The sequence below is a fragment of the Thiomonas sp. genome, from assembly GCF_054608695.1.
The window spans coordinates 1-53,219 of sequence record NZ_JBTRXV010000020.1 but is presented as its reverse complement, the minus strand read 5'-3'; the positions used below and the strand labels follow the sequence as shown (position 1 = coordinate 53,219).

45 protein-coding genes are annotated in these 53,219 nt (G+C 65.4%); 9 read left to right on the top strand and 36 right to left on the bottom strand.

What is annotated here, in order from left to right; all coding sequences use genetic code 11:
* Positions 1–51 precede the first annotated feature (51 nt).
* The 3 genes from ACYCUK_RS09440 to ACYCUK_RS09430 form a co-directional block, all read right to left on the bottom strand.
* Positions 52–1,179 (bottom strand): chorismate transformation enzyme, FkbO/Hyg5 family, encoded by a 1,128-nt coding sequence (locus ACYCUK_RS09440; protein WP_461594521.1) that lies wholly within the window; start codon positions 1,177–1,179, stop codon positions 52–54.
* A complete protein-coding gene (locus tag ACYCUK_RS09435; protein WP_461594520.1) occupies positions 1,179–2,540 on the bottom strand; it encodes an NAD(P)/FAD-dependent oxidoreductase in 1,362 nt (453 codons plus the stop codon). The genes ACYCUK_RS09440 and ACYCUK_RS09435 overlap by 1 nt, the downstream gene beginning before the upstream one ends.
* Positions 2,541–2,667: 127 nt before the next feature.
* Positions 2,668–2,988, bottom strand: a complete 321-nt coding sequence (locus tag ACYCUK_RS09430; RefSeq protein WP_461594524.1) for a helicase HerA-like domain-containing protein — start codon at positions 2,986–2,988, stop codon at positions 2,668–2,670.
* 239 nt (positions 2,989–3,227) lie between these two features.
* Here ACYCUK_RS09430 and ACYCUK_RS09425 point away from each other — a divergent pair, with 239 nt between their 5' ends.
* Positions 3,228–3,950, top strand: coding sequence for a YebC/PmpR family DNA-binding transcriptional regulator (locus ACYCUK_RS09425; protein WP_461594519.1), 723 nt, complete (start codon positions 3,228–3,230; stop codon positions 3,948–3,950).
* A gap of 42 nt (positions 3,951–3,992) precedes the next feature.
* Positions 3,993–5,273, top strand: a complete 1,281-nt coding sequence (purD, locus tag ACYCUK_RS09420) for a phosphoribosylamine--glycine ligase (protein WP_461594518.1) — start codon at positions 3,993–3,995, stop codon at positions 5,271–5,273.
* Positions 5,274–5,291: 18 nt separating this feature from the next.
* Here the strand turns inward: purD and ACYCUK_RS09415 are convergent, their stop codons facing one another.
* The 5 genes from ACYCUK_RS09415 to hrpA all read right to left on the bottom strand — a co-directional run bounded on the left by ACYCUK_RS09415 (position 5,292) and on the right by hrpA (position 13,173).
* Complete coding sequence (locus ACYCUK_RS09415; RefSeq protein ID WP_461594517.1) at positions 5,292–6,563, bottom strand: CaiB/BaiF CoA transferase family protein; 1,272 nt, start codon at positions 6,561–6,563, stop codon at positions 5,292–5,294.
* Positions 6,556–6,936, bottom strand: coding sequence for an MAPEG family protein (locus ACYCUK_RS09410; protein ID WP_461594516.1), 381 nt, complete (start codon positions 6,934–6,936; stop codon positions 6,556–6,558). The genes ACYCUK_RS09415 and ACYCUK_RS09410 overlap by 8 nt, the downstream gene beginning before the upstream one ends.
* Before the next feature lie 139 nt (positions 6,937–7,075).
* Positions 7,076–8,617 carry a monocarboxylate uptake permease MctP gene (mctP, locus tag ACYCUK_RS09405; protein ID WP_461594515.1) on the bottom strand — a complete coding sequence of 514 codons (1,542 nt, stop codon included), beginning with the start codon at positions 8,615–8,617 and terminating at the stop codon, positions 7,076–7,078.
* A 5-nt stretch (positions 8,618–8,622) separates the two neighbouring features.
* Entirely contained in the window at positions 8,623–8,844 is a 222-nt protein-coding gene (locus ACYCUK_RS09400; RefSeq protein WP_461594514.1) for a DUF3311 domain-containing protein, read from the bottom strand.
* 234 nt (positions 8,845–9,078) lie between these two features.
* Complete coding sequence (hrpA, locus tag ACYCUK_RS09395) at positions 9,079–13,173, bottom strand: ATP-dependent RNA helicase HrpA (protein ID WP_461594513.1); 4,095 nt, start codon at positions 13,171–13,173, stop codon at positions 9,079–9,081.
* A gap of 59 nt (positions 13,174–13,232) precedes the next feature.
* Here hrpA and argA point away from each other — a divergent pair, with 59 nt between their 5' ends.
* The 3 genes from argA to ACYCUK_RS09380 all read left to right on the top strand — a co-directional run bounded on the left by argA (position 13,233) and on the right by ACYCUK_RS09380 (position 16,446).
* Positions 13,233–14,558 (top strand): amino-acid N-acetyltransferase, encoded by a 1,326-nt coding sequence (gene argA / locus ACYCUK_RS09390; protein ID WP_112485582.1) that lies wholly within the window; start codon positions 13,233–13,235, stop codon positions 14,556–14,558.
* 72 nt (positions 14,559–14,630) lie between these two features.
* Positions 14,631–14,906 (top strand): oxidative damage protection protein, encoded by a 276-nt coding sequence (locus tag ACYCUK_RS09385; protein WP_112485581.1) that lies wholly within the window; start codon positions 14,631–14,633, stop codon positions 14,904–14,906.
* Positions 14,907–15,210: 304 nt separating this feature from the next.
* On the top strand, positions 15,211–16,446 hold the full coding sequence (locus ACYCUK_RS09380) for an OmpP1/FadL family transporter (RefSeq protein ID WP_461594512.1): 1,236 nt from the start codon (positions 15,211–15,213) through the stop codon (positions 16,444–16,446).
* A 67-nt stretch (positions 16,447–16,513) separates the two neighbouring features.
* Here ACYCUK_RS09380 and ACYCUK_RS09375 read toward each other — a convergent pair whose 3' ends face one another.
* On the bottom strand, positions 16,514–17,059 hold the full coding sequence (locus ACYCUK_RS09375) for an acetate uptake transporter (protein WP_112485579.1): 546 nt from the start codon (positions 17,057–17,059) through the stop codon (positions 16,514–16,516).
* A gap of 273 nt (positions 17,060–17,332) precedes the next feature.
* On the opposite strand from ACYCUK_RS09375, the gene ACYCUK_RS09370 reads away from it, so the two are divergent.
* Complete coding sequence (locus ACYCUK_RS09370) at positions 17,333–18,172, top strand: sulfite exporter TauE/SafE family protein (RefSeq protein WP_461594511.1); 840 nt, start codon at positions 17,333–17,335, stop codon at positions 18,170–18,172.
* Between the two features lie 48 nt (positions 18,173–18,220).
* On the opposite strand, the gene ACYCUK_RS09365 is transcribed toward ACYCUK_RS09370, so the two are convergent.
* From ACYCUK_RS09365 to ACYCUK_RS09325, 9 genes are all read right to left on the bottom strand, one after another.
* Positions 18,221–18,586, bottom strand: coding sequence for a 6-pyruvoyl trahydropterin synthase family protein (locus tag ACYCUK_RS09365; protein WP_112485577.1), 366 nt, complete (start codon positions 18,584–18,586; stop codon positions 18,221–18,223).
* On the bottom strand, positions 18,583–19,245 hold the full coding sequence (gene queE, locus ACYCUK_RS09360) for a 7-carboxy-7-deazaguanine synthase (protein ID WP_461594510.1): 663 nt from the start codon (positions 19,243–19,245) through the stop codon (positions 18,583–18,585). The genes ACYCUK_RS09365 and queE overlap by 4 nt, the downstream gene beginning before the upstream one ends.
* An 89-nt stretch (positions 19,246–19,334) precedes the next feature.
* Positions 19,335–20,744, bottom strand: a complete 1,410-nt coding sequence (gene rimO, locus ACYCUK_RS09355; RefSeq protein WP_461594509.1) for a 30S ribosomal protein S12 methylthiotransferase RimO — start codon at positions 20,742–20,744, stop codon at positions 19,335–19,337.
* Between the two features lie 63 nt (positions 20,745–20,807).
* Positions 20,808–21,350, bottom strand: a complete 543-nt coding sequence (phaR, locus tag ACYCUK_RS09350; RefSeq protein ID WP_461594508.1) for a polyhydroxyalkanoate synthesis repressor PhaR — start codon at positions 21,348–21,350, stop codon at positions 20,808–20,810.
* Between the two features lie 133 nt (positions 21,351–21,483).
* On the bottom strand, positions 21,484–22,224 hold the full coding sequence (gene phbB / locus ACYCUK_RS09345; RefSeq protein WP_461594507.1) for an acetoacetyl-CoA reductase: 741 nt from the start codon (positions 22,222–22,224) through the stop codon (positions 21,484–21,486).
* A 60-nt stretch (positions 22,225–22,284) separates the two neighbouring features.
* Entirely contained in the window at positions 22,285–23,466 is a 1,182-nt protein-coding gene (locus tag ACYCUK_RS09340) for an acetyl-CoA C-acetyltransferase (RefSeq protein ID WP_461594506.1), read from the bottom strand.
* Positions 23,467–23,540: 74 nt separating this feature from the next.
* The gene (locus ACYCUK_RS09335; RefSeq protein WP_461594505.1) at positions 23,541–25,418 is read right to left on the bottom strand and encodes an alpha/beta fold hydrolase; all 1,878 of its coding nucleotides are present in this window, start codon (positions 25,416–25,418) and stop codon (positions 23,541–23,543) included.
* Positions 25,419–25,818: 400 nt separating this feature from the next.
* The gene (gene pgeF / locus ACYCUK_RS09330; RefSeq protein WP_461594504.1) at positions 25,819–26,634 is read right to left on the bottom strand and encodes a peptidoglycan editing factor PgeF; all 816 of its coding nucleotides are present in this window, start codon (positions 26,632–26,634) and stop codon (positions 25,819–25,821) included.
* Positions 26,618–27,685, bottom strand: a complete 1,068-nt coding sequence (locus tag ACYCUK_RS09325) for an RluA family pseudouridine synthase (protein WP_461594503.1) — start codon at positions 27,683–27,685, stop codon at positions 26,618–26,620. Before ACYCUK_RS09325 ends, pgeF begins: the two co-directional genes overlap by 17 nt.
* A 188-nt stretch (positions 27,686–27,873) precedes the next feature.
* Here ACYCUK_RS09325 and ACYCUK_RS09320 point away from each other — a divergent pair, with 188 nt between their 5' ends.
* Positions 27,874–28,695, top strand: coding sequence for an outer membrane protein assembly factor BamD (locus ACYCUK_RS09320; RefSeq protein ID WP_461594502.1), 822 nt, complete (start codon positions 27,874–27,876; stop codon positions 28,693–28,695).
* A 57-nt stretch (positions 28,696–28,752) separates the two neighbouring features.
* On the opposite strand, the gene ACYCUK_RS09315 is transcribed toward ACYCUK_RS09320, so the two are convergent.
* Both ACYCUK_RS09315 and ACYCUK_RS09310 read right to left on the bottom strand, forming a co-directional pair.
* Positions 28,753–30,831 carry an ATP-dependent DNA helicase gene (locus tag ACYCUK_RS09315; protein WP_461594501.1) on the bottom strand — a complete coding sequence of 693 codons (2,079 nt, stop codon included), beginning with the start codon at positions 30,829–30,831 and terminating at the stop codon, positions 28,753–28,755.
* 95 nt (positions 30,832–30,926) lie between these two features.
* Positions 30,927–31,130 (bottom strand): YdcH family protein, encoded by a 204-nt coding sequence (locus ACYCUK_RS09310; RefSeq protein WP_112485569.1) that lies wholly within the window; start codon positions 31,128–31,130, stop codon positions 30,927–30,929.
* 92 nt (positions 31,131–31,222) lie between these two features.
* On the opposite strand from ACYCUK_RS09310, the gene ACYCUK_RS09305 reads away from it, so the two are divergent.
* Positions 31,223–32,029 (top strand): PP2C family protein-serine/threonine phosphatase, encoded by an 807-nt coding sequence (locus tag ACYCUK_RS09305; protein WP_461594500.1) that lies wholly within the window; start codon positions 31,223–31,225, stop codon positions 32,027–32,029.
* 42 nt (positions 32,030–32,071) lie between these two features.
* Here the strand turns inward: ACYCUK_RS09305 and ACYCUK_RS09300 are convergent, their stop codons facing one another.
* The 15 genes from ACYCUK_RS09300 to acuI all read right to left on the bottom strand — a co-directional run bounded on the left by ACYCUK_RS09300 (position 32,072) and on the right by acuI (position 50,408).
* Positions 32,072–32,950: a hypothetical protein gene (locus ACYCUK_RS09300; RefSeq protein WP_461594499.1), complete on the bottom strand. Its 879-nt coding sequence runs from the start codon at positions 32,948–32,950 to the stop codon at positions 32,072–32,074.
* Positions 32,951–32,961: 11 nt separating this feature from the next.
* On the bottom strand, positions 32,962–34,059 hold the full coding sequence (gene zapE / locus ACYCUK_RS09295; protein ID WP_461594498.1) for a cell division protein ZapE: 1,098 nt from the start codon (positions 34,057–34,059) through the stop codon (positions 32,962–32,964).
* Between the two features lie 8 nt (positions 34,060–34,067).
* Positions 34,068–35,501, bottom strand: a complete 1,434-nt coding sequence (gene lpdA / locus ACYCUK_RS09290) for a dihydrolipoyl dehydrogenase (protein WP_461594497.1) — start codon at positions 35,499–35,501, stop codon at positions 34,068–34,070.
* 10 nt (positions 35,502–35,511) lie between these two features.
* The gene (odhB, locus tag ACYCUK_RS09285) at positions 35,512–36,798 is read right to left on the bottom strand and encodes a 2-oxoglutarate dehydrogenase complex dihydrolipoyllysine-residue succinyltransferase (RefSeq protein WP_461594496.1); all 1,287 of its coding nucleotides are present in this window, start codon (positions 36,796–36,798) and stop codon (positions 35,512–35,514) included.
* Between the two features lie 94 nt (positions 36,799–36,892).
* Positions 36,893–39,748, bottom strand: a complete 2,856-nt coding sequence (locus ACYCUK_RS09280; protein WP_461594495.1) for a 2-oxoglutarate dehydrogenase E1 component — start codon at positions 39,746–39,748, stop codon at positions 36,893–36,895.
* 309 nt (positions 39,749–40,057) lie between these two features.
* Positions 40,058–41,794, bottom strand: a complete 1,737-nt coding sequence (gene soxB / locus ACYCUK_RS09275; RefSeq protein ID WP_461594494.1) for a thiosulfohydrolase SoxB — start codon at positions 41,792–41,794, stop codon at positions 40,058–40,060.
* Positions 41,795–41,887: 93 nt separating this feature from the next.
* Entirely contained in the window at positions 41,888–42,544 is a 657-nt protein-coding gene (soxX, locus tag ACYCUK_RS09270) for a sulfur oxidation c-type cytochrome SoxX (protein ID WP_112485562.1), read from the bottom strand.
* 13 nt (positions 42,545–42,557) lie between these two features.
* Entirely contained in the window at positions 42,558–43,394 is an 837-nt protein-coding gene (gene soxA, locus ACYCUK_RS09265; RefSeq protein ID WP_461594493.1) for a sulfur oxidation c-type cytochrome SoxA, read from the bottom strand.
* Positions 43,395–43,447: 53 nt separating this feature from the next.
* Positions 43,448–43,759 (bottom strand): thiosulfate oxidation carrier complex protein SoxZ, encoded by a 312-nt coding sequence (gene soxZ, locus ACYCUK_RS09260; RefSeq protein ID WP_112485560.1) that lies wholly within the window; start codon positions 43,757–43,759, stop codon positions 43,448–43,450.
* Positions 43,760–43,805: 46 nt separating this feature from the next.
* Positions 43,806–44,279, bottom strand: coding sequence for a thiosulfate oxidation carrier protein SoxY (soxY, locus tag ACYCUK_RS09255; protein ID WP_461594492.1), 474 nt, complete (start codon positions 44,277–44,279; stop codon positions 43,806–43,808).
* 77 nt (positions 44,280–44,356) lie between these two features.
* Positions 44,357–45,433: a c-type cytochrome gene (locus ACYCUK_RS09250; protein WP_461594523.1), complete on the bottom strand. Its 1,077-nt coding sequence runs from the start codon at positions 45,431–45,433 to the stop codon at positions 44,357–44,359.
* Positions 45,411–46,799: a sulfite dehydrogenase gene (gene soxC, locus ACYCUK_RS09245; protein ID WP_461594491.1), complete on the bottom strand. Its 1,389-nt coding sequence runs from the start codon at positions 46,797–46,799 to the stop codon at positions 45,411–45,413. The genes ACYCUK_RS09250 and soxC overlap by 23 nt, the downstream gene beginning before the upstream one ends.
* 23 nt (positions 46,800–46,822) lie before the next feature.
* Complete coding sequence (locus tag ACYCUK_RS09240; RefSeq protein WP_199195362.1) at positions 46,823–47,206, bottom strand: ArsR/SmtB family transcription factor; 384 nt, start codon at positions 47,204–47,206, stop codon at positions 46,823–46,825.
* Positions 47,207–47,301: 95 nt separating this feature from the next.
* On the bottom strand, positions 47,302–49,230 hold the full coding sequence (locus ACYCUK_RS09235) for a propionate--CoA ligase (protein WP_461594522.1): 1,929 nt from the start codon (positions 49,228–49,230) through the stop codon (positions 47,302–47,304).
* A 200-nt stretch (positions 49,231–49,430) separates the two neighbouring features.
* Positions 49,431–50,408 (bottom strand): acrylyl-CoA reductase (NADPH), encoded by a 978-nt coding sequence (acuI, locus tag ACYCUK_RS09230; RefSeq protein ID WP_461594490.1) that lies wholly within the window; start codon positions 50,406–50,408, stop codon positions 49,431–49,433.
* Positions 50,409–50,536: 128 nt separating this feature from the next.
* Here acuI and ACYCUK_RS09225 point away from each other — a divergent pair, with 128 nt between their 5' ends.
* Positions 50,537–51,319, top strand: coding sequence for a C40 family peptidase (locus ACYCUK_RS09225; protein WP_461594489.1), 783 nt, complete (start codon positions 50,537–50,539; stop codon positions 51,317–51,319).
* 93 nt (positions 51,320–51,412) lie between these two features.
* On the opposite strand, the gene lpdA (ACYCUK_RS09220) is transcribed toward ACYCUK_RS09225, so the two are convergent.
* On the bottom strand, positions 51,413–53,219 hold a 1,807-nt coding region (lpdA, locus tag ACYCUK_RS09220), incomplete at its 5' end, for a dihydrolipoyl dehydrogenase (RefSeq protein ID WP_461594488.1).

Sequence of the window (53,219 nt, the reverse complement as noted above, 5' to 3'; positions counted from 1 at the left end):
CAGCCAGCGGCGCCGCAGCGGACAAGGCAAGGGCAGCCAGGGTGCGGCGCTTCAGCATGCAAACTCCGGCGACGTGGGCAAGGCCACAGCTTCGATTTCAACCAGTAGATCGACACGGCATACGTCCGCCTGCAGATACAGCGCCCGCGCCTCGCCGCCCAGCACCTGTTGCAGCTCGGCTTGAATCGCGGGTTGATCGGCGGCGTGGCGCACATACACCTTGTAGTGCAGGTCTTGCAGCGTCAAGCCTTCGCCACCCTGGGTGGCGGCTTGCCGCAGCACGGCCTCGATGTTGCGCAGAATCTCGCGCGTCTGCTCCGCCACGTCGCCATGGTGGAGCGTCTGGTGGCCAACGATGCTGGCGGTGCCGGAAATGAACAGCGCCGACTGGCCGGCGATGCAGGCCAGGTTGGCGCGCGAAAACGTGGGCGCGCGCGGGCCGTAATCGGCCGGGTAGTGATAGGCACTGAGCTGGCGCGGGTTTTCGATGGCGACGGGTGGCCGACGGCCAGCGATGAAATACACCACCAGCGGCGCGCCGCCCGCCGCCCCCAGCGCACTGGCCGATGGCACGCTGGCGCCGCTGACATGGCGACCGTGGGCGAGAAAAGCGTCCTGCCGGCCGATGTTGAACTGGCGGTAATGCTCCAGCCCGGCGCTTTCGCGGTTGATGTCGGGGATATGGTTCCACACCCGCAGCAGGTGGGGGAAACCGAGCGTCTCGACCGCGGCGAACAGCTCGTCGTAGGCCAGCTCGGTGGCGCGTCGCAAGGGGGAGGACGGGCGGCTTGTGTGAGGGGGCAGTGCCTTGGCGGCGCTCTCGCACAGGAGGCTGGCGTCAATCTCCGGCGCATGTTGCGTTTCAGGCTCGTCAGCCGCCAGCGTCAGCACGCCGAACAGCACCGCTTCGTTGCAGCGCCAGTGCAGCCGGCCATGCGCGCCGGCGCGCAACGGCGCATCGGCGATCCAGACTTCGCTCCAGACTTCGCTCAAGGCTGCGCCTTGCCGCAGCGCTTGCACCTGCACCTGCGCCAGCGGCAAGTCGAGCCCGGCCAGCGCCTGCGGCAACGCGCCGCCGAAACAGGCGACGCCAAGCACGTTGCGCAGCCAGGCGGCGGGCTGCGCCGCGAGTTGCGAGGCGGGCAACACCAGCAGTTGCAAGGGAGACGTGGCGACCATCACCCGCCCGTGACGCCGGGCAGGGATTCCACCTGAATTTGCCGCTTGCGCAGCCCGCGGGCGCGCCACGACCGGGGCAGATGCCGCAAGGAAGCCAGGTAGAAAATGCCCTTGAGCAGGCGCACCGAACCCCAGATGGGGGTGGTGCCGAAAATGTCGCCAGCCAGCACCGACAGCAACGCCTCCTTCACGCGCCAGATATTGCGCGGGCCCATGAACATGTCGCGCATGGTGGGGTGGTTGACGCGGTAGATGAACCAGGAGAACTGGCGCGGGCCATGGCGCATGCCACGGTCGAAGCGGGCCAGCGCCTGCGCCGCCATGGCCGGCTCGCGCAAGCAGGTTTCCACGGCGTCGGCGGCCATGAAGCCGCCCTGCATGGCCAGCATCACCCCGGAGGAAAACACCGGGTCGATGAAAGCGTAGGCATCGCCAATCAGCAGGTAATTGGGGCCGTGGGTGCGGTCGCTGCTGTAGGAGAAATTGCCGGTGGCTTCGACCTCGGTCACGCGGGTTGCGGCGTTGAGTCGCGCCGACAGGTCGGGCGACATGGCGATGGTGTCGGCGAAGAACTGGTCGAGCGGTTTGTCGCGGGTCTTGAGGTAATACGGCCAGACCACCGCGCCGATGCTGGTGGCGCCATCGGCCAGCGGAATCAGCCAGAACCAGCCATGCTCGAACCAGACGATGGTGATGTTGCCCTGCGCCTTGCCGCCCAGCCGCTGCACGCCGGTGAAGTGGGCGAACATGGCGGCGCTGTTGTGCTTGGGGTCGCGGTGCTTGGCCTTGAAGCGGCTGGCGAGAAAGGTGTCGCGGCCCGACGCATCGATCACCATGCGCGCGGCCCAGCTGGACTGCGTGCCGTCATCGTGCGTGGCGCTGACCACGGCGCCCCCGGCTTCGGGCAGGAACCGCACCTCGTGCACCGCGCAGCCTTCCATCACGGTGGCGCCTTTGCGCGCAGCGTTGCGGATCAGGATGTGGTCGAACTCCGAGCGCCGCACCTGATAGGCCATGGGCATGGTCTTGTCCCAGGCATCGGCGAACTCGTAGGTCTGGGTGTGTTGCGCGTGCCAGGGCGAGACGAACTCGGCGCCCCATTTTTCCATGCCGATCGCTTTGACCTGCGCCGCAACGCCGAGCTTGTCCAGCAGCGGCAGGTTGGCCGGCAGCAGCGACTCGCCGATGTGAAAACGCGGGTGATGGTCTTTCTCCAGCAGCGCCACATGCAGCCCGCGCTCGGCCAGCAGCGCAGCCGCCGTCGACCCACCCGGACCCGCGCCGATGATGAGGACGTCAACCCGTTGCTGCGTGGCCTGAGTGGCAAGTGCCGCGCCTGCGCCGTGCGTATCTGCCGCCATGGAAACCTCTGAGGACCGGATCAAACCAGTCGGTAGCTGCCGCGTGAAAGTGGGCAGGAGAAACCCCGCCGGATTTGCCGCTCGCAGCCTGCGGCCACTTCAAAAGCGAGTATTTTAAAGAGTTCGGTCAGGCACGAGCTGCTTTCGCCCTCGGGGCGACGCTGCACGAATCCCTCGCACCGATGGCTGGTGCCGGGCGCATCCCCGCGCCGGACGGTCGGGGTCGCCTCAGCGCTTGCGCCCGCCGAGCAGGCTGCCCAGCACAGCGCGGATGATTCCGCGGCCCACCGTGCTGCCTATGCTGCGCGCGGCCCTTGAGCAGTTCATAGGCCGACTCGCGGTCCACCGTTTTCTCGTACACCCCAGCCACCAGCGAGTGTTGCATCAACGCCTTGCGTTCCTCGGCGTTGACGGGGCCGATGCGACTGCCGGGAGCCGGCAGCCACACGCACTCGGTCGGCGTGGAGCGGCCTTTTTCGCCGAGCAAGGACGCCAGCGCCTCCGCCCACCGCAAGTTCGGTCATCGCCTGCGCCCCAACCCCGGGCTGGACGTGGCGCAGGCGATGAGGATGGGATCGGACATCGGGAATCTCGCAAATGAGGGGCCGTAAAATGCCCGGCGACGTTGGACGATTCAGTCCAAGGCAATGACAAAACCAAAGGCGCCGCGCGCCGGGAGCGAACACTATGGCCGGCCATTCCAAATGGGCCAACATCCAGCACCGCAAAGGCCGTCAGGACGAAAAACGCGGCAAGGTCTGGACCAAGATCATTCGTGAAGTGACGGTTGCCGCCAAGCTCGGCGGCGGCGACGTGGGCACCAACCCGCGCCTGCGCATGGCCATGGACAAGGCGCGCGAAGCCAATATGCCGGCCGACAACCTCAAGCGCGCAGTCGACCGCGGCACCGGCAACCTGGATGGCGCGCATTACGAGGAAATTCGCTACGAGGGCTACGGCCCCGGTGGCGCGGCGCTGATCATCGACTGCATGACCGACAACCGCGTGCGCACCGTGGCCGAAGTGCGGCATGCGCTGTCCAAGCTTGGCGGCAACCTGGGCACCGAAGGCTCGGTGGCGTTCCAGTTCAAGCATTGCGGCCAGTTCCTGTTCGCCCCGGGAACGAGCGAGGACAAGGTGATGGAAGCCGCGCTCGACGCCGGTGCGGAGGACGTGAACACGCTGGACGACGGCTCCGTCGAAGTCATTTGCGATCCGCACGACTTCGAGGCGGTGCGCAAGGCCTTCGAGGCCGCCGCGCTCAAGCCCGAACTGGCCGAACTCGGCATGAAGCCCAGCGTGGAAGTGGAACTGGCCGGCGACGACGCCGAGCGCATGCACAAGCTGGTGGACGCGCTCGAGGACCTCGACGACGTCCAGCGCGTGGACCACAATGCCGTCCTGCCCTGAACGCCCTTCTGCCCGGCCACGCCTCCTGCATCCAACACGCACATGAAAATCCTGGTCATCGGCTCGGGCGGGCGCGAACATGCCCTGGCCTGGAAACTGGCGCAATCGCCGCGCGTCAAGAAGGTGTATGTCGCGCCCGGCAACGGCGGCACGGCCACGGAAACGCGGGTGGAAAACCTGCCCATCACCGACCCGCCGCAACTGGCCGATTTCTGCATCGCCGAGGACATCCACCTCACCGTGGTGGGCCCCGAGGCGCCGCTGGCCGCTGGCATCGTCGACTACTTCCGCATGCGCCGCCTGCGCATCTTCGGCCCGACGCAGGGCGCGGCCCAGCTTGAGAGCTCCAAGGCTTTCGCCAAGGCCTTCATGGAGCGCCACGGCATTCCCACCGCGGCCCACCGCACCTTCAGCGACGCAGCTGAGGCGCATGCCTACATCGACACCCACGGCGCACCGCTGGTGGTGAAAGCCGACGGCCTGGCCGCTGGCAAGGGCGTGGTCGTGGCCCTCACCCTGGCCGACGCGCACGCCGCCGTGGCCGACATGCTGGAGCACAACACCTACGGCGTGCAGCATGGCGAAGACGGCGCGCGGGTGATGATCGAGGATTTTCTCGACGGCGAAGAAGCCAGCTTCATCGTGCTGGTGGACGGCCGCAACGTCGTTCCCCTGGCCTCCAGCCAGGACCACAAGCGCCTGCAGGACGAGGACCGCGGCCCCAACACCGGCGGCATGGGCGCGTACTCCCCGGCTCCGGTGGTGACGCCCGAAGTGCATGCGCGGGTGATGCGCGAAATCATCCTGCCCACGGTGCAGGGCATGGCCGCCGAGGGGCACGACTACACCGGCTTTCTCTACGCCGGGCTGATGATCGACCCGCAAGGCCACGCCAAGACCCTGGAGTTCAACTGCCGCCTCGGCGACCCCGAAACCCAGCCCATTCTGATGCGCCTGAAAAGCGATCTGGTGACCGTGTTCGACGCCGCCATCGACGGCAAGCTCGACAAGATGGAACTGCAGTGGGACCGGCGCACCGCGCTGGCCGTGGTCATGGCCGCGCCCGGCTACCCCGAAGCCCCGCGCCTGGGCGGCGCCATCAGCGGCATCCCCAAGCACGCGGACGATCTGCATGTCTTCCACGCCGGCACCCGGCTGGAGGACGGCAAACTGCACACCAGCGGCGGCCGCGTGCTGGCCGTCACCGCGCTGGGCGACTCGGTGCGCATGGCACAAACCCGCGCCTATGTCGGCGTGCGGCAAATCGCCTTCGAGGGCATGCAGTTCCGGCAAGACATCGGCTGGCGGGCGATCAAGCGCTGAGCGCGCCCCAAGCCGGGTTCAGATGACGCCCTGATCTCGCAAAGCGGCGATTTCCGCTGCAGTCAGACCCAACTCGTGCAAGACCCCATCGTTGTGCGCACCCAGCGCCGGGCCGAGCCAGCGGGTGCCGCCCGGCGTGAGCGAGAAGCGCGGGGCGGGGGTGGGGAGATCGACCGGGGTGCCGTCGGCCAAGAGGTGGCGCTGGATCATGCCGCGCGCCTGGAACTGCGGGTCTTGAACGATGTCCTTGATGCTGTAGATGCGGCTTGCGGGCACGGCGGCGGCGCGCATGGTCTGCACGATGTCGGCGGCGGCGTGCTGCCCGGCCCAGGTCTGGATGGCGGCGTCGATCTCGCCGACGCGCTGCATGCGGCCCTGATTGCTGGCCAGGCCCGCATCTTCGGCCATGTCGATCCGGCCGATGGCGCGCATCAGCCGCTTGAAAATGGCGTCGCCATTGCCGGAAATCTGCACCCACTCGCCGCCCTGGCTGCGGTACACGTTGGACGGCGTGATGCCAGGAATGCTGGTGCCGGTGCGCTCGCGCACGGTGCCGTCGGCGCTGTACTCCATCAGCGTGCTTTCCAGCAGGTTGAACACGCTCTCGGTCAGTGCCACGTCCACCACCTGGCCTTCGCCGCCGCTGCTGCCGTTCCAGCGCCCGCCGGTGGCGTCGCGGTGGCGCAGGGCCATGAGTGCGCCCATGGTGGCGTGCAGAGCGGCGATGGAATCGCCCAGCGACAAATTGGCGCGCATGGGCGGCCGGTCGGGGTCGCCGGTGAGGTAGCGCATGCCGCCCATCGCTTCGGCAATGGCGCCGAAGCCGGGCTGCTGGCGCATCGGCCCGGTCTGGCCGAAGCCGGAGATGCGCACCATCACCAGGCTGGGGTTGACGGCACGCAGCGCGTCCCAGCCGAGGCCGAGTCTTTCCAGCGCCCCTGGACGCATGTTCTCCACCAGCACATCGGCCTGTGCCGCCAAGCGCAGCACGATGTCTCGGCCCTGCGGGTGCTTGAGGTTGACGGTGATGCAGCGCTTGTTGCGCGCCTGCGCCGCCCACCACAGCGAGGTCCCAGCATGCAGCTTGCGCCAGGTGCGCAGCTGGTCGCCGCCGGGGTCGTCGCCTTGCGCGGGAGATTCGATCTTGACCACGTCCGCGCCGAACTCGGCCATCAGCCGGGTGGCGAAAGGCCCGGCGATGAGGCTGCCGAGTTCCGCGACGCGCAGCCCGGCCAGCGGGCCCGGGTTGGTCCCCGCGGCAGGCTGCGCGGGAGCTGCGGCATCAGCCATAGAACGGTGCGAACAAGAGGGCGACGTTGACCAGCACGGCGAGGAACCAGACCGTGGAGCGCAGGCTGGCGCGATCGTTCACATACAGCCAGAGGTAGACGGCGCGCAACACCACCCAGGCCATGAGCAGGCCGTTGACCACGGCCGGATCGGCATGGCCATAGAGCGCGAACAAGGCGGCGGCAAACAGGAAGGGCAAGGCTTCGAAGGAGTTGGCCTGCGCCGCATTGGCCCGCCTGCGGCGCGGGTCCGGATGGTTCTCGAGCCAGGCGCGCGGCTCGTTGTTGTCGTAGCGGTTGGTCCTGGCGCGGAAGGTCCCGGATTTGGCAATGCCGGCAGCGGCGATGAGCAGAAGCGCGGCGGTGAGCAGCATGGGATGGGGTCGGGCGGCGTCGGGGAAGACTGATTATGCGTGAGCACGGCGCGCAAAAAACAAGGGCCGGCATGGCCGGCCCTTGGTGCTGCTGCGGCGACGTCAGGCGACGTCGTTGAACGCGCGGTTGTGCGTCCCGTCAACCCGCGTAATCGGCCGCGACCGTCGCGTCCTTGTCGTTGGCCATGCCCAAGAACCGAACGACGATGGTGGCGACGACGGCCACGACGAAGTTCACGACCAGCGCATACAGGCCGATGTAGGCCGGAATCACCATGCCGGCGATGTGCAGCGCATAGCCCGAGGTCTTGAAGCCGTTGAGCGAGGCCGCCCAGATGCCCCACGCCAGGCCAGCGGCCCAGCCCAGCAGCAGCGCCTTGGCATCGAACCAGCGGGTGTAGATGCCGGAGACGATGGCGGGGAAGGTCTGCAGGATGAGGATGCCGCCCAGCAGTTGCAGCTGAATGGCATAGGTCAAGGGCAGGAAGATGATGAACAGCAGGGCGCCGAACTTGACCACCAGGGACACCAGCTTGGCCATGTCGGTTTCTTTCTGCGCCGAGCATTGCGGGTTGATGAAGGGCTTGTAGATGTTGCGGGTGAACAGGTTGGCCGCGGCGATGGACATGATGGCCGCCGGCACCAGCGCGCCAATGGCCACAGCCGCGAAGCCCACCCCGACGAACCAGCTCGGGAAGTAATGCAGCAGCAGCCCGGGCATGGCGAACTGCGGGCCGTACTGTTTGAAGTACGGTGCCAGGTCAGGCAGCGTGGCAATGCCGGAGGCATAGGCCACATAACCGAGCATGGCGATCAACCCCAGCACGAAGGAGTACGCCGGCAGGAACACCCAGTTGCGCCGCAGGGTGTTGGGGCCCTTGGCGGCGAGCACCGCGGTGGTGGCATGCGGGTAGAGCATGAGCGCCAGCGCCGAGCCGAAAGCCAGGGTGCCGTAGAACGACATCAGCCCGGTGTTGCCGTCCTTGATCGGGGGCAGCAGCAATTTTTTCGCCGGAATGGCGGCGAAGATGTTGCCGAAGCCGCCCATCTTGATGGGCACGACGACGATGAGCGCGATCACCGTGATATAGACCAGCAGGTCTTTCACCACGGCGATGGACGCTGGCGCCCGCAGGCCGCTGGTGTAGGTAAACGCCGCCAGAATGACGAAGGCGATGATCAGCGGCAGCTCGCTTACCAATCCATGCCCGGCGGGGAAGCCCAGGCCGCCGATGACCACCTGGATACCCACCAGTTGCAGCGCGATGTAGGGCATGGTGGCGACGATGCCGGTGACGGCGATCGCCAGCGCCAGCCCCGGGCTGTTGTAACGCCCGGCGATGAAGTCCGACGCGGTGATGTAGTTGTGCTTGCGCGCCACCATCCACAGTCGGGGCAGGATGGCGAACACCAGCGGGTACACCAGCACGGTGTAGGGCAGCGCAAAGAAGCCCAGGGCGCCGGCGCCGAACACCAGGGCCGGCACCGCGATGAAGGTGTAGGCGGTGTACAAGTCGCCGCCAATGAGGAACCAGGTGATCCAGGTGCCAAAGCGGCGCCCACCCAGGCCCCACTCGTGCAGGTGCGACATGTCGCCCTTGCGCCAGTGCGCCGAGACGAAGCCCAGCACGGTGATGAACAGGAACAGGCCGATGAAAACGACGGTTGCGACGATGTTCATGGCGTTCAGTCCCCGCTACCAGCAGGCACGACCATCTTGTAGACGATGGCGATGAACACACCGGACAGCGGCACCCACATCAGTTGCCACCAGTAGAAGAAGGGAATGCCGAAGAGGCTCGGCTCGAGCACGTTGAAATAGGGAATGATGAGCACGGCAATGCAGGGAATCGCCAGCAGGATGACCTGCAGCGGCCCGAGCTTGCGCACCGAGTTGGGCTTGGACATGAATGTCGTCTCCAAAGTTGAATGCTGCAGGATCTCCGCAGGTGGTTGGCGCTTCGGGCGGGTGATGCCGATCGCGCTTGTTCGTCAAAGGTTAGATTCAAACGCGACAGAATCTCGGTGACCAGGTGTGATCCAGGTAACGAAATGTCAGGTTTTAAGGGTAATCACCAGTAATCGAGATGCAGCGGCGCCACACTCCAAGTTTGAAGGTGGCGGGTGGCACGCCCAAAAGACTCACGCCCGCCACTGGCCCCAGGCTTTTTCCACGCGCTTGACCGACACCGGCGTGGGCGTGCGCAATTCCTGCGCGAACAGGGCGACGCGCAATTCCTCCAGCATCCAGCGCAGCTCCACGAGTTGCGGGTCGGGGCTGGCACCGCCCTGCTGCGCTTGCTGCAGCTCGCGCCTGAGCCGCGCCAGCCAGGGCGCCATCTCGGCCTGGCGCTGAGCGTCGCGCGCAGGGTCGGCGCGGAACTTGTCGAGGCGCAGTTGCACCGCTTTGAGGTAGCGCGGCAGATGCGCGCGTTGGGTTGCGGGCAACTCGAGCATGAAGCGCCTGGGCAGCAGGGCTTGCAACTGCGCGGTGATGTCGGCATGCAGCGCCGCCTGCGGTTTGAACGCAACGAGCTTCTTGCTGGCGGCATGCCATTCGGTGAGGATGGTTGCGGCCAGACGGCCCATTTCCTGCGCCAGCAGTTGCAGCCGCGGACGGCCAGCGGCGAGGCGCGCGGCGAAGCTGGTCGCATTCGCCGGCGGCGGGTCGGCGAGAAAAGCCAGGTCGAGCGCGGCGTCCAGAATTTGCCGGCGCAAATCATCGGCCGCGCCCAGCGGCATGTACTGCATGGCGGCCTGCTGAAAACCCGGCAGGTTTTTCTCGGCCGCTTTCAGCGGCTCGCGCAGCTGCAGCGCGAACAGACGTCGCAGGCCTTCGCGGTGCGCCCGGCTTGCCGCCTCCGGGGTGTCGAACACGTCGAGCTGCACATGGTCGCCACGGTCGATGAGCGCCGGGAAACCCACCAGGGTCTGCTGCCCACGGCGCATTTCCAGCAGTTCGGGAAGTTCGCCAAAAGTCCAGTCGGTGTAGCGTGGTTCGGCCTGCGCCGAGGCTGCTACGTGCACCTCCGCCACCGGAGTTTCGCTGGGATGCGCGCGGCTCTCGGCCAGCGCCGCCGGCAGCCCGCCAAGGCCGTTCTCGGCTTCCAGTTCCGCGCCCTGCGCACTTTGTGCCCGCACGGCGTTCTGGAATGCAGTGCGGGCAGCATCGGCGAGATCGGCGCGCAAACGGCTGAGGTTGCGGCTCATGCCCAGTTGGCGCCCTTGCTCGTCGACCACCCGCAGGTTGAACAGCACATGCGGACCCAGGGTGTCGAGCTTGAAGTCTTCCGGGCGCGGAATCAGCCCGGTGTGCTCACGCACCAGGGCGCGCACCGCGTCGAGCAACTCGCCCTGGGCGTAGCGCTCGGGCGCGTTCAGCATCGTGGCGAACCGGCGCACGGTGTCGGGCAGCGGCACCAGGCGCGAGCGCAGTTTTTGCGGCAGGCTCTTGAGCAGGGCGGTGAGCTTGTCGGCCAGCATGCCGGGCACCAGCCAGGCCAGGCGCTGCTCGGAAATCTGGTTGAGCGCGGCCAGCGGCACGGTGGCCGTCACGCCGTCGCGCGCGCCACCGGGGTCGAAGCTGTACGCCAGTTGCATCTCCAGCGCGCCGATGCGCAGGCGCGTGGGGAAGGCCTCGGTGGTGATGCCGGCAGCCTCGTGGCGCATCAGGGCTTCGCGCTCCAGGAACAGCAGGCGCGGCTGGGCCTTGCTGGCCTGGCGGTACCAGGTGTCGAAGCTGGTGCCGCCAAACACGTCGGGCGGAATGAAGCGCTCGTAAAAGGCTTCGATCAAGGCTTCGTCCACCAGCACGTCGCGCCGCCGCGCCTTGTCTTCCAGCGCCTCGACCTGGGCAATGAGCTTGCGGTTGTGAGCGAAAAACGGCCAGCGGCAATCCCACTCGCCTTCCACCAGGGCGTGGCGGATGAACAGCTCGCGCGCCTGCGCCGGATTCACGCGGCCGAAGTCGATGCGGCGCTGGTTGTAGACCACCAGGCCATACAGCGTGGCGCGCTCGAACGCCGCCACCTGCGCCGGCGTCTTTTCCCAATGCGGCTCCAGCAGGGTTTTTTGCAGCAGATGCGCGCCGACACGCTCGATCCACGGCGGCTCGATGCGCGCCACGCCGCGCGCGTACAACCGCGTGGTTTCCACCAGCTCCGCCGCCATCACCCAGCGCCCGGCCTTGCGGCCGATGGGCGACGACGGATGGATGAGGAATTTGATGCCGCGCGCGCCCAAATAATGCGGCCCGTCATCAGCCTTGCAGCCGACATTGCCGAGCAGCCCCGCCAGCAAGCTCAGGTGGATGTTTTCATCACTGGCCGCAATGGATGGAACAGCCCCCAGGCCGCCGCTCGCGGCCCCCGCCCCCCGAGGGGGCAAGTCAAGCTTGGGTCTGAGCGCCGCGGCTCCAAGCCCGCCTGCGCGGGCTTGGACGGCACGAAGGCCAGTCGACTCTGGCGACTGGCGGCCCGGCGCTTGACTTGGATCGACCCGCCATCCCTGCTCCGCCACCACGGTGAGCAACTGGCTGTGGATGTCGTGCCACTCGCGCATGCGCATGGGTGAGAGGAATTCGGCGCGCAACTGATCGTGCAGCTTGCGGTTGGATTTTTTATGCGCCACCAGCGCGTGGTAATGCGCCCAGAGTTTCAGCCAGCCCGCCAATTCGGACGTGCCCTCGACGAAGCGGCGGTGCGCGGTGTCGGCGGCTTCCTGCTTGTCGGCCGGGCGTTCGCGCGGGTCTTGCACGGCGAGTGCGGCGGCGATGATCAGGACTTCATGCAAGGCGCCAAGCTTGCGCGCTTCCAGAATCATGCGGCCCAGGCGAGGGTCCAGCGGCAGGCGGGCGAGTTCGCGGCCCACCTCGGTGAGCTGGTTTTGCGCATCCACCGCGCCCAGTTCGCTGAGCAGCTGGTAGCCGTCGGCAATGGCTTTGCGCGGCGGCGGGTCGATGAAGGGAAACTGCTCGATGCCCTCCAGCCCCAGCGCCTGCATGCGCAGAATCACCGCGGCGAGCGAGGAGCGCAGGATTTCGGGGTCGGTGAAGCGCGGGCGGGCGTTGAAATCAGCCTCGTCATACAGCCGGATGCAAATGCCGTTGGCCACACGGCCGCAGCGCCCCGCGCGCTGGTTGGCCGCCGCCTGGCTGACCGGCTCGACCTGCAACTGCTCGACCTTCTGCCGGTAGCTGTAGCGCTTCACCCGCGCGCTGCCGGCATCGATCACGTAGCGGATGCCCGGCACCGTGAGCGAGGTTTCCGCCACGTTCGTCGCCAGCACCACGCGCCGCCCGCCGCCACTCTGGAACACGCGGTCCTGCTCGGCCTGCGACAGCCGCGCGTACAGCGGCAGGATGTCGACGCCGCGCCGCGAGGTGTCGAGATGGTGCTTGCGCAGCGCCTCGGTGGCTTCGCGGATTTCGCGCTCGCCGGGCAGGAACACGAGGATGTCGCCGCTGCCTTCGCGCCAGAGTTCGTCCACCGCGTCGCAGATGGCGGCGTGCAAGTCGCGCTCCTCGCGCTGCGCCTGAGCGCGGGGTGCCAGTTCTGCGGCAGCGGGTGCGCCAGCACGGGGCTGGGCATCCGCACCATAGGGGCGCCAGCGCATTTCGACCGGATACAGCCGGCCCGATACTTCAATGACCGGTGCCAGCCCGCGCGCGGTTTCGAAATGCCGGGCAAACCGCTCGGCATCGATGGTGGCCGAAGTGATGACGACTTTCAGGTCCGGCCGGCGCGGCAGGATGTTGCGGATGTAGCCGAGCAGGAAGTCGATGTTGAGGCTGCGCTCATGCGCCTCGTCGATGATGAGCGTGTCGTAGGCGCGCAGCAGCGGATCGCCCTGGGTTTCGGCCAGCAGGATGCCGTCGGTCATCAGCTTCACCGAGGCACCGGGCTGGAAGCGGTCGGCGAAGCGCACCTTGTAGCCGACATGCTCGCCCAGCGGCGTGCCGATTTCCTGGGCGATGCGCCGCGCCACCGTCACCGCCGCCAGGCGGCGCGGCTGGGTATGGCCGATCAGCCCGCTGCCGCCCGCACCCAGCCCGCGGCCCAGCGCCAGCGCGATCTTCGGCAGTTGCGTGGTCTTGCCCGAGCCGGTCTCGCCGCAGACGATGACCACCTGATGCGCAGCGATGGCGGCGGCGATGTCGTCGCGCCGGCCGCTGACGGGCAGCTCGGCAGGAAACTGCACGGGCGGAATCGGGTTGACGAGGCGAGGCTTGGGGAGCATGGGTGCTTGGCAAAGCGTCCATTTTCAGCCATGCGCCGATCATCCCGGATAATTCCGGGATGATCGAAGAACAGTCCCAGTTCGTGCAATGGCTGCGTTCCGTTGCACCCTACATCCACGCCCACCGTGGCAAGACCTTCGTCGTCGCCATCGCCGGTGAGCTGATTGCCGCGGGCAAGCTCAACGCCCTGGTGCAGGACGTGGCGCTGCTGGCGGCGATGGGCGTGCGCATCGTGCTCATCCACGGTTTTCGGCCGCAGGTGGAGGCGCAACTCAAAGAGAAAGGCGTGGGCTCGCGCTATGCCCACGGCATGCGCGTGACCGACGAGGTGGCGCTGGACGCGGCGCAGGAGGCGGCCGGTCAGCTGCGTTTCGAGATCGAGGCCACCTTCTCGCAAGGCCTGCCCAACACGCCCATGGCCGGCGCGTCGCTGCGCGTGGTGTCGGGCAATTTCATCACCGCCCGCCCGGTGGGGGTGATCGACGGCCTGGACTTCCAGCACACCGGCCTGGTGCGCAAGGTGGACGCCCCCACCATCCAGCGGGCGCTGGAATACGGCGCCGTGGTGCTGATGTCGCCCTTCGGCTTCTCGCCCACCGGCGAGGCCTTCAACCTCAGCATGGAAGACGTGGCCAGCAGCGTGGCGGTAGCCGTCAAGGCGCAAAAACTGGTGCTCGTCACGGAGGTGGACGGCGTGATTGGCGAAGACCACCACCTGCTGCCGGAACTCACCGTGGCCCAGGCCGAAGCCCTGCTCGCCCGCCTGCCCGACCCGCAGCAGCCCACCGACACCGCCTTCTACCTGCGCCATGCGTTGCGCGCGGTGCGCGGCGGCGTGGACCGCGCGCACATCATTCCCTACGCGCTCGACGGCGCCCTGCTGCTGGAGCTGTTCACCCACGACGGCGTGGGCACGATGATTGCCGACGAGCACCTGGAGCATCTGCGCGAAGCCACGGCCGACGACGTCGGCGGCATCCTGCAGCTCATCGAGCCGCTGGAAGCGCAGGGCGTGCTGGTCAAGCGCAGCCGCACCGAGATCGAGCGCGACATCGCCAACTACACCGTGCTGGAGCACGACGGCGTCATCTTCGGCTGCGCCGCGCTGTATCCCTACCCGGAACACAAGACCGGCGAGATGGCCGCGCTCACGGTCGATCCCTCCGCGCAGGGCCAGGGCGACGGCGAGCGCATTCTCAAGCGCATCGAGTTGCAGGCCCGCGCTGCCGGACTGCAGAGCATTTTCGTGCTCACCACCCGCACCATGCACTGGTTCATCAAGCGCGGCTTCGTGCCGGTGGAGCGCGACTGGCTCCCCCCCGAACGCAGCCAGCGCTACGACGACCAACGCCGCTCGCGCGTGCTGGTCAAGCGTCTGGTCTGACGCCGCACAAGCTGCGCCCGGCGCCATTGCCCTTGCGTATTGCCCTTCTCCTTCAACCCCACAGGAACCCACATGACCCGCATGGTGAATTGCGTCAAACTCGGCCACGAGGCCGAAGGCCTGGACTTCGCCCCCTACCCCGGCGAACTCGGCAAGCGCATTTATGACAACGTCTCGAAAGAAGCCTGGCAGGGCTGGCTCAAGCACCAGACCATGCTGGTGAACGAGAACCGGCTGAACCTGGCCGATGCCAACGCCCGCAAATACCTGGCACGGCAGATGGAGCGTTTCTTCTTCGGCGAAGGTGCGGATCAACCCGTCGGCTACGTGCCACCGACAACGGGTTGACCGCGCGGCCAGCTCGACCGCTTGACGCTGCTGATTCCGCGCTGTCGCTTCCCGCATGGCGCCGCTGCGCCAGGATCGAACCCAATCCCGTCGAACGTTGGTTTTGATTTTTCTGCCATAAATTTCGCCGCACGTCAATATCGGGAAAACAGGATTGGGATGTCATAACCCTGCCCTCTAGCATGAAGTTGTCGAAATACTGCTACTAAGTTTCAGTATTCGTCCCTGGCCCTGCTTCGCATCGCAGTGCTACTCAACAGCCATCTTGGAGCCGAAACCCGGCCCCACCAAGGGAGACAAATTCATGCATCTGAAAAAACTTGCCGCAGCCCTGTTCCTCGCAGGCGTCATCGCCCCCGGCGCGGCCAACGCCACCGACGGTTACTTCCAGCCCGGCTACAGCGTCAAATCCGTCGGCATGGGCGGCGCGGGCATCGCCCTGCCGCAAGATGCACTCGCAGCCGCGACCAACCCCGCCGGCATGGCGCTCATCGGCAACCGCGTCGACGGCGGCATCAGCCTGTTCCGCCCGAACCGTCAAGCCGACATCAACGGCACGGCCTATAGCGGAAACGACACGAGCAACTTCCTGATCCCGGAAATCGGTGCGAACTACATGATCAATCCGACCATGTCCGCAGGCATCAGCCTGTACGGCAATGGCGGCATGAACTCCGGCTACAGCACCATCATGAACTCCCAAACGGGCCTCATGAACGGTGCCGGCGTCGACCTGCAACAGATGTTCATTGCGCCGAGCTTCGCATGGCGCGTCACGCCCAGCAACACGATAGGCGTGGCTGTAAACATCGTGCACCAATCGTTCCGCGCCAACGGCTTACAAGCCTTTGGCGGTTATTCGCAATACCCGCAGAGCCTGACCAACCCTCCTGGCCATGACTCCTCAGATGGCGTGGGCGTGCGCATCGGCTGGATCGGACAACTGGCCCCCGGCTTCTCCCTCGGCGCGACCTACCAGCCGAAAACCCATATGAGCAAGTTCAGCGCCTACAAAGGCCTGTTCGCCGATGGCGGGAGTTTCGACATCCCGGCCAATTACGGCATCGGCTTCGCCTGGCAGCCGAGCCAGCAATGGACGGTTGCGGGCGATGTAGAGCGCATTCTCTACAGCGGCGTGAGCGCAATAGGCAACACGTCGACGACCTTCGGGCAATATCAACTCGGCGCGGCCAATGGCCCTGGATTTGGCTGGACTGATGTCACCGTGGTCAAACTTGGCGTGGCGTACGCACTCGACGAAGCGCTCACCCTGCGCGCGGGCTGGAACCACAGCGACAACCCCGTGACCTCGCAAAACGTGTTCTTCAACACGATCGCCCCCGGCGTCGTCAAGGACCACCTCACGCTCGGTTTGACTTATGCCCTGAGCAAGAAGATGGAAATTTCGGCCGACTATGTGCATGCGTTCAAGAACACCGTCACGGGACAACTCTCTCCGCCCCCGTATGGCCCAGGCGGCACCGAGCAACTCAGCATGGACCAGGACACCCTGGGCGTGTCGATCGGCTACAAGTACTGATCCGTTTCTTCCCAACAAAAAACCGCGGCCGAGGCCGCGGTTTTTTGTTATTGGCGGGCTGCGGCGCTCAGACCGGCAACACCACCCTCCCCCAGGATTCATTGATGATTTCGGCGCCCGCCAGATAGAAGGCCAGCGCGGCCGTCACCAGGCCCAGATAGCCGCCGAACACGGTGAGGCCGCCATTGCCAGTCATGGCCCCTGCGGCCAGCAGGAAGAACGTGGGAACCAAGGCGGTGAACACCAGCATCAGCACCTTGCCTTTTTTCCAGGTGGCGATCCACATATAGGTGGTGAACACGCCCCACAGCAGCAGATACCAGCCGACGAACGGGCCTTGCACGCCTTTGGCGAAGAAATCGACGAACAAGGCGAAGCTCCACCAGAACGCGCCGTATCCGCAGAACGCGACAAAGCCAAAGCCGTTGCCGGCGCCGGCCTCCATCACCCCGGCGACGAATTGCGCCGTGCCGCCAAAGGCGAACGCGCTCGCCAGCACCATGGGCACGTCCAGGCCGGGGAACCAGCCGGCGTTGACCATGCTGAGCAGCCATGTGGTGAGGGCGAAGCCCGATAGCCCGAGTGGGGCGGGATTGATTGCTTTCTTGTCCATGTCTTGTCTCCTGTCTCGATGGTGTTGGCCGGAGCCTGTACGGCCCCGGTATGCGCAGGGCGCGCCTGCCGCGGACGCTTGTCCGCGCAGACTTGCAATTTCGCCGCGCCGACTTACGGCCGCCCTACGCAGCAAGGTCCGGTCAGCTTTGTTACGTCCGGTAGCGTGTCGCCGAGTGGGTTTTGACGCCACGCATGGAACGAACAACTGCTCACTGAGTTGGCACAAGTCCTCACAGCTTTTGAGGTTCCCGTCTCGTATGCTCTGGGGACTATGCCCATTGAACACATCGCAACATCCGCCGACGTGGTGCTGACCACGACGCAACACGTCTTCGCCATCCTTTCAGGCTTCGCCGTGGGGTTCTCCCTGGGACTGATCGGGGGCGGCGGCTCCATCCTCGCCGTGCCGCTGCTGCTGTACTTCGTCGGCTATCCCAATCCGCATGTGGTCATCGGCACCACGGCGCTGGCGGTCTCGGCCAATGCCTACATCAACCTCATTCCGCATGCGCGGGCCGGCAATGTGCGCTGGAAAGACGCGATAGTTTTCGCCATCGTCGGTGCGCTGGCAGCTTTCGTCGGCTCCAGCCTGGGCAAGGCGGTGGACGGCAAGAAGCTGCTGTTCCTGTTCGCCATTCTGATGTTGGTGATCGCCGCGCTCATGCTGCGGCCACGCAAGGCCGGCACCACGCAAGACTTGACCAGCGAGCACCCGTCCAAGGCCAAGACCGCCAAGCTCGGCATCGCCGCGTCCATCGTCGGCATGTTGTCGGGCTTCTTCGGCATCGGCGGTGGCTTTCTGATCGTCCCCGGCCTGGTGCTGTCCACCGGCATGTCGATGATCACGGCCATCGGCTCGTCGCTGGTGTCGGTCGGCACCTTCGGCCTGACCACGGCGCTGAACTACGCCAGCTCGGGCCTGCTGGACTGGGGGGTGGCTGGCCTGTACATCGGCGGCGGCATCGTCGGCGGCTGGATCGGCACGCGCGTGGCCACGCATCTGGGCAAGACCAGCAAGGGTGCGCTCAATCTGATTTTCGCCGGTCTGGTGGCGGTGGTCGCGGTGTACATGCTGTACAGAAACCTCTCGGCCTTCGGCATGCATCTCTGACGCTGACCAAGGCTGCGCACAACCTCGGGTTCGCAAGCCGGGCCGGGGTCAATCGGCGGTGAGGCGGCAGCGGTCGCCGCTGGCCTCGCGCCAAACGTCCACATGGCCGAGCGGCGGCAAGTTGGGCTGGAGCTGGCGCCAGAGATAGGCGCAGAGGTTTTCCAGCGTCGCCGGCCCCAGGCCCTGCACCTCGTCGAGCAGGTGATGATCGAGCTGCTCGCGCACGCGTGCGATTTCGCGGCGAATGATGGCCAGGTCCACCAGCATGCCGCTGACCGGATCGGGTTCGCCCTTCACCGCAACCTCGGCCCAATAGGTGTGGCCATGCACCCGCAGGCTGCCGTCGCGGTCGTGCTCGCGGTTCAGGGTATGCGCAGCTTCGAAGTAAAAGCGCTGGGCAAGTTCGACTTTCATCGGATTCCGGTGATCTTGTGGGTTTGCAGACTCAGGCGCCAGCGCGGGTCGGCCAGGCAGTGGGCAATGGCCCATTGGATGTTGGCCGCAAGCGCCGGGCCGTCCATGGGCTGCAGGTAGCGGTGCTGGAACGCCAGTCCGGCAAGGGCTTCGAGGTCCAACTCCGGCTGCGGCACGACCACCTTGAGCTCGTGGCCGCGTGTCAGGCGCAAGGGCGCCCCAGCCTTGGGGCTGACGCAGATCCAGTCGAGCCCTTCGGGCGCATCCTGCGTGCCGTTGGTTTCCACCGCGATTTCGAATTGCTGCGCATGCAAAGCCGCGACCAGGGCCGCGTTCACCTGCAGCAGCGGCTCGCCGCCTGTCAGCACGACCAGCCGCCGCGCCGGTGTTGACGCGGAATGAGGCGGCGTGACCGCCGGGCCGGCCCACTGCGCCGCGATGCACGCCGCGAGCTCTGCGGCCTCGGCAAACTTGCCGCCCAGGGTGCCGTCGGTGCCGACGAAGTCGGTGTCGCAGAAGCGACAGGCGGCGCTGGCGCGGTCCTGCTCGCGACCGGTCCAGAGATTGCAGCCGGCGAAGCGGCAGAACACGGCCGCGCGGCCGGCATTGGCGCCTTCGCCTTGCAGGGTGTAGAAAATTTCCTTGACGGTGTAGGTCATGGATGACGTTCGGGAAGACGGCTATTCAGGGCTCGGCGTGACCGCTGCAGTCGACGTGCAGCGGCGGGATGCGGCGGCGCTGCCGGGGCTCAGAGCAGATCGGCCACCAGATCGTGCCCTTGCGTGCCCACCACGCGGGCGCGCACGAACTGCCCCGCGCTTTGCGCCAGGCGCATCTTGTGCGAGGGCTTGGCCGGCTCGCGGATCAGCACCCTGCCGTCGATCTCGGGGGCGTCGGCGAACGAGCGCGCCACGGCGCCGCTGCGGTTGGCCAGATCCACCAGCACCCGCAGGTCCTGGCCGATGCGGCGCTTGAGCTTGCGCGTGGAGACTTCTTCGGCCACGGCCATGAAGCGCGCCTGGCGCTCCTCGCGCACGGCCTGCGGCACGGCGTGTGGCAGCTCGTTGGCCAAGGCGCCATCCACCGGCGAGTAGGCAAAGCAGCCGACGCGGTCGAGTTCGGCCTCGCGGATGAAGTCGAGCAGGGTATCGAACTCGGCCTCGGTCTCGCCGGGGAAACCGGCGATGAAGGTGGAGCGGATGACGACCTCGGGGCAGGCCTCGCGCCAGCGGGCGATGCGCTCCAGATTGCGCTCGCCGCTGGCCGGGCGCTTCATGCGCTTGAGCACGTCGGGGTGGGCATGCTGGAAGGGCACGTCGAGATAGGGCAGCACGCGGCCCTGCGCCATCAGCGGCAGCACCTCGTCCACATGCGGGTAGGGGTAGACATAGTGCAGGCGCGCCCAGGCGTCGTGCTGCTCGGCCAGCGCCGCCAGCTCCTGCGCCAGCTCGGTGAAGCGGGTGCGGATGGGGCGGCCGTCCCAGAAGCCGGTGCGGTATTTCACGTCCACGCCGTAAGCGGATGTGTCTTGGCTGACCACCAGCAGCTCTTTCACGCCAGCCTGCAGCAGGGCGCGAGCCTCGTTCAGCACATCGCCAATGGGCCGCGACACCAGATCGCCGCGCATGCTGGGGATGATGCAGAAGGTGCAGCGGTGGTTGCAGCCTTCGGAAATTTTGAGATAGGCGTAATGCCGCGGCGTGAGCTTGAGCCCGCCGGGCGGCAGCAGATCGACGAAGGGATCGTGCGGCTTGGGCAGATGCGCATGCACATGCTGCATGACCTCGTCGGTGGCATGCGGTCCGGTGACGGCCAGCACCTTGGGATGCACCGCCTGTACCAGATTGGCGCCGTCGGCGCCGGCACGCGCGCCCAGGCAGCCGGTGACCACGACCTTGCCGTTGGCGTGCAGCGCCTCGCCGATGGCGTCCAGGCTTTCCTGCACGGCGGCGTCGATGAAGCCGCAGGTGTTGACGATGACCAGATCGGCACCGTCATAGCTCTTGCTGGTGTCGTAGCCTTCGGCGCGCAGTTGCGACAGGATGCGCTCGGAATCGACCAGAGCCTTGGGGCAGCCGAGTGAGACAAAGCCGATTTTGGGCGGGCTCTTGGGAGGCGCCAGCGGCGCCGGCATCAAGGTGATGGGGGTTTCAGTCATGGGCGCTATTGTCGCTGAGCGCCCGCACCCCTGCCCCGGCAGCGGGGAGAGCCCGCCGCCCGCCTACTTCTTCGGCGGCGGCTGGAAGGCGCCGAGCATCTGCTTGGTCTGTTGCTGCATCTGCTCCTGCATCTGCATGTACAGAATTTTGCTCTGCTCGAGGTAGTTGCCCATCATGCCTTGGAGCATGGGCGCCTGGCCGCTCAAGAATTGCGACCACATCTCGGGACTGAAGCTGCGGCTGTCATAGAGCCCGCGCGACTGCTCGGCCAACTTTCCCTGGATGTCGATGAAAGACTGCACGGTTTTTTCCAGGTAACTGCCCATCATGCCCTGCATGGCATTGCCGTAGAAGCGGATGAGCTGCTCCAGCATGGCCGTGCTCAGCATGGGCATGCCACCCGCCTCTTCCTCAAGAATGATCTGCAGCAGGATGCTGCGGGTGAGGTCGGCGCCGGTCTTGGCGTCCTGCACCACGAAGCGCCCACCCTCCATCACCAGCGCCTTCACATCCACCAGCGTGATGTAGGCGCTGGTTTCCGTGTCGTAGAGCCGCCGGTTCGGGTATTTCTTGATGACGCGCTGGGGAGTCTCTGGATTGGCCATGTCGGTGCGATGCGGAAACTGCGGGATTGCACTCGATTGGAGCACAGAAACTGCGATCTGCAGCCGTCCCGACCCGCCGTTTGCGTGCAGACAAACCCGCACGCATCAACGGCGGCCGGGGCTGCGGCCCATCTCAGCTCATGTGCAGGCCGCCATTGATGGACAACTCGGCCCCGGTGACGAAGGCGCCGTCGTCGCTGGCCAGCCAGGTGACCAGCGAACCGACCTCCTCCGGCTTGCCCAGGCGCTTGACCGGAATGGTGGCGACGATCTTGTCGAGCACGTCCTGCCGGATGGCCTTGACCATGTCGGTGGCGATATAGCCCGGCGCGATGGTGTTGATGGTCACGCCCTTGGACGCCACTTCCTGCGCCAGCGCCATGGTGAAGCCATGCATGCCGGCCTTGGCGGCGGAGTAGTTGCTTTGGCCGAACTGCCCTTTCTCGCCATTGACCGAAGAGATGTTGATGACCCGCCCCCAGCCGCGCTCGACCATGCCGTCGATGACCTGCTTGGTCACGTTGAACATGGAGTAGAGGTTGGTCTTCATCACCTTGTCCCAATCGTCGTAGCTCATCTTGCGAAACACCGCGTCGCGGGTGATGCCGGCGTTGTTCACCAGAATGTCGACCTGGCCGTGTTCAGCGAACACCTTCTGGAACGCAGCGCAGGTCGAGTCCCAGTCGGCCACATTGCCCTCCGAGGCGTAAACGTCCAGCCCCTGGCCGCGCATGGTCTCCAGCCAGATGTCCTTGCGCGAGGAATTGGGGCCGCAGCCCGCAATCACCTTGTGTCCGGCCTCGCACAAGCGCCGGCAGATGGCGGTGCCGATGCCGCCCATGCCGCCCGTGACATATGCCACTTTCTTGCTCATCGTTTGCTCCTCGGGTTGTTGTGACGGTGTGTCGATGGAAATTCGGTGCGCTGCGGCACTTCAGCGCTGCAGCGCCAGGGCCACGCCCATGCCGCCGCCGATGCACAGCGAGGCCAGGCCTTTTTTCGCGTCGCGCTTGTTCATTTCGTGCAGCAGCGTGACCAGGATGCGGCAACCGCTGGCCCCGATGGGGTGGCCGATGGCGATGGCGCCACCGTTGACGTTGACCTTGCTCGTGTCCCAGCCCATCTGCTGGTTCACGGCGATGGCCTGGGCGGCGAACGCCTCGTTGATTTCCATCAGATCCAGGTCTTGCGGCGACCAGCCCGCGCGCGACAGGCAGCGCGTGGACGCCGGCACCGGGCCCATGCCCATGTAGGCGGGGTCGAGTCCGGCGTTGGCGTAGGCGCGAATGGTCGCCAGCGGCTTGAGCCCCAGGGACGCGGCCCGCTTGGCCGACATCACCACCACCGCGGCCGCGCCGTCGTTCAGGCCGGAGGCATTGCCGGCGGTGACCGTGCCGGCCTTGTCGAACGCCGGCTTGAGCCCGGCGAGGCTTTCGGCGGTGGCGCCGTGGCGCACGAACTCGTCGGTGGCGAAGGCGACGGGATCCCCCTTTTTCTGCGGCAGCATCACCGGCACGATTTCATCGGTGAAGCGGCCGGACTTCTGCGCCGCCTCGGCCTTGTTCTGGCTGGCGGCGGCGAAAGCGTCCTGCATCTCGCGCGTGACGCCATATTTCTTCGCCACGTTCTCGGCGGTGGTGCCCATGTGATAGTGGTTGAAAGCATCCCACAGGCCGTCGGTGATCATGGTGTCGATCAGGTTCCAGTTGCCCATGCGCATGCCGTCGCGCGAACCCGGCAGCACATGGGGCGAGGCGCTCATGTTCTCCTGCCCGCCGGCGACGACGATCTCGGCGTCGCCCAGGGCCACGGCCTGCGCCGCCAGCATCACCGCCTTCAAACCCGAGCCGCACACCTTGTTGATGGTCATGGCCGGGACCATGTCCGGCAGGCCGGCCTTGATCAGGCTCTGGCGTGCCGCGTTCTGGCCCACGCCCGCCTGCAGCACCTGGCCCATGATGACTTCCGACACCTGCCCGGGCTCGATGCCGGCGCGGGCGATGGCCGTTTTCACCACCAGCGCGCCCAGGTCGACCGCCGAAATCTTGGCCAGCGAGCCGCCGAATTTGCCCACGGCCGTACGCACGGCCGAAACGATCACGATGTCTTCACTCATGGAGAAATGTCCTGGGTTGGGGATGTGGACGAACAAGAAAAATCAGTCGTTTGACGCGCAAGGTCCGGCAGGAGTCATGCCCTGACCTTGACATAACGCCCAGGGGCGGGTTCGATCGGCTCGTAAGCAGCGCCACCGTAATGCTTGGGCGCGGGCTGCAGCGGGCCGCCCTGCTCCGCCAGCCATGCGGCCCAGTCCGGCCACCAGCTTCCAGGATGTTCCGTGGCCTGTTCCAGCCACGCGGCAGGCGTGGCTGGAAGGGAGTTGGACAATGTCTTGCGCTTGTCGTTCGCCTGCGCTTTGGGAGTCGGTTGTTCCAGCCGCCAGTGGCTGCGCTTGTTCTTCGACGCCGGGTTGATGACGCCGGCGATATGCCCCGAAGCGCCCAGCACGAATCGGGTCGCGCCACCCAGCAGCAAGGCCGAGGCGTAGCCCGCATGCCAGGGCACGATGTGATCCTCGCGCGAGGAGTACACATACGCCGGAATGGTGATGCGCCGCAAGTCCACCGGCATGCCCGTCACGCTGACCGCGTTGGGTCTGGGCAGCTTGTTTTCCAGATAGGTGTTGCGCAGATACCAGGCCAGCATGGGGCCGGGCAGATTGGTGCTGTCGGCGTTCCAGTACAGCAGGTCGAAGGGTGGCGGGGTTTCGCCCTTGAGGTAGTTGCCGACCACGTAATTCCAGGTCAGGTCGTTGGGGCGCAGGCTGGAAAAAGCCGCCGCCAGTTCGGCCCCGGTGAGCAGGCCGCCCTTGCCGATGGTGGCCTCGCGCAAGCACACCTGCGCTTCGTCGATGAATACGTCGAGAATGCCCGTGTCGGAGAAATCCAGCATGGTGGTGAGGAAGGTGACGCTGTGCACCGGCCTCTCGCCCCTGGCTGCCAGCACGGCCAGCGCGGTGCCCAGCAGCGTGCCGCCAACGCAAAATCCCAAGGCGTTGATGCCGCCCCCCGGCAGTGGCGCTGACGTGCCGCCCGTCTTGGCTGTGGCCTTGCCGGCTTTCGCTGCATGCGCAGCCTTGCCCGATGGAGCCGGCTTGGCCGCCGGGGCCGAAGCCGCGGCGATTTCACCCGCCACCGCGATGGCGCGCAGCACGCCTTGTTCGATGTAGTCGTCCCAGGTCCAGTGGGCGCAGCTCGCATCCGGATTGCGCCACGACATCAGCAGCACACGCTGGCCCTGCTCCAGGGCGTAGCGCACCAGCGAATTGGCCGGCTGCAGGTCGAGGATGTAGAACTTGTTGATGCACGGCGGCACGATGAGCAGCGGCCGCGCATGCACCTGCGCCGCCAAGGGTTTGTAGTCGATGAGCTGGAACCAGGGGTTCTCGAACACCACGGCGCCCTCGCTGGTGGCGACGTTGCGGCCGACCTCGAATTCGCGCTCGTCGGTCTGGGTGATCTTGCCCCGGCGCAAATCGGCCAGCAGGTTGTCCATGCCCCGGCGCAGGCTCTCGCCCTGGGTTTGCAAGGCGGTTTGCATGGCTTCGGGGTTGAGCGCCCAGATGTTGCTCGGGGCCGCGGCGTCCACCCACTGCTGCACGGCGAAGCGGATTTTCTGCTGGGTCTTGGCGTCGGCCTGCACCGCGTCCACCAGTTCGAGCAAGGCGCGTGCGCCCAGCAAATACAAGGCCGCGGTGTAGGTGGAAAAACGGTTCTCGCGCCAACTCTCGGCGGCGAAGCGCCGGTCCTTGACCTCGATCGGCTGGGCGCTGCTGCTCAGCAAGCTGCTCCACAGATCGGCGTACTCACGCCCGAATCGGCCCTGGATGTCGGCCACGCGGGCCGGGTCGAGCCGCAGCGAATGGGCCTGATCGCCCGCCGTCTGCAGGGCGGCGGTGCATGCCTGCTGCAGACCTTCGACCCATGCCGAGGGCGACGCTGCGGAGGCACCGGATGAGCTGGATGCACTGTCTGTCGTACGGGCGGATGCAAAGGGCTGGGCTGACATGAGGAAACCTGATCGTTGAGGTCAGAAACTTGAGGGCCGTGACGCGTCGGCGATTCGCGAACTGGCGCACGAAGGAGCCATGCCGCCGCCGTCCCATGACGGCAAGTTCGGCTGCATGTCGGCACGCGGCCCGTGCAGCAGGCGCAGGGTACGTCGGTGCAGGCTGGTAGGAGCTTGGGGCATGGTGATGAGCGCGGGGAGGGTCGATGTGTGGCAGTCCCGTTGCAAGGCGGTCTGTCTGTTTGTGGCGGGCCTCATTGTTGTGGTGGGACATGTGGCCAGACCAGCAACTGGGTAACCCGGTTTCATTCTTGAGCAAAGCCCATGCCGTGTCAACGCGATTTCCACGTGTCCAGAGCCCAGCGAATGGCCTTGCATTTTCCGGGGGCGTATTGCGGGTTCATGCCGAGCGGGCCGCAATCCACACCAGGCCTGCCTGGCGGCCGGTGACCCGGTCTCGCCGGTAAGCAAAATACCGCGCCGGATTGCTGACCGTGCACACCCCACCGCCTTGCACCTGGGAGAGCGCCATGCCGGCGGCCTGCAAGCGCAACTGCGCCAGCAGGAACAGATCGGCCAGCCACTTTCCCGGCTCCGCCGCGGCAAGAAAGGCGTCGGCCGCTTCGGGGGCCTGATGGACGAAAGCCGTGCGCACGTCGCCACCCACCTCGAAGGCTTGCGGGCCGATGGCAGGGCCCAGCCAGGCGTGGACCGCCGCAGGCTTGCAATCAGCCTTGCGGCACAGGGCTTGCAGCGTGTGCTCGAGCACGCCGCCGGCAAGGCCGCGCCAGCCCGCATGCGCTGCGCCCACCGCACGGCCGTCGGGTGCGGCAAACAGCACGGGCAGACAGTCGGCCACCAGCACGCAGGCGGCCAGGCCCGGTGTGGTGGTGACGGCGGCGTCGGCCTGCGGCGTGGAAGCGCCGTCCCAGCGGTCGAGGTCGGCGACCTCGGTGCCGTGCGCCTGGTCGAGGTAGGCAACGCGCACATCACCGAGCCAAGCGGCCAAGCGGGCGCGATTGGCCGCCACGGCCTGCGGCGCATCGCCCACATGGCTGCCGAGGTTCATGCCACCGATGGACTCTCCCCCTGGAGTGGCCCCTGCCCCGGCATAGGGCCCGGCACTGACGCCGCCCTGGCGGCTGGTGAACACGCCCCGCACCCGCGGGTTGCCGGGCCAGGGAGCGTCGATCCAGGAATCAGGCCGCGGCGTCATCGTCGTGCCAGGCTTTGGGGTCCAACTCGGCCGCGTGGCCACCCAGGTCTTGCCATTGCGCCACGATGTCGGCCGCGATGGGCGCGACGCAACCCAGCAGCTTGCGCGACGCGGGATGCACAAAGCGCAATGCCGCGGCATGCAGGGCCTGGCGCTGGATCTGCAGCGGGGGGGCGCCGCGCCGGCCGTACAGGGCGTCGCCCAGCAGGGGCAGGCCGGCGTGCTGGGCATGCACCCGAATCTGGTGGGTGCGCCCCGACTCCAGGCTGCAGCGCAAGGCCGTGACCTGTCCGTGCGGCGTGGACAGCACTGCCAGCGGCGAAAAATGGGTGCGCGCCGGCTTGCCGCCCGCCACCACCGCCATGCGCAAGCGGTCGCGCGGATGACGGGCGATGGCGGCATCCACCGTCATCGCCCGCGGCAAAACGCCCCAGGCCAGCGCGAGGTACTGCCGCCTGACCGTGCGTGCCTGCAACTGGCGCACCAGATCGGCCTGCGCCTCAAGGGTGCGGGCCACCACCAGCAGGCCGCTGGTGTCCTTGTCGAGCCGGTGGACGATGCCGGCGCGCGGCACCAAGGCTGCCTCCGGGTAGCGCGCCAACAAGCCGTTGAGCAGGGTGCCGCTCCAGTTGCCGGCCGCCGGATGCACCACCAGCCCGGCTGGCTTGTCGATCACGGCAAGCTGGGTGTCTTCCCACACCACGGCCAGATCCATCGGTTCGGGCGTGAAGGCGCCAGCCTCCGGGTCCAGCGGGACCTGCAACTCCACCAGCGCGGCATTGCGCGCCTTGCTGCGCGGGGCGGCAAGCTGCCCGCCCATTTGCACCAGACCGGCCTCGCACCAGGCCTTGAGCCGGCTGCGGGAAAACTGCGGAAAGATCTGCGCCAGCACCTTGTCCAGACGCTCGCCCGAGAAGGCTGCGGGGACGCTGGCCTGGAGCACAGCGGCTGTCGGTGCGGGCTCGCCGGAATCCAGGTCGGGGGAATCGTCCATCGCGCCGGGCGGCAGGCTGGGCGTAGGGTCGAGCGGGCTGGGTTCTCGGGCGTGCATGCAGGCAGCATAGCCCAGCCCTGCGACGCGTTTGCTTCACCTGGTGACCCGTTCTGTTGCATGGCGCCACGCTGACCTGGCGGCCGTCCACGACGCCGGGGCACGGCCAGTTCCCGGACCTGGCGCTGCAGCGCGCGCAACCCGCTTCCTATAATGGCTCGCTTGCCGATCCTGCGACGAGTTGCCTTGTGAATTCCACCCAGTCCTCCACGGGTGTGCGCCTCCTGCTGCGTACATTTGTTCTGCTTGCTGCAGCCCTGCTCGGCGCCTGTGCGTCGACCTCGGAAAAAGACGTGACCGCCGGCTGGTCCGCCGCGAAGTTGTACAGCGAGGCGAAAGACGAGATGAGCAGCGGCGCTTACGACAAGGCCACGAAGTATTACGAAAAGCTCGAGTCGCGCTACCCCTACGGCGTGCTGGCGCAGCAGGCGCTGATGGAGACCGCCTACGGCTACTTCAAGCAGGGCGAACGTGCCCAGGCCCTGGCCGCTTGCGACCGTTTCCTCAAGATCTACCCCAACAACCCCTACACCGACTACGTGCTCTATCTGAAGGGCCGCATCAACTTCTACGACAACAGCAGCTGGTTCTCCGGCCTGTCGGACCAGAAGCTGTATGAGCGCGACCAGCATGCCGCGAAGGAATCGTTCGAAGCCTTCAAGGAGCTGACCACGCGTTTCCCCAAGAGCAAGTACACGCCCGACGCGCGGCTGCGCATGCGCTACATCCTCAATGCGCTGGCCGAGTACGACACCCATGTGGCCTTGTTCTATTACCGCCGTGGCGCTTATGTGGCAGCCGCCGACCGCGCGCAGGAAGCCATCAAGAGCCACCCGGACGCACCCGCCACGCAACTGGCGCTTGCCGTGTTGATGGACAGCTACGACAAGCTGGGACTGACGCAATTGCGCGACGATACCGAGCGTGTGCTCAAGCTCAATTACCCCGCGAGCCCCTACCTCATCCAGGGCCTGCCGCAGCGCAACGAGTCGTGGTGGAAGCTGTGGTGAGTTCGAACTGAACCTGCCGCGTCGCTTGAAAGCCTGACCAACAGGCGGACTTGCGGCTCAGCCCTCGAAAGCCGGATCGTCATCCACGGCCGCAGCCGGATTTTCCGCCGCGACATCCGGCTCTGCTGAAGCGGGCACAGGACCCGCATGCGCCAGCAAGAACGCTGCCGCTTCGTCCACCGATTCCACCCGCGCAAACGGTTGCAGCGAGGCCAGCAGGCGGCGCCCCCAGGCGGTGCTGGCCAGGCGTTGATCGCACACCGCCAGCACGCCCCAATCGCGCTCGCTGCGAATGAGCCGGCCGGCGCCCTGCTGCAACGCCAGCGCGGCTTGCGGCAGCGAATAGTCCATGAAGCCGCTGCGTCCAGCCGCTTCCAGGCGTTTGATGCGCGCCGCGACCATGGGGTCGTCGGGCGGGGCGAAAGGCAGTTTGTCGATCACCACCAGGGTGAGTTGCTCGCCCGGAAAATCGACCCCCTCCCAGAAGCTGTGGCTGCCCACCAGCACCGCCTCGGGATTCGCGGCGAAACGCTGCAGCAGCACCTGCTTGGACTCGCTGGCCTGCTCCAGCACCACCCGGTTGGGCGGCAGGAGTTCGCGCAGACGCGAGGCGATGCGACCGATGGCGCGCAGCGTGGTGGTGAGCACGAAGCTGCCGCCGGGATTGACGGCGACCAGCCGCGCGGCCAGCTCGGCCACGCGCAGGGAATGCTCGGCGTCGGACGGATGGAAACCCGCGCGCGGCACCAGCAGGCGCGTCTGGCGCGCATAGTCGAACGGGCTGGCGACGCGCAGTTCGCGCAAACGCGGCAGGACCCCGCCCTCCACTGCAGCCAGCGCCGGACTGCCTTCGTTCAGGCCCAGGCGCGCGCGGGTGTAGCGAAAGCCGCCGTCCAGCGTCAGCGTGGCCGACACCAGCACCCAGGCTTGTGGACGCTGCGCCAGCAGCGCCGAGAACGCCGGGCCAACACCCAGCGGCGTGGCCAGCAGGCGCAGGTAGTGACTGCCGACTTCGAGCCAGCGCACCGTTTCTTGTGCGGCGACCGCCGCAGCCTCGGCGTCCGGTGGCGACGTCGCATCGCGCTGCCAGGCCACGAGCAAGGCTTGCTGCTCGCGGCAGCGTTCGATCAGGCGCGTGAATTCGGGCGCCAGCGCCTCGAAGGAGTCGAGCGCCGCGAGCAAGCCGGTCAGTTCCTCCTGCCAGCGGTTCAAGCCCTCGGCCCAGCCTTCGAGCGCCTGGGCTTGCGCCCAATCGAGCCGATGCGCGCCGTGGGGTGCGATCAGGCGCTGGTCGCGTGCCGCCTTCTGCAAGCGGCTGCTCAGGCCCTGCCAGTCGGCCAGGCCACGCGCCAGTTGCAAGCCGCAAGCCAGGACGTCGCGCGCCAGTTCCAGCGCCTGGGCCGTGCCCACGCTGCTGCCCAGGAACTGCGCGCCGATGTCGGACAACTGGTGCGCCTCGTCCAGCACCACCGTGGTGGCGCTGGGCAGGAGTTCGGCCACGCCTTCGTCGCGCAGGGCGACGTTGGCGAAGAACAGGTGGTGGTTGATGATGACCACGTCGGCCGCCATGGCCTCGCGCCTGGCCTTCATCACGAAGCAGGCACGGTAGTCGGGGCAATCGGAGCCGAGGCAGTTGTCGCGCGTGGACGTGACCAGGGGAATGACGGGCGATTTCTCGTCCAGGCCGCCGAGCGCGGAGAGGTCGCCATCGCCAGACGTGCCGGCAAACAGCGCCACGCGACGCAGTTCCTGCACGGCGCGGCGGTTGTCCAGCAGGCCTTCGCTCTGGGTGCGCTTGAGGCGGTAGTGGCACACGTAGTTGGTGCGCCCCTTGAGCACCGCGGCCCGCAGCTGCACGCCCAGCACCTCGCGCGCCAAGGGCAGATCCTTGCGAAAGAGCTGGTCCTGCAGGGCCCGCGTCGCGGTGGAGACGATGAACCGCTCGCCGCGCAGCAAGGCCGGCACGAGGTAGGCCAGGGTCTTGCCCGTGCCGGTGCCGGCCTCGGCCAGCAAAATGCCGCGCTCGGCCATGGCTTGCTCGACGGCGGTGGCGAGTTGGCGCTGGCCGGGCCGCTCGCGCCAGCCTGGCAGCGCCTCGGCGAACAGGCCTTGCCCGCCCCACAGGGCGTCGGTCATGGCGGAATCGGCTTCGGCGGAAGGCGCGTCCGGTGTGTCCGCACCGGGCGCTGCAGCGCTCTGCCTAAAATGGCCCGTTGCTTGTTCCCCGACTTTCAAGCGGGTTCGTCCGGCTGCGAGGCCGCTTCCAGGAGTGCAATTTGATCGCGAAGCTGCAACCGCTTTTTCTTCAGCCGGTGCAACAGGAATTCCTGCTCGGGGGTCTGCGGCCCGAGCCTGTCGATGGCGTCGTCCAGGTCGGCATGCTCCATGCGCAGCTCGATGAGACGGCGGTTGGCAGAGCGCAGGTTCTGGTCCATCGGCGTGGTGGCTGGCGGGCTGGGCAGGGTGACGTTCCATTGTATGAACGCATGGCGCCGCCTCGGCCCAACGCTGTCATTCGGGCCGCCTGATGAGCCAAGCTCGCGCACGTCTGCAGTTGCAGGCCGCCACCGGCATTCATCGCGGCGACCGCCAGTACCAGCAGGACCGCATCGAGATCTTCCCGCATCCGCGCGTCCAGGGGCTGATCCTCGTGGTGGTGGCCGACGGCATGGGCGGGCGCAGCGGCGGGCGCATGGCGGCCGACCAGGTGATGCTGACGGCGCAGCAGCTGTTCGAGCGCTTCGTGCCCAGCCAGGAGGAGCCGCTCGATTTGCTGCACAGCCTCGTGCGCGAAAGCCATCTGATGATCAAGCTCAGCGCCATCTCGGCCGAGCAGGAACCCCACTCCACCGTGGCCTGCGCCTTGCTGCAGCCGGATGGACATTGCCACTGGGCGCATGTGGGCGATTCGCGCGTGCATGTGTTTCGCGCGGGCAAGCTGGTGGTGCGCACGAAGGATCACTCCTATGTGCAGGATCTGGTCGATGCCGGCACCTTGAGCGAAGGCATGGCGCGCAATCACCCCATGAGCAATGTGCTGACCTCCAGCCTTGGAACCACCGAGGACCCGCCGCTGACCAGTGACAGCCTGCAGCTCCAGGCGGGCGACGTCTTGTTGCTGTGCACCGACGGCTTGTGGCATTACTTCGTCGATGCGGAACTGGGCTCGTCGCTCGGCCGGCTCGATCCGCGCGACAGCTGCGAGTTCCTCATCGCCAAAGCCAGGCAGCGCGCCATGGGGCGAGGCGACAACCTGTCGCTCGCGGTGGTCAAGCTGCTGCGCGCGGAGGCGCCTGCGACGCCGCCCAAGCGACCACCCAAGCTCCACGGATAGATCGCCGGTCAAGGGGTGAGGGGGCCGTCCTCTGCCGCGCGTTCAATAACCGGGGGGCAGCGGCAGCGGTGGAGCCGGTCCGGAGCCGGATTTCTTCACTTGCTCGCGTTGCTGCGCCGCCTGGGCCTGGCGGCGCTGATAGTCGGCCTGCTTCTGCGCGTAGGCCGCTTCGGCCGCCTGGGTTTGCGCCGCCTGCTGGGCGGCTTGTTGCGATGCTCGCTGCGCCGATTGGGCGTTCGCGCCCGGGGACACGGCGGTGGCTGGAGCGGCTGACGGGGTGCGGCCTTTGCCCTGGGCCGGGCGCTGTTTCGCCTCGTAGGCAGCCTGTCTGGCTGCATCCCCGGCCGCACGATCGGCTTGCTCGCGCTGCTTGCGTGCCTGCTCTTGTTCGCGCAGGGTCCGTTGCTGTTGCGCGGCTGATGCGTCCGGCACCGGGCGCTCACGCAAATTCCGCGCAACACGGCGACGCTCGGCCTCGGCCCGCTGCTGGCGCCCGGCGAGATCGATGGCGTTCAACCTTGCATCCAGCGCGTCCGACTGCTTGTGGTAGCGGCGACGCGCCTGGTCGAGGCAGTCGTTGACGAAAAAGCGGTGCAGGCAAGCGGCTTGTTCACGCACGTAGGCAGCGTCCAGATTGCTGCGTTGGGCTTCGATCTGCTGCCGCTCGGCCGCGCGTTGCGCGGCCTCCGCGGAAGCCGACTCGGCAGTTTGCGTGGAGGCAGGCGCGGAAGCGCCCGGGGCGATCTGGCTTGCCGGCTGGGAGGCCGCAGGAGCCTGCGGCTGTGCAGCTTGCGCCGGGCCTGTGAGGCAAACCGCCAGAGCCAGCGCCACGGCAAAGACAGCTCGCCAACCAGCTTGGGCCAGCGGCCTATCCGGTGCCATGGATTGACGCTGCAACGTGGCGAAAGGAAGCGAATTCAAGGAGTGAGGCATCAGGTCAATTCGGTTTGCACGTCGCGCCGCGCCTGCCGCAAATAGGCGGATGTCTGCATTTCCTGCAGACGCGAAACGGTGCGCTCGAACTCGTAAGCCAAGGGGCCTGAAGGATACAGCGCGGCGGGCGAGACTTCGGCCGAGAGCACGAGCTTGATGCTGCGGTCGTACAGCACGTCCACCAGCAAGGTGAAGCGGCGTGCGGCGCTGGCGAGTTCGGGGGCCATGCGCGGCACGTCGGACACCAGCACGGTGTGGAAACACGCGGCAATTTCGAGGTAGTCGTTTTGCGAACGCGGGGTGTTGCACAGGGTCTCGAAGTTGAACCAGGCGACGCCACCGGCGCGGCGCAGGGCGATGACTTCGCGGTGCTCGATCTGCAGCGTGGGGTCGTCGTCCGCAGCCTCGGCCAGGCGCTCGAATGCCTGCTCCATGGCGTCCTCGGCGACAGGACCCAGCGGTGTGTAGTAGAGCTGCATATCGGCCAAGGCCTGGTGGCGGTAGTCCACGCCGCCATCCACCTGCAGCACGTCCATGTTCGCCTTGATCAGCTCGATGGCCGGCAGGATGCGGTCGCGACGCAGGCCGTCGGGGTAGAGGCCATCCGGCTCGAAATTGCTGGTGGCCATGAACACGACGCCCTGTTCGAACAACCCCTGCAGCAGGCGATGCAGGATCATGGCATCGGTCACGTCGCTGATATGGAATTCGTCGAAGCAGATCAGCCGAAAGCGCCGCGCAATGCGCCGCGCCAGTTCCTCCAGCGGATTTTGCGTGCCCTGCAGGGCGGCCAATTCGCGCTGCACCTCGCGCATGAATTCGTGAAAATGCAGCCGTGTCTTGCGCACCACCGGCACGGTCACATAAAAAGCATCCATCAGGAAGCTCTTGCCGCGCCCCACGCCACCCCACAGATAGACGCCGCGCGGCAGATCGGGATGGACCAGCAGACGTCGCACCGCGGTCGAGCGGCGCGACTTGTAGCCCACCCATTCGTCGTAGGCACGCTGCAGCCGCTCGATGGCGATCTGTTGGGCGGCGTCAGGCTGGTGACCGTGCTCGGCGAGGGACTGCAGGGCGTATTCGGTCACGTCCATCGGCGCGCTCAGAAATTGAGGCTGCGGCCATCGGTGGCCAGCGCTGCCTCCTTCATCGACTCCGACAGCGTGGGATGCGCGTGGCAGATGCGCGCGATGTCTTCGGCGGCAGCCTTGAACTCCATCGCCACCGCGGCTTCGGCAATCAGCTCCGACGCCATCGGGCCGATGATGTGCACGCCCAAAATTTCATCGGTGGTCGCATCGCTCAGCATCTTGACGAAGCCGGTGGTGTCGCCCAGTGCGCGGGCGCGGCCATTGGCGAGGAAAGGAAAACTGCCGGCCTTGTAGGCGCGGCCAGCGGCCTTGAGCTGCTGCTCGGTCTGCCCGACCCAGGCGATTTCCGGCGCGGTGTAAATCACCCAGGGGACGGTGTTGAAGTCCACATGCGGCTTCTGTCCGGCCATGCGCTCGGCCACCGCCACGCCTTCTTCTTCGGCCTTGTGCGCCAGCATCGGGCCGCGCACCACGTCGCCGATGGCCCAGATGCCGTCCACCGGCGTCTTGCAATCGGCGTCCACCGGAACAAAACCGCGCTCGTCAGCCTGCAAGCCCACCGCCTGCAGGTTCAGGCCTTCGGTGTTCGGCACCCGGCCGATGGAGACGATGAGCCGGTCCACCTCCAGCTTTTGCGCGGCGCCAGCAGCGTCGGCATAGCGCAGGCTCACGCCCTTGGCACTGGTCTTCACCTCGGCAATCTTCACCCCGAGCTGGATGTCCAGGCCTTGTTTCTTGAACTGTTTTTGCGCCTCTTTGGCCACCTGCGCATCGGCCGCGCCGAGAAACTCCGGCAGGGCTTCGAGTACCGTCACCTGCGCCCCGAGCCGGCGCCAGACCGAACCCATTTCCAGGCCGATGACGCCAGCGCCGATCACCCCCAGGCGCTTGGGCACCGGGGAGATCGCCAGCGCTCCGGTGTTGGACAGAATGCGCTCTTCGTCGAACGCCGCGCCGGGCAAGGCGCGCGGGCTGGAGCCGGTGGCGATGATGACCTGCTTGGCGACGAGCTTGCGCGCTTCGCCGCCGGCGGTGGTCACGTTCAGCTCGAAGCCCTCAGCCGTTTTGGCGACGAACGCGGCGCGGCCATGGACGAACTCCACCTTGTTCTTCTTGAACAGGTAGAGGATGCCCTCGTTGTTCTGCCGTACCACCTGCTCCTTGCGCGCCAGCATGCGGTCGAGGTCGAGCTTGAGCCCGCTCACCGCGATGCCATGGTCGGCAAAAGCGTGGCCGGCCTGGTCGAAATGCTCGGACGATTGCAGCAAGGCCTTGGACGGAATGCAGCCGACATTGGTGCAGGTGCCGCCCGGCGCGGGGCCGCCCTTGGCGTTGGCCCAGGCGTCGATGCAGACCACGGCCATGCCGAGCTGGGCGGCGCGGATGGCGGCGATGTAGCCGCCGGGGCCAGCGCCGATGACGATGAGATCGGGTTGTGCGTTCATGGTCGCCGCCTCACAGATTGAGCAGCAGGCGTGCGGGGTCTTCCAGCGCTTCCTTCATCGCCACCAGGCCGAGCACGGCCTCGCGGCCATCGATGATGCGATGGTCGTAGCTCATCGCCAGGTAGTTGATGGGACGGATGACGACCTGCCCGTTCTCCACCACCGGCCGCTCCTTGGTCGCATGCACGCCGAGAATGGCGGCCTGCGGCGGGTTGATGATGGGTGTGGAGAGCATGGAGCCGAACACGCCGCCATTGCTGATGGAGAAGGTGCCGCCGGTGAGGTCTTCGATCGCCAGCTTGCCGTCGCGCGCCTTGGCGCCGAAGTCGGTAATCTGCTTCTCGATTTCGGCGAAGCTCAGCTGGTCGGCATTGCGCAAAATCGGCACCACCAGGCCACGCGGGCTACCCACGGCGATGCCGATGTCGAAATAGCCGTGGTAGATGATGTCGGTGCCGTCGACACTGGCGTTGATCACCGGGTATTTGCGCAGCGCGTGCACCGCCGCCTTGACGAAAAAGCTCATGAAGCCGAGCTTCACGCCATGCTCCTTCTCGAAGCGCTCTTTGTGCGTGTTGCGCAGGTCCATCACCGGCTGCATATTCACTTCGTTGAACGTCGTGAGAATGGCGTTCTCGCTCTGCGACTGAATCAGGCGCTGGGCGATGCGGGCGCGCAGCCGGCTCATGGGCACGCGTTGTTCGGGACGATCGGCGTAGGAGGAAAGGTCGATGCCAGCATCCACCGGGGCCAGCGCGACAGGGCTGCTCATCGGACTGGGTTGTGGCGCTGCTGCAGGCTTGGCCGCGGCCGCAGAGCCGCCAGCAATGGCGCCAAGTGCGTCGCCCTTGGTGATGCGTCCACCACGGCCAGAACCTGCCACGTTTGCCGGGTCGACGCCCTGCTCGGCGAGGATTTTGGCGGCTGCCGGCATGGCCGGGGCCGAAGTCGGCGCTTGGGCAGGGACTGCGACGCTGGCGGCAGCCGCCGCAACGGCCGGCGCTGGGGCGGCGGCTGGCACCGCAGACACCGGCAAGGGACTGACCTGGGGTTTGGCCTCGGTATCGAGCTTGGCGATGATTTCCTCGGCGGCCACGGTCGCACCGTCGTTCTTCAGGATCTGGGCCATGACCCCGGAGGCCGGAGCCGGCACTTCGAGCACGACCTTGTCGGTCTCGATTTCGATCAGGATTTCATCCTGCTTGACGGCTTCGCCGGGTTTTTTCTTCCATTGCAACAAGGTGGCTTCGGCCACGGATTCAGACAGTTGGGGAACCTTGACATCGATCAGTGCCATGGTGGGGTCTCGCGATTGGATGTGAACGGTTTGAGCCGTGCGCCGGCATGGCTGGCCCGTCAAGGCCAGCCATGCCGCGGCGCATGCAGCCCGCTTATTTGGTGAGGATGAAACCCTTGAGCTTGCCAAAAGCCGCTGTCAGCATTTCCTTCTGCTGCTCGGTGTGCTTGGCGAAGTAGCCAGCCGCGGTGGAGGCCGATGCAGGCCGGCCCGCATAACCCAGGCGCTGACCTTCCTGCAGGTTTTCGTGGATATGGTGCTGGATGAAGAACCATGCCCCCTGATTCTGCGGTTCGTCCTGGCACCACACCAGATCGCGCAATTGCGGGTAGCGCTTGAGCTCGGCGGCGAAGGCCTTGTGCGGGAAGGGATAGAGCTGCTCGAAGCGGACGATGGCCACGTCCTGCAGGTCGCGCTGTTTGCGCTCGGCGAGCAGGTCGTAGTACACCCGCCCCGTGCACATGACCATGCGTTTGACCTTGGCTTCGTCAAGGTCCTGGCCCTCGCCCAGTACGGTGTGGAAATGCCCGTTGGCCAGGTCGGATAGCGGCGAGCGTGCCTCGTGGTGCCGCAGCAAGGACTTGGGCGTCATCACCACCAGCGGCTTGCGGAAGGGACGGATCATCTGCCGCCGCAGCAAATGAAAAATCTGCGCCGGATTGGTCGGCTGGCAGACCTGGATATTGGTCTCGGCGCAAAGCTGCAGGTAACGCTCCAAACGCGCGGAGGAATGCTCCGGGCCCTGGCCTTCGTAGCCGTGCGGCAGGAACAGGGTGAGCCCGGAGGCGCGGCCCCATTTCACTTCGCCGGCGGAGATGAACTGGTCGATCAGCACCTGGGCGCCATTGGCGAAATCGCCGAACTGGGCTTCCCAGATCACCAGGGTGTTGGGGTCGGCGGTGGAGTAGCCGTACTCGAAACCGAGCACCGCTTCTTCCGACAGAATGGAGTCGATGACGACGAACGGCGCCTGGCCTTCAGCCACGTTCTCCAGCGGCACATAGCTGCCGGCGTCCCAGCGCTCGCGGTTCTGGTCGTGCAGCACGGCATGGCGATGGCTGAAGGTGCCCCGCCCGCTGTCCTCGCCCGAGAGGCGCACCGGGTAGCCGTTGGCCACCAGCGAGGCGAAGGCCATGTGCTCGCCCATGCCCCAGTCGAGCGACAGTTCGCCCTGCCCCATCTTGGCGCGATCGGCGATGACCTTCTCCACCAGCGGGTGCAGTTTCAGATCCGGCGGCATGGTGGTGATGCGCTCGGCCAGCCGCTTGAGTTCGGTCATCGGCAACGAGGTGTCGGCGCTGTCGGTCCACTTGCGGTTGAGGAAAGGCGACCAGTCGACCGCAAACTTGCTCTTGTAGTTCGACAGCACCGGCTCGACGGCGCGCTCGCCATCTTCCATCGCCTGGCGGTAGGCATGCACCATGGCATCGCCGTCTTCGGTACCGATCACGCCCTGGCTCACCAGCCGGTCGGCGTACAGCTTGCGCGTGCCCGGATGCGCGGCGATCTTCTTGTACATCAACGGCTGGGTCACGGCTGGCGTGTCCTGCTCGTTGTGGCCCAGCTTGCGGAAGCAGACGATGTCGACCACCACGTCGTGGCCGAACTCGGCGCGGTAATCCACCGCGAGCTGGCAGCACAGCGCCACGGCCTCGGGGTCGTCACCGTTCACATGCAGGATGGGCGCCTCGATCATTTTCACCACGTCGGTGCAGTAGAGCGTGGAGCGCGTATCGCGCGGGTCGGACGTGGTGAAACCGATCTGGTTGTTGATGACGATGTGCAGCGTGCCACCGGTGGAATAGCCGCGCGTCTGGGCCAGCGCCAGGGTCTCCATCACCACGCCCTGGCCGGCTAACGATGCGTCGCCATGCACCAGCACGGGCAGCACTTGCTGGCCGCGCTTGTCGCCACGGCGTTCCTGCCGCGCCCGCACCGAGCCCTCGACCACCGGGTTGACGATTTCCAGGTGCGAGGGGTTGAAGGCCAGCGACAGATGCACCGGGCCGGTCGGCGTGGACACGTCGCTGGAAAAGCCCTGGTGGTATTTCACGTCGCCGGAAGGCAGGTCGCTGGCATGCTTGCCCTCGAACTCGTCGAACAAATCCTTGGGGCGCTTGCCCAGAGTGTTGACCAGCACGTTCAAGCGGCCGCGGTGGGCCATGCCGATGATGACTTCCTGTGAGCCGAGTTCGCCACCGCGCTGCACGACTTCGTCCATACCGACGATGAAGCTCTCGCCGCCTTCGAGCGAAAACCGCTTCTGCCCCACGTAGCGCGTGGCGAGGTAACGCTCCAGCCCTTCCGCGGCTGTGAGCTTGTCGAGAATCTCGCGCTTTTTCTCGGTGCTGAAGCTGGGGCGGGTGCGAATGCTCTCCAGTTTTTGCTGCCACCAGCGCTTCTGTCCCTGGTCGCTCAAGTACATGAACTCGGCGCCGATGGAGCCGCAATAGGTTTCATGCAGGTTGTTGAGCAGCTCGCGCAGACTCATGCCCTCCTTGCCGAAATAGGTGTTGCTGGTGTTGAACACGGTTTCCAGATCGGCATCGGAGAAACCGTAAAAGCTGGGCTCCAGATCGGGAATTTCGGGGCGTTCGGTGCGCTTGAGCGGATCGAGATCGGCCCAGCGCACGCCGACATTGCGGTAGGCGGCGATGAGTTGCTGCGCCGCCACGCGCTTGCGCGACAACTCCACATCGGCGTTGAGACTGATGGGGCGCGCCGGCCCGGTCTTGGCGCGCAGGGCGAAAGCGGAGACGACGGGGGTGTGGGGAATGTCGCGGGCGTTGCTGCCGTCGACCGCGGGGACATGCTGCAAGGCGTCGAAATAGTCGCGCCAGTGGTCGGGGACCGAGCCTGGATTGGCGAGATAGGTTTCGTAAAGCTCCTCGACATACGGAGCATTGCCGCTGGACAGATAGGAGTTGGCGCGTAATTCTTGAATGGTCATGGTGGGCTCACTGGTGCGCCGGGCACCCCGGCATGAAGTGGGTGAAACACCATGCGCCCGGGTGGGTAGCCCGCCTTGGCGCACAGCGGTCCGATGACGAAAGACCTGAATGAACTGTAGCAGCCGATTTGATGCAACGCAAAAAACAAAACATCACCAACACTGGCTGGCATGTCTTGTCCAAGCCATGCCAGCCGCATCCGAGTTGTACCCAAGCCCCATTTGCCAAGCCCGGAAAACAAAGCGGGCTGGAATCGCTTCCAGCCCGCTTGTCATGAACGCCCTACCCCGGCGGAAAGACTGACAGGGTCAGATCCGGCCGTATTGCGCCAGCCCCGGGTTGCCCTTGACACCAATCAGCTTGGGTTCGTTGACCTTCAGCGGCTTGATGACTTTGTTGTGCTTGAGGTATTCCTCGACGATGTCCCAGATGGGCGGGTTGCTGGGGATGGCAGAGGCCTGTTGCACCGGCGCCCAGCCAGCGACCTTGTAGGTTTTTTTCGGGTCGAGCGGCTTGCCGCCCAGGCGCATGTCCTGAATGCGGTTGCCGATTTTCTCGTTCGGCGCACAGCTGTATTCCAGCGCCCCGAGACGAACCATGTCACCACCCTGCTGGTAATAGGGGTCGGTGTTGAACAGGTTGTCGCACACGTCTTCCATGACGGCCTTGACGGTTTCGCCGGTCATGTCCGCAAGCGTGCAGTACGGGTAGGTGATGGCCAGTTGGCTCATCATGTCCTCCCTGGTGATCGGTGCGCCGGGAAGCAGGTCGCCGCCCCAGCGGAAACCCGGCGAGAAGGCCAGATCGCCGCCGCGCACGGCCAGCATGGCATCCACCACCAGCTGGTCCCAGGTGCCGTTGAAATTACCGCGGCGATAGAGCACGCCTTCGGTATGGGCGAGCACCTCGTTCATCTTGCTCTCGTAAGGCGCGCGGTGCCTCTTGATCAGCGCATTCATGTCCGCGTCGGCGGCGAGCAGTTCGGAGAAGACGGGCAGCAGGCGGTACTTGTAGCTCACCATCTTGCCGCCGCGCACGTCGAAGTCCATCACGGCGAGGAATTTGCCGTGCGATCCGGCATTGGTGACCAGGGTCATGCCGCCCGAGGGGCGCCGAACTTCCACGGCCACGGCTTCGCCGTCATGGGTATGGCCACCAAAAATGCAGTCGATGCCTTCGACCAGCGTGGCCATCTTGCGGTCCACGTCCATGCCGTTGTGCGAGATCACGACCACGAGCTGCGCACCCTTTTTCTTCACCTCTTTCACCACTTTCTGCATGTGGTCGGTGTCAATGCCGAAAGTCCAGTCAGGCATCAGGTAACCCGGGTTGGCAATCGGGGTGTAGGGGAAGGCCTGGCCGATGATGGCGACCTGGACCCCGTTCATCTGCTTCATCACATAGTTGGGGAAAACGGGATCGCCAAAGTCAGCTGTCTTCACATTCTGGGCGACAAAGTCGATCTTGCCCTTGAAATCCTTGTTGACGATTTCCTTGACTCGATCCTGGCCATAGGTGAATTCCCAATGCGCCGTCATGACGTCGACGCCGAGCTGGAGCTGGGCATCGACCATGTCCTGGCCCTTGGTCCACAGGGACAGCCCCGTGCCCTGCCAGGTGTCGCCACCGTCCAGCAACAGCGCACCGGGGCGGGCCGCACGGAGTTGCTTCACCAGGGTGGCAATATGCGCGTAACCGCCCATCTTGCCATACTGCTTGCCGGCGCGCACGAAGTCGAGGTAGGTAAACGCATAGGACTCGCGCGTATTGGGTTTGAAACCCACGCGCTTGAGGTAGTTGGCGCCAACCAAGTGGGGCAGGTGGCCATCCATGGCGCCGATGCCGATATTCACGTTGGGCTCGCGGAAATACAGGGGCTGTAGATGCGCATGGCTATCGGTCATGTGAAGAAAGTGCACATTTCCCGTCACGGGTGGGTTGTACAGCTTGTCCACCTCGGCGGCGCTGGCGTCACGCATCATCGGAAATCCGTTGACACCGGCAGCAGCCAAAACACTCAAAAATTCGCGGCGGGAGAGGCTCATTATGGGTCCTTGAAAAAAGAAAAAGCCCGCCAATCGGCAATCAATAGGCGGGCCTAGGCTGATCGGCTGTCGACCAGCCTCGAAACGACGGGATTACTTGTTGACCGGAGAGTTCGGGTCCATCAGCAGCGCCATCACGTCCTTCATCTGCTGCTCGGTGAGGATGTGATGCTCTCCAAACGGCGGCATGTAGGAACATGCATTGAATGCTTCGGAGTTATAGATGCGGGCCCAGGTGTACTTCAAAATCGCTTCGCTGTTGCCGCGCAACTTGGCGTAGTGATACAACTCAGGTCCGATATTGCCTTGAGACGGATCGTTCGCAATCATCTTGTGGCAAGCCAGGCAGTTGCCGCCATTTGGGGTGCCGGGTTTGTCGTTCCACTGCAGCCCCTTGCCATCCTCGGCAATCTTGAGGCCAGCCTTCCAGTCACCCAGATATTGGCCGTCCTTCGGGTAGACGACCTTGGACTGCGCGGTCGTCTCGATCTCTTTGCGAATCGCATCCGGCAACGGCTGGCCGAGGTAGTCGTACTTCGAGCACTCGTACTGCGCCTTCGTTTGCTTGAGGCGATCGACGCTGGCTTGTCCCTTGCTGACGAAATCGTCTTTGAGGATTTTCTGGAAGGATGCCGTCGCGAAAGGATCACCGCTGGCGCCTGCCGATGCGGATTTGTCCATGCCGGCACAGCCACTCAGCACAGCAGCACTGGCCGCCGCCGTCAAGACCAATAAAACTGATTTTTTCATGTTGTCTCCTCTCTTAGCGCTTGAACGAAGGCGTGTGGAGCGTGGCGCCATTGGAGTTGACCCCCATATACGTGATCAGGTCGATCACCGCGCTGGACGTGAACTTGGGAGCGGGCCAGCGCTGTTGGCGTGCGCAAGCCAACATGCGCCACTCAAGCGTGCGGGCGACGCCCTGAGAATTGGGGTAGGCAGGCCAGGTCGCGTAGGACACGGCTGCTTCTTTGTTCGTCAGGTTGGGAAGTGCGGATATCTTGATGCGCTTGCCACTTTCGGAATGGCAGGCTGCGCACGAGAAACTGAAGGGCCCCGCACGGTAGAAAAACAGCTTCTTGCCATTCTCGTAAGAGAGTTTTTCCATGGCGTCGTTTTGCGGGATGGCCACTTTCATGCCATCGGACTCATGCGCCACATACATCGCGATGTTTTCCAATGGGGATGCGTTACCCCCCTCCTTGGCGAAGGGCTCTTTGTCAGCTTCTTTGGCACTGAAACCTTGGAGGCTTTCCATGCAAGTGACCAGACGAGATTCCAGATCCTGCACCTTGCCGGTATCTGCGAAATAGCGTGGAAGTTGGGCATAGGCACCCTTCACCACGCCTGGGCCGAGGCCCAGATTGCACTGTTCGAGAGAGGCGTTTTTGGGCCCACGCTTTTCACTCCAAAGCTTCTTGCCATCGTCGATGTTGAAGTCGGCGGGGTTACCGCCCATTTCGTTCATCAATTTGAGGTAAGCATTCCCCTCCTGGGTTACGGAGCCCGCCTGCGCGGTTGCCGCGCAGGCCCCAATCAGCATCATGGCAGGAAGCGATAACCCAGCCAGCGCCGCAATCTTTTTTAGTCGTGATCTCATAGTCTCCTCGCGAACAGTGGGTACTGCGTCAAACAAAAAGAAGGCTCGATACTTCAGGACACCGTGGTGGTGTCGGTCTGGGTTTCGCCCTTGTTGTCCAGCCACGTCACTGAAACCTTGTCGCCCGATTTTCCACCCTTGAAACGGAATTCGAGGAACGGATTCTTGGAAATGGCCGTGCCCCAATCGCAAGTCAGGACGGTCTTGTCATTGTTTTTGCAGATGACGGATTGAATGAAATGGGCCGGGATGATTTTCCCGTCTGGGGCCTTCATCAGGCCGGTATCTTCGGGGTGAGACATCAGGACGCGAACAACCACTGCGTCGCCTTCGACGTTAGCGCGCATGCGCATCGGATTTGGCATATTGAACTCCAGTAAAGTCTAGATAACCGAGGTAGGAAAGAAGGGATCAGCCGCCGCAACCGCCGAGCGTGACCTTGATTTCTTTCTTGCTGAACAGCAGCTTGTCACCAGCCTTCGCCACGGCATAGACGTGGGAGGTCTGCGCCATCTTGATACGGGTGGCAAAGTTCGGCTCGGCTCCATCCTTGGTGCTGAAGGTAGCGACCAGCGCGGTGGGGTTTTTCTGCACCACGATGCCCAGCATGCTCACGCCAGCGGCCGTGGACTTGATGCCGACCGGCACGACAGCACCGTTTTCGGCAATGTCCGGACCGACGATGGACACGTCCGTGCTTTCGGTGGCTGTGGCGCCGAGAACCTTGGCGATTTCATCCAGAGTCTTGGCTTCGAACAACTTGGGGTCCCAGCCTGGAGCGTCGGCCGCCTGGGCGGTGACGGGTAGAAGACCGGCCGAAGCGGCCAGACCCACAACGGTCGCACCAGCACCAAGCTGCATGACCTGACGACGAGATTGATTCATACGACTAACTCCTCAATTATAAAAATGCGTAAGTAGTGAGAGTTGTCCTCGTGGATGGACCACGAGGACTTAACGCCTTACTGCTTCGCTCCGTCTACAACCCAAGTTGCAATCATCTTGGCATCAGCCTCGCTGATACTCTGCGGCGGCATTGGGATACTGCCCCATATGCCTGAGCCGCCCTTCATGATGCGGGTGGTCAATTCGCCCACCATCGCTGTCTTGCCACCGTATTTGCCGGCAATTTCCTTGTAGCCAGGCCCGACCAACTTGTTGTCGCCAAAGCTGTGGCAAGCAATGCAGCCATTGGCCTTGATCAAGGCGACAACCTTGGCGTTGGGGTCGACTGCGGCTGATTCTTTTTGCAGTGCAGCTTTTTTCAGCTCGGCCCGTGACAAGGTGACCTGACCGCGGATCGGCCCCCAAGGGCGAGTCTCATCAGCCAAGTTACCCCAAGTATTCATGGCGTAAGCAGGGATGAAGGAATCGACCTTCGGCTTCGGGCTGCAGTTTTTCATGCATTCAACATTATGGGTATCCGGGATACCCCCATTTCCGATTTCCTTGCCAGGCCACATGCCGTGGTTCCAGGTCATGCCGTTGCGGTTGGGCAGCATGTTTTGCACTTGCTGCACGTTGTCACGCGTCAGCGTGAAATTGGCGGGCACGACATTGGCCAAGTTCAGCAGGTAAGCGACCAGGGAATAGGTTTCATTCCAACTCAGCGACAGCGGCGCATTCCACGGCATCGCGCGGTGGATGTAGTCGAACAGCGTCGACAGGGTCGAGAGTTTCTCGAGCGAGGTGCCGCCGCCGTCCGTCACATTCGCCAACTTGGCAACGCGCCCCGTGGCAATGTCCTGCTTCGAGGCTTGGAATGCACCCACCAAGGGCGGGAACACGGCATTGGAATCTGCGAAGTCGCCATGGCAGGAAGCGCATTTGGCTTCCCACAGCTTGGTGCCTTCGGCAACGGTTCCCTGTCCCGCAGGCAGTCCTTGAAAGTCGGGTCGCACGTCGATATTCCACGCCTTGATCTCGTCCGGGGTTGCCGCACGACCCAGCGAGGTTGCGGCGTTGGCGCCCCATGCGGCCGAAAAAGCCAGCCCGAGTGCTGCCGCGACGGCGGCCTTACGAATTCGCGAGTTGGACATTGCGAACGTCTCCAGTTTCTTCAACTTGCCAAGTTTGAATTGAGTTGTTGTGATAGACCGACCGGGTTCCGCGAATCTTGCGCATCTCCTGGAAGGTCGGCTGCACCATGCCGGTTTCATCCACAGCGCGGCTTTGCAGGAAAGCACCCTTGCCGTTCCAAACCCAGGGGATGTTGAAGCGTGCGAAGGCCTTGTTCTGCACCGGGCCTTCCAGACGGGCTTCCTTCCAGTTGACGCCGCCATCGAACGACACATCCACACGCTTGATCTTGCCGCGGCCCGACCATGCCAGGCCGGTGACGTTGTAGACGCCGCGATCCATCAATACCTGCCCGCCGGACGGCGAAGTCACCACCGACTTGACTTCCATGACGGAGGTGTATTGGCGCAGCCTGCCGTCGGGCATGAGGTCGACGTAGCCCAAGACTTCGTCTTTGGTGGCGAAGGGGGAGGTTCCCAGTTTGATGCGGCGCAGGTACTTGATTTGCGATACGCCTTCCACGCCGGGGACGACCAGGCGCAGGGGATAGCCGTTTTCAGGACGCAGCATTTCGCCGTTCTGGCCATAAACCACCAGCACTTCGCCCGACATGACCAGGGACATGGGGATGGTGCGGTTTTCGTGGGAGCCATCGGCACCTTCGGCCATGATGAAGCGCACGCCCTTGAGATCGGCGCCGCAATCGTCCAGCAGCTTGATCAGCGGCACGCCGGTGAACTCGCTGCATGACACCATGCCGTGGGTGTACTGCACCGTGGGCACGGCCACATTGCCCCACTCCATGGCGGAATTGGCGCCGCACTCGATGAAGTGGAAGCGCGACACCGGCTGCATGCGCATGATGTCGCCGACGCTGTAGACCTTGGGGTTTTTCACCAGGTCCTTTTCGCCCATGACCATCAGCCGGAACTGGGCCGGATCGATGTCATACCAACCCTGGTGCGAGCGGTTGAAGTGCAAGCCGGCCGGGGTGACGATGCCGAACATGCCCTGCAACGGGGCGAAGGCCACGTTGGCCTGGGTGACGGCCGCCAGACCCGGGCTGATGCGGCGCACCAGATTGGCCTCGTATTTCGACGGCGAGCCATAAGGCGGCTCGTCCACACCCTTGCCCAACGTGGTTCCCCACTCGGGCTTGTCCAAAATCAACTTGCTGCCCTTGTCGCCAACCCAGTCTTTGCGGTTGTCGTCAGTGGCACCGTAGGCGTTCACGGCCCCGCCGGCAACCATGGTGGCGCTGGCTGCCGTCAACGCCCGACGCAAAAAATCGCGTCGGCCGCCCTGGACCTGCGCGATTTGCTCGGCAGTCAGGAAGTTTTCCGGTGCAGGACGCAACCGGCCTAGCCTTTTGCTGTAGTCACTCATCCTCGTCCTCGCTTGTTGAAAATCTAAATGCGCCGAGCCAGGCGCTCTGATTGAGAAACGGACTCTGGATCGTCCAGCTCGATGGCAATTTGGGTGCAAACCGTGCGGCATAGCTGCACCGCCTTCTCACTTTGCACCCGGTAATAAACCTGATTACCCACGCGCCGCTTGGCAACGATGCCCGCCTGATACAGCACCTTGAGATGCTGGGAGACGTTGGGCTGGGTGGAGTTGACCGCCTCCATGATGTCGCCGACACTTTTTTCCTGGTCGCAAATGGCATTGATGATGCGCAGGCGCAAAGGGGTGGCCAGAACGCCGAACAACTCGGCGGCGGAGACGAAAACGCGCTCGGCGTCGACTTGGTCGGCTGCCGCTGAATCGAGCAATTGCAGTGTGTTGAGCATCGCAGGCATTGATGAATTTGCTTATAAGCAAGAACTTATGAATTGTAGGGAAGCCGCCCTCTGCGTCCAGCTCGGCGGCCTAGGAGTTTCCCTAGCTATTGGTGAGCAATTGCTTCACGAATCTGCGCCAGGGCAAGCGGATCTTCCAAGGTGGTCAGATCGCCGGGGTCGCGTTGCTCGCACAGTGCCTGGATGGAGCGGCGCAGCAATTTGCCGGATCGGGTCTTGGGCAGCATGGCGACGAAGCGGACCCGAGCCGGGCGTGCCAGGGCGCCCAGTTGCGCCTGCACGGTCTGCATGATGCCGGTCTCCAGGCTGGCGCAAGCTGCAGCGTCGGCCACTTTGCCGGCATCGCGCGGCACGACGAAAGCCATCGCCACCTGACCCTTGATCGCATCCGCGGCGCCGACCACGGCCACCTCGGCCACGGCCGGATGGCTGGAAATGCTCTCCTCGATTTCACGTGTGCCGAGGCGGTGGCCGGCCACGTTGATGACGTCGTCGGTGCGCCCGAGAATGGTGATGTAGCCGCGCGCGTCGGCCACGCCCCAGTCAAAGGTGGAGTACACCTGTTTGCCCGGGAAGGTCGACCAATAGGTGTCGACGAAGCGGGCGTCGTCACGCCAGACGGTTTGCATGCAGCCCGGCGGCAGGGGCCAGCCAATGGCGACCACCCCCTTCTCACCGGGCGCAACGGGCTCGCCTGTGGTGTCGTGCAGGATTTGGACGTCATACCCCGGCATGGCGACACCGGGGGAGCCAGGTTTGGGCGCAAGCTCTTCCACGCCGCCGGCGATGCTGAGAATCGGCCAGCCGGTTTCGGTCTGCCAGTAGTTGTCGACCACAGGCTTGCCCAATGCCTGCGTGACCCAGGCCGCCGTGGGTTCGTCCAGCGGTTCACCCGCCAGGAACAGGCGCTGCAGCGACGACAAGTCGCTGCAGCGCATGAAGACCGTGTCGAACTTCTTGAGCACGCGAATGGCGGTTGGCGAGGAAAACATCACGCTCACCCGATGGCGCTCGACCAGTTGCCAGAAGCTGCCGGCGTCCGGGCGCAGCGGCGTGCCCTCGTACAGCAGCGTGGTCATGCCGTGCAACAGCGGCCCGTAAACGATGTAACTGTGGCCGACGACCCAGCCGATATCGCTGGTGCAGAAATAGGTCTGCCCCGGCTCGGCGCGAAAGATGTCGCGCATGGAAGCCGCCAGAGCCACGGCATAGCCCCCGGTGTCGCGCTGCACGCCTTTGGGCCTGCCGGTGGTGCCAGAGGTGTAGAGGATGTAGCTCGGATGCGTCGCATCCACCCAGGTGCAGGGCACGGGTGCACTGCCCACCGCGGCGCATGCTGCGGCGTAATCCAGGTCGCGCCCGGCCACGGGCTCGTAGGGTTGCAGCCCGCGGTTCACCATCAAGACGGTGCCCGGCTTGTGCGCGGCGCGTGTCATGGCTTCGTCCAGCAGCGGCTTGTAGGGAATGACGCGTCCAGCACGCGAGCCGGCATCGCTGCTGACCACAACCTTGGGCTGGGCGTCGTCGATGCGCGTGGCCAGGCTCATGGCGGCAAAGCCGCCGAACACCACGGAATGAATCGCCCCCAGGCGAGCGCAGGCCAGCATGGCGAAGACCGCCTCGGGAATCATCGGCATGTAGATCAGTACCCTGTCGCCCTGCTCGACGCCTTGCCGGCGCAGCACCGCCGCCATGCGCTGCACCTCGGCATGCAACTGGGCGTAGGTGTAGCTGCGGCTTTGGTCGACTTCGGTGGACTCCCAGATCAAGGCCGGCTGCTCGGCACGCCTGGGCAGATGCCGGTCGATCGCGTTGTGGCAGAGATTGGTCAACCCGCCCGGGAACCAGCGTGCAAACGGCTTGCGGCTGGCGTCGAGCACTTGATCCCAGGGCCGATGCCAATCGATCAAGCCGGCCTGCTCGGCCCAGAAGGCTTCGGGCTGTTCGATCGAGCGACGGTAGTAGTCGGCGTAGCGCATGTTTTGTCTCCAGTCCTGTTGTGACGGCGGCCGCAGGGGGCGCCGCTCTGATTCGCTGGCCGGTGGTATCGAGGTTCGCCAAAACCTCGACCTTGTGCAGCAAGCCCGCGCACGTTAGGAGCCGGAACTGACGCAGCACTGACCCGATGCCCCAGGGCGGACGGCTGTGGGCCAAAGCTGGGGCGTGTATGTGTGGGATCGATGCGCCGGCTGGATGCACGCGGCGGCCGCTCGGTTCAGAGGCCCACCACCGCCCGGCCGCGCGACTGCCCGGCCATGATGCTCGCAGCTGCCTGCAGCACCTGATCGAGCGGCACATCGTGCGCCATGCGCTCCAGTCGGGCAAGGTCGATCTCCGCGGCCAGCGCGTCCCAGGCCGCCCGGCGCGCAGCCAGCGGCTGCATCACGCTGTCCACGCCGGCCAGGGTGACGTTGCGCAAGATGAAGGGCGCCACGCTGGTCGGGAAATCCATGCCCTGTGCCAAACCACAGGCGGCCACGACGCCGCCCCAGCGGGTTTGGGCGCAGGCATTGGCCAGGATGTGACTGCCTGCGGTGTCGATCACCGCAGCCCAGCGCTCTTTCTGCAGCGGCTTGCCCGGTGCGCTCAAGGTGGCGCGGTCGATGATGTCGGCAGCGCCCAGCTCCCGCAGGTAACCCGCCTCGGCAGGCTTGCCGGTCGCGGCCACCACACGATAGCCGCGTTGCGCCAGCAGGCCCAGTGCGACACTGCCCACCCCGCCGGTGGCGCCAGTCACCAGCACATCGCCATCGGCAGCTTGCACGCCGTGGCGAGCAATGGCCTGGACGCACAACATGGCGGTGTAGCCCGCGGTGCCGATGATCATCGCCTGTCGCGTGTCGAACCGCCCCGGCAGCGGCACCAGCCAGTCGCCGCGCAAGCTTGCGCGCTCGGCCAGGCAACCCCAATGCGTTTCGCCCACGCCGAAGCCGTTGAGAATCCAGCGGTCTCCTGCCTTCCAGGCGGAATGGCTGCTGCGCAACACCACGCCCGCGCCATCGATGCCCGGCACCATGGGCCATTTGCGCACCACCGGCGCCTTGTCGGTCAGCGCCAGCGCATCCTTGTAGTTGAGGGTGGAATGCTGCACCTGCAGCAGCACGTCGCCTTCGGGCAGCTCACGCTCGTCCACAGCGCTCAAGGTCGCGCTGAATCGGCCATTCTCCTTGCGCAAAAGCCAGGCTTTGAACATTGAAGTCTCCAAGTGTTGGGGGGTTGTGGAGCAAGCCTAGTTCAAGCGCCGCAACGTGGGGCTGAAGCAATCCTTCGCGTCCTGAAGAGTTGACAGGCCCGCAGGGGAAACGGTAAGGTCGCGCCCTTATGGGAAATCTGCGCGCCGACACGCTCAAACTTGCACTGTCCCTGGCCATGCTGGCGGGTGCAGTGACGGCTTGCGCGCAAAATCGCCCGGCCGGCATGGCCGACAATGGCGCCAGCAACGGCGTGCCGACGGACCCGGTGCAAACCGCCTCGGCCCAAGCGCCTGAAACCCACTCCAGCAGCCGCGATTCGCTGCAGCAGTGGCTGGCACAGAACGGCCTGGTGCAGCAGGTTTCAGCGCACGCGTCCGATCTGGCCATCAATGCCCTGAGCTTCCTGGGTGTGCGCTACAAGTATGGTGGCGACCACGCCGCCACCGGCTTCGACTGCTCGGGTTTCGTGCGCCACGTCTATCAGCAGACTCTGGGCTTGGTGCTGCCGCACAACGCCGCGCAGCAAAGCCGCGAAGGCGAAAAAATTGCCGAAAGCCAGCTGAAGCCGGGCGATCTGGTGTTCTTCAACACCCTGCGCCGCGCCTTCTCGCATGTGGGCATCTACATCGGCAACGGCGAGTTCGTGCACGCGCCCAAACCGGGGCAGGACGTGCAGATCGGCAATCTCAACAATCCCTACTGGTCCCGGCGCTTCGACGGGGCTCGCCGCTTCATCACCCGCGCCGCCGATGCGGTTCCCGAGGCGCAGGCAGCACCAGCAGCAGTGGGCTCGGATGGCAACGACGCAGCAGGAAATGGACCGGGCAAGGCCTTGCAGACCGCCCTGCCCCAGCGCGCCGACTCAGGCCGCGCCAACGCCGCTCAAGCGGCCGATTCCACGAACCGCTGAAGCTTGAGGCGGCGCAGGCCCTGTGCGGGTTCTGCGCCATGGCTCACGACCTGCATCCAAGCGACGCCACGCGGTGCGCTGCCCAAAACTCCATCAGCGCCTGGGCGGCGGCAGATCGGTGCACGCGCCTTCGGCCACTTCCGCCGCCATCCCCACCGATTCGCCCAGCGTGGGATGCGGATGGATGGTGCGGCCGATGTCCACCGCGTCCGCGCCCATTTCGATCGCCAGCGCGATTTCGCTGATCAAGTCGCCCGCATGGGTGCCGACGATGCCGCCGCCGACGATGCGATGCGTTTCCTTGTCGAACAGCAGCTTGGTGAAGCCTTCGTCGCGTCCATTGGCAATGGCGCGGCCTGAAGCCGTCCACGGGAACAGGCCCTTGGTGACGGCGATGCCTTGGGCCTTGGCGGCGTCTTCGGTCAGGCCGACCCAGGCGATTTCGGGGTCGGTGTAGGCCACACTCGGAATCACCCGGGCGTCGAACGCGGCCTTCGCCAAGTTGGCGTCCCCCTTCAATTCACCCGCGCACACTTCCGCCGCCACATGCCCTTCATGCACCGCCTTGTGCGCCAGCATGGGCTGGCCGACGATGTCGCCAATGGCGTGAATGTGCGGCACATTGGTGCGCAACTGCGCGTCCACAGGAATGAAGCCGCGCTCGCTCACCGCCACGCCCGCCTTGTCGGCACCGATCTTGCTGCCATTGGGCGCACGGCCCACGGCTTGCAACACCAGGTCGTAGCGCTGCGGCTCGAGGGGTGCGCCTTCACCTTCGAAGCGCACCCAGATGCCGTCGGGCTTGGCCTCGGCAGCCACGGTCTTGGTCTTGAGCATGACGCGGTCGAAGCGTTTGGCATTCAGCTTCTGCCAGACCTTGACCAGGTCGCGGTCGGCACCGGGCATCAGGCCGTCGAGCATTTCCACCACGTCGAGCCGCGCGCCCAGCGTGGAATAGACCGTGCCCATTTCCAGGCCGATGATGCCGCCGCCGACGATGAGCATGGCTTTCGGCGCGGCGTCGAGTTGCAGCGCGCCGGTGGAGTCGACGATGCGCGGGTCGTCCGGCAGGAAGGGCAAACGCACCGCCTGGCTGCCTGCGGCGATGATGGCGCGCTGGAAGCGCACCGTCTGCGTCGCCCCGGTTTTGTGTTGCGCCTCGCCTTCGGTCAACTCCACTGCAACGTGATGCGCGTCGACAAAGCTGCCGTAGCCGCGCACCACCGTGACCTTGCGCATCTTGGCCATCGCGCTCAAGCCGCCGGTGAGCTTGCCCACGACCTTCGCCTTGTGCGCGGCGAGCTTGGTCCGGTCGACCTTGGGTGCGCCGAAGTCCACGCCGATGTCGGCGAAATGTGCCGCCTCGTCCATCACTGCAGCCACATGCAGCAGCGCCTTGCTCGGAATGCAGCCCACGTTCAGGCAAACCCCGCCGAGTGCGGCGTAGCGCTCGACCAGCACCACCTTGAGGCCGAGATCGGCCGCGCGGAATGCGGCGGAATAGCCGCCGGGGCCGGAGCCCAGCACCAGCACCTCGCAATCGTGGTCGACGCTCCCGGTGTAGCTGTCTGCGGGAGCCGGCAGCGGCGTGGCGGGGGCCGCCGAGGTTTGCGGAGCTGCTGCCGCCGCTGCCTGGGTGGCCGGTGCTGCAGCCGCATCAGGAGCAGCTGCGGGCTGCACGGCAGCGTCCGCCTCCAGCTCCAGCAGCACCGTGCCTTCGTTCACCTTGTCACCCAGCTTCACCCGCATGGACTTCACCACGCCGGCCGCGCCGCTGGGAATTTCCATGCTGGCCTTGTCGCTCTCCACCGTGATGAGCGACTGCTCGACCTTGATCGTGTCGCCGGGTTTGACCAGCACTTCGATCACTTCCACATCCTTGAAGTCCCCGATGTCGGGA

Coding starts and splice junctions, on each gene's coding strand:
- ACYCUK_RS09440 (WP_461594521.1), bottom strand. CDS start 1,179: ATGGTCGCCACGTCTCCCTTGCAACTGCTGGTGTTGCCCGCCTCGCAA.
- ACYCUK_RS09435 (WP_461594520.1), bottom strand. CDS start 2,540: ATGGCGGCAGATACGCACGGCGCAGGCGCGGCACTTGCCACTCAGGCC.
- ACYCUK_RS09425 (WP_461594519.1), top strand. CDS start 3,228: ATGGCCGGCCATTCCAAATGGGCCAACATCCAGCACCGCAAAGGCCGT.
- purD (WP_461594518.1), top strand. CDS start 3,993: ATGAAAATCCTGGTCATCGGCTCGGGCGGGCGCGAACATGCCCTGGCC.
- ACYCUK_RS09415 (WP_461594517.1), bottom strand. CDS start 6,563: ATGGCTGATGCCGCAGCTCCCGCGCAGCCTGCCGCGGGGACCAACCCG.
- ACYCUK_RS09410 (WP_461594516.1), bottom strand. CDS start 6,936: ATGCTGCTCACCGCCGCGCTTCTGCTCATCGCCGCTGCCGGCATTGCC.
- mctP (WP_461594515.1), bottom strand. CDS start 8,617: ATGAACATCGTCGCAACCGTCGTTTTCATCGGCCTGTTCCTGTTCATC.
- ACYCUK_RS09400 (WP_461594514.1), bottom strand. CDS start 8,844: ATGTCCAAGCCCAACTCGGTGCGCAAGCTCGGGCCGCTGCAGGTCATC.
- hrpA (WP_461594513.1), bottom strand. CDS start 13,173: ATGCTCCCCAAGCCTCGCCTCGTCAACCCGATTCCGCCCGTGCAGTTT.
- argA (WP_112485582.1), top strand. CDS start 13,233: ATGATCGAAGAACAGTCCCAGTTCGTGCAATGGCTGCGTTCCGTTGCA.
- ACYCUK_RS09385 (WP_112485581.1), top strand. CDS start 14,631: ATGACCCGCATGGTGAATTGCGTCAAACTCGGCCACGAGGCCGAAGGC.
- ACYCUK_RS09380 (WP_461594512.1), top strand. CDS start 15,211: ATGCATCTGAAAAAACTTGCCGCAGCCCTGTTCCTCGCAGGCGTCATC.
- ACYCUK_RS09375 (WP_112485579.1), bottom strand. CDS start 17,059: ATGGACAAGAAAGCAATCAATCCCGCCCCACTCGGGCTATCGGGCTTC.
- ACYCUK_RS09370 (WP_461594511.1), top strand. CDS start 17,333: ATGCCCATTGAACACATCGCAACATCCGCCGACGTGGTGCTGACCACG.
- ACYCUK_RS09365 (WP_112485577.1), bottom strand. CDS start 18,586: ATGAAAGTCGAACTTGCCCAGCGCTTTTACTTCGAAGCTGCGCATACC.
- queE (WP_461594510.1), bottom strand. CDS start 19,245: ATGACCTACACCGTCAAGGAAATTTTCTACACCCTGCAAGGCGAAGGC.
- rimO (WP_461594509.1), bottom strand. CDS start 20,744: ATGACTGAAACCCCCATCACCTTGATGCCGGCGCCGCTGGCGCCTCCC.
- phaR (WP_461594508.1), bottom strand. CDS start 21,350: ATGGCCAATCCAGAGACTCCCCAGCGCGTCATCAAGAAATACCCGAAC.
- phbB (WP_461594507.1), bottom strand. CDS start 22,224: ATGAGCAAGAAAGTGGCATATGTCACGGGCGGCATGGGCGGCATCGGC.
- ACYCUK_RS09340 (WP_461594506.1), bottom strand. CDS start 23,466: ATGAGTGAAGACATCGTGATCGTTTCGGCCGTGCGTACGGCCGTGGGC.
- ACYCUK_RS09335 (WP_461594505.1), bottom strand. CDS start 25,418: ATGTCAGCCCAGCCCTTTGCATCCGCCCGTACGACAGACAGTGCATCC.
- pgeF (WP_461594504.1), bottom strand. CDS start 26,634: ATGACGCCGCGGCCTGATTCCTGGATCGACGCTCCCTGGCCCGGCAAC.
- ACYCUK_RS09325 (WP_461594503.1), bottom strand. CDS start 27,685: ATGCACGCCCGAGAACCCAGCCCGCTCGACCCTACGCCCAGCCTGCCG.
- ACYCUK_RS09315 (WP_461594501.1), bottom strand. CDS start 30,831: ATGACCGACGCCCTGTGGGGCGGGCAAGGCCTGTTCGCCGAGGCGCTG.
- ACYCUK_RS09310 (WP_112485569.1), bottom strand. CDS start 31,130: ATGGACCAGAACCTGCGCTCTGCCAACCGCCGTCTCATCGAGCTGCGC.
- ACYCUK_RS09305 (WP_461594500.1), top strand. CDS start 31,223: ATGAGCCAAGCTCGCGCACGTCTGCAGTTGCAGGCCGCCACCGGCATT.
- zapE (WP_461594498.1), bottom strand. CDS start 34,059: ATGGACGTGACCGAATACGCCCTGCAGTCCCTCGCCGAGCACGGTCAC.
- lpdA (WP_461594497.1), bottom strand. CDS start 35,501: ATGAACGCACAACCCGATCTCATCGTCATCGGCGCTGGCCCCGGCGGC.
- odhB (WP_461594496.1), bottom strand. CDS start 36,798: ATGGCACTGATCGATGTCAAGGTTCCCCAACTGTCTGAATCCGTGGCC.
- ACYCUK_RS09280 (WP_461594495.1), bottom strand. CDS start 39,748: ATGACCATTCAAGAATTACGCGCCAACTCCTATCTGTCCAGCGGCAAT.
- soxB (WP_461594494.1), bottom strand. CDS start 41,794: ATGAGCCTCTCCCGCCGCGAATTTTTGAGTGTTTTGGCTGCTGCCGGT.
- soxX (WP_112485562.1), bottom strand. CDS start 42,544: ATGAAAAAATCAGTTTTATTGGTCTTGACGGCGGCGGCCAGTGCTGCT.
- soxA (WP_461594493.1), bottom strand. CDS start 43,394: ATGAGATCACGACTAAAAAAGATTGCGGCGCTGGCTGGGTTATCGCTT.
- soxZ (WP_112485560.1), bottom strand. CDS start 43,759: ATGCCAAATCCGATGCGCATGCGCGCTAACGTCGAAGGCGACGCAGTG.
- soxY (WP_461594492.1), bottom strand. CDS start 44,279: ATGAATCAATCTCGTCGTCAGGTCATGCAGCTTGGTGCTGGTGCGACC.
- ACYCUK_RS09250 (WP_461594523.1), bottom strand. CDS start 45,433: ATGTCCAACTCGCGAATTCGTAAGGCCGCCGTCGCGGCAGCACTCGGG.
- soxC (WP_461594491.1), bottom strand. CDS start 46,799: ATGAGTGACTACAGCAAAAGGCTAGGCCGGTTGCGTCCTGCACCGGAA.
- ACYCUK_RS09240 (WP_199195362.1), bottom strand. CDS start 47,206: ATGCTCAACACACTGCAATTGCTCGATTCAGCGGCAGCCGACCAAGTC.
- acuI (WP_461594490.1), bottom strand. CDS start 50,408: ATGTTCAAAGCCTGGCTTTTGCGCAAGGAGAATGGCCGATTCAGCGCG.
- ACYCUK_RS09225 (WP_461594489.1), top strand. CDS start 50,537: ATGGGAAATCTGCGCGCCGACACGCTCAAACTTGCACTGTCCCTGGCC.